48 protein-coding genes and 1 pseudogene (2 of these 49 cut by a window edge) are annotated in these 56,596 nt (G+C 70.0%); 27 read left to right on the top strand and 22 right to left on the bottom strand.

Features of this window, described 5'->3' with window-relative positions:
* The 4 genes from VLK61_RS18160 to VLK61_RS18145 all read right to left on the bottom strand — a co-directional run.
* Positions 1-1,609, bottom strand: the 5' portion of a protein-coding gene (locus VLK61_RS18160) for a xanthine dehydrogenase family protein molybdopterin-binding subunit (RefSeq protein WP_325423026.1). 635 nt of this gene lie to the left of the window's left edge; 1,609 of the gene's 2,244 nt are visible here — the first part of the coding sequence; the start codon lies at positions 1,607-1,609; its stop codon lies off the left edge, out of view.
* An 11-nt stretch (positions 1,610-1,620) separates the two neighbouring features.
* On the bottom strand, positions 1,621-2,094 hold the full coding sequence (locus VLK61_RS18155; protein ID WP_325423025.1) for a (2Fe-2S)-binding protein: 474 nt from the start codon (positions 2,092-2,094) through the stop codon (positions 1,621-1,623).
* A gap of 105 nt (positions 2,095-2,199) precedes the next feature.
* A complete protein-coding gene (locus VLK61_RS18150; protein ID WP_325423024.1) occupies positions 2,200-2,772 on the bottom strand; it encodes a TetR/AcrR family transcriptional regulator in 573 nt (190 codons plus the stop codon).
* A 73-nt stretch (positions 2,773-2,845) separates the two neighbouring features.
* Complete coding sequence (locus tag VLK61_RS18145; protein ID WP_325423023.1) at positions 2,846-3,454, bottom strand: hypothetical protein; 609 nt, start codon at positions 3,452-3,454, stop codon at positions 2,846-2,848.
* 200 nt (positions 3,455-3,654) lie between these two features.
* Between VLK61_RS18145 and VLK61_RS18140 the strand changes: the two genes are divergently transcribed.
* From VLK61_RS18140 to VLK61_RS18125, 4 genes are all read left to right on the top strand, one after another.
* On the top strand, positions 3,655-5,697 hold the full coding sequence (locus tag VLK61_RS18140) for a SagB family peptide dehydrogenase (RefSeq protein ID WP_325423022.1): 2,043 nt from the start codon (positions 3,655-3,657) through the stop codon (positions 5,695-5,697).
* A 209-nt stretch (positions 5,698-5,906) separates the two neighbouring features.
* Entirely contained in the window at positions 5,907-6,452 is a 546-nt protein-coding gene (locus VLK61_RS18135) for a DUF2760 domain-containing protein (RefSeq protein WP_325423021.1), read from the top strand.
* 71 nt (positions 6,453-6,523) lie between these two features.
* Entirely contained in the window at positions 6,524-8,416 is a 1,893-nt protein-coding gene (locus VLK61_RS18130; protein WP_325423034.1) for an Hsp70 family protein, read from the top strand.
* A 12-nt stretch (positions 8,417-8,428) separates the two neighbouring features.
* The gene (locus tag VLK61_RS18125; RefSeq protein WP_325423020.1) at positions 8,429-11,245 is read left to right on the top strand and encodes an Hsp70 family protein; all 2,817 of its coding nucleotides are present in this window, start codon (positions 8,429-8,431) and stop codon (positions 11,243-11,245) included.
* Between the two features lie 10 nt (positions 11,246-11,255).
* Here the strand turns inward: VLK61_RS18125 and VLK61_RS18120 are convergent, their stop codons facing one another.
* The gene (locus tag VLK61_RS18120; RefSeq protein ID WP_325423019.1) at positions 11,256-11,975 is read right to left on the bottom strand and encodes a hypothetical protein; all 720 of its coding nucleotides are present in this window, start codon (positions 11,973-11,975) and stop codon (positions 11,256-11,258) included.
* A gap of 136 nt (positions 11,976-12,111) precedes the next feature.
* Positions 12,112-12,714 carry a DUF4337 domain-containing protein gene (locus tag VLK61_RS18115; protein ID WP_325423018.1) on the bottom strand — a complete coding sequence of 201 codons (603 nt, stop codon included), beginning with the start codon at positions 12,712-12,714 and terminating at the stop codon, positions 12,112-12,114.
* Positions 12,715-12,848: 134 nt separating this feature from the next.
* Here VLK61_RS18115 and VLK61_RS18110 point away from each other — a divergent pair, with 134 nt between their 5' ends.
* Entirely contained in the window at positions 12,849-13,742 is an 894-nt protein-coding gene (locus tag VLK61_RS18110) for a hypothetical protein (protein ID WP_325423017.1), read from the top strand.
* Positions 13,743-13,770: 28 nt separating this feature from the next.
* On the opposite strand, the gene VLK61_RS18105 is transcribed toward VLK61_RS18110, so the two are convergent.
* On the bottom strand, positions 13,771-16,326 hold the full coding sequence (locus VLK61_RS18105; protein WP_325423016.1) for an Ig-like domain-containing protein: 2,556 nt from the start codon (positions 16,324-16,326) through the stop codon (positions 13,771-13,773).
* Positions 16,327-16,529: 203 nt separating this feature from the next.
* On the opposite strand from VLK61_RS18105, the gene VLK61_RS18100 reads away from it, so the two are divergent.
* From VLK61_RS18100 to VLK61_RS18075, 6 genes and pseudogenes are all read left to right on the top strand, one after another.
* Positions 16,530-16,943, top strand: coding sequence for a hypothetical protein (locus tag VLK61_RS18100; RefSeq protein ID WP_325423015.1), 414 nt, complete (start codon positions 16,530-16,532; stop codon positions 16,941-16,943).
* Complete coding sequence (locus VLK61_RS18095; protein ID WP_325423014.1) at positions 16,943-17,302, top strand: hypothetical protein; 360 nt, start codon at positions 16,943-16,945, stop codon at positions 17,300-17,302. The genes VLK61_RS18100 and VLK61_RS18095 overlap by 1 nt, the downstream gene beginning before the upstream one ends.
* Positions 17,303-17,520: 218 nt before the next feature.
* Complete coding sequence (locus VLK61_RS18090; RefSeq protein WP_325423013.1) at positions 17,521-18,039, top strand: FxDxF family PEP-CTERM protein; 519 nt, start codon at positions 17,521-17,523, stop codon at positions 18,037-18,039.
* Positions 18,040-18,326: 287 nt separating this feature from the next.
* A complete protein-coding gene (locus VLK61_RS18085) occupies positions 18,327-20,501 on the top strand; it encodes an Ig-like domain-containing protein (protein WP_325423012.1) in 2,175 nt (724 codons plus the stop codon).
* A 56-nt stretch (positions 20,502-20,557) separates the two neighbouring features.
* On the top strand, positions 20,558-21,742 hold the full coding sequence (locus tag VLK61_RS18080) for an OmpA family protein (protein WP_325423011.1): 1,185 nt from the start codon (positions 20,558-20,560) through the stop codon (positions 21,740-21,742).
* Positions 21,743-22,032: 290 nt separating this feature from the next.
* A pseudogene (locus VLK61_RS18075) lies at positions 22,033-22,200 on the top strand (TetR/AcrR family transcriptional regulator); the annotation flags it as partial.
* Between the two features lie 28 nt (positions 22,201-22,228).
* Here VLK61_RS18075 and VLK61_RS18070 read toward each other — a convergent pair.
* Positions 22,229-23,014, bottom strand: coding sequence for a CAP domain-containing protein (locus VLK61_RS18070; RefSeq protein ID WP_325423010.1), 786 nt, complete (start codon positions 23,012-23,014; stop codon positions 22,229-22,231).
* A gap of 115 nt (positions 23,015-23,129) precedes the next feature.
* Here VLK61_RS18070 and VLK61_RS18065 point away from each other — a divergent pair, with 115 nt between their 5' ends.
* The 7 genes from VLK61_RS18065 (at position 23,130) to VLK61_RS18035 (ending at position 30,310) form a co-directional block, all read left to right on the top strand.
* Complete coding sequence (locus VLK61_RS18065; RefSeq protein ID WP_325423009.1) at positions 23,130-24,164, top strand: L,D-transpeptidase family protein; 1,035 nt, start codon at positions 23,130-23,132, stop codon at positions 24,162-24,164.
* A 7-nt stretch (positions 24,165-24,171) separates the two neighbouring features.
* Positions 24,172-24,717: a M23 family metallopeptidase gene (locus tag VLK61_RS18060; protein ID WP_325423008.1), complete on the top strand. Its 546-nt coding sequence runs from the start codon at positions 24,172-24,174 to the stop codon at positions 24,715-24,717.
* Between the two features lie 77 nt (positions 24,718-24,794).
* Positions 24,795-28,001, top strand: coding sequence for an AMP-binding protein (locus VLK61_RS18055; protein ID WP_325423007.1), 3,207 nt, complete (start codon positions 24,795-24,797; stop codon positions 27,999-28,001).
* 69 nt (positions 28,002-28,070) lie between these two features.
* Positions 28,071-28,259: a hypothetical protein gene (locus VLK61_RS18050; RefSeq protein WP_325423006.1), complete on the top strand. Its 189-nt coding sequence runs from the start codon at positions 28,071-28,073 to the stop codon at positions 28,257-28,259.
* Positions 28,256-28,762, top strand: coding sequence for a DUF6630 family protein (locus VLK61_RS18045; protein WP_325423005.1), 507 nt, complete (start codon positions 28,256-28,258; stop codon positions 28,760-28,762). The genes VLK61_RS18050 and VLK61_RS18045 overlap by 4 nt, the downstream gene beginning before the upstream one ends.
* Positions 28,763-28,780: 18 nt before the next feature.
* Positions 28,781-29,638, top strand: coding sequence for a hypothetical protein (locus VLK61_RS18040; RefSeq protein WP_325423004.1), 858 nt, complete (start codon positions 28,781-28,783; stop codon positions 29,636-29,638).
* Between the two features lie 183 nt (positions 29,639-29,821).
* Positions 29,822-30,310 carry a cupin domain-containing protein gene (locus VLK61_RS18035; protein ID WP_325423003.1) on the top strand — a complete coding sequence of 163 codons (489 nt, stop codon included), beginning with the start codon at positions 29,822-29,824 and terminating at the stop codon, positions 30,308-30,310.
* A gap of 152 nt (positions 30,311-30,462) precedes the next feature.
* Here the strand turns inward: VLK61_RS18035 and vapC are convergent, their stop codons facing one another.
* Positions 30,463-30,864 (bottom strand): type II toxin-antitoxin system VapC family toxin, encoded by a 402-nt coding sequence (gene vapC / locus VLK61_RS18030; protein ID WP_325423002.1) that lies wholly within the window; start codon positions 30,862-30,864, stop codon positions 30,463-30,465.
* Complete coding sequence (locus VLK61_RS18025) at positions 30,861-31,055, bottom strand: type II toxin-antitoxin system VapB family antitoxin (protein WP_325423001.1); 195 nt, start codon at positions 31,053-31,055, stop codon at positions 30,861-30,863. The genes vapC and VLK61_RS18025 overlap by 4 nt, the downstream gene beginning before the upstream one ends.
* Before the next feature lie 217 nt (positions 31,056-31,272).
* On the opposite strand from VLK61_RS18025, the gene VLK61_RS18020 reads away from it, so the two are divergent.
* The 3 genes from VLK61_RS18020 (at position 31,273) to VLK61_RS18010 (ending at position 34,196) form a co-directional block, all read left to right on the top strand.
* Complete coding sequence (locus VLK61_RS18020) at positions 31,273-31,764, top strand: YybH family protein (protein WP_325423000.1); 492 nt, start codon at positions 31,273-31,275, stop codon at positions 31,762-31,764.
* A gap of 124 nt (positions 31,765-31,888) precedes the next feature.
* Positions 31,889-32,866: an NAD(P)H-dependent flavin oxidoreductase gene (locus tag VLK61_RS18015; RefSeq protein WP_325422999.1), complete on the top strand. Its 978-nt coding sequence runs from the start codon at positions 31,889-31,891 to the stop codon at positions 32,864-32,866.
* Positions 32,867-32,939: 73 nt separating this feature from the next.
* On the top strand, positions 32,940-34,196 hold the full coding sequence (locus tag VLK61_RS18010; RefSeq protein ID WP_325422998.1) for a D-amino acid dehydrogenase: 1,257 nt from the start codon (positions 32,940-32,942) through the stop codon (positions 34,194-34,196).
* A 108-nt stretch (positions 34,197-34,304) separates the two neighbouring features.
* Here the strand turns inward: VLK61_RS18010 and VLK61_RS18005 are convergent, their stop codons facing one another.
* Positions 34,305-34,913, bottom strand: a complete 609-nt coding sequence (locus VLK61_RS18005; protein WP_325422997.1) for a hypothetical protein — start codon at positions 34,911-34,913, stop codon at positions 34,305-34,307.
* Positions 34,914-35,515: 602 nt separating this feature from the next.
* Between VLK61_RS18005 and VLK61_RS18000 the strand changes: the two genes are divergently transcribed.
* Entirely contained in the window at positions 35,516-36,355 is an 840-nt protein-coding gene (locus tag VLK61_RS18000) for a RibD family protein (RefSeq protein ID WP_325422996.1), read from the top strand.
* A gap of 12 nt (positions 36,356-36,367) precedes the next feature.
* Here the strand turns inward: VLK61_RS18000 and VLK61_RS17995 are convergent, their stop codons facing one another.
* From VLK61_RS17995 to VLK61_RS17960, 8 genes are all read right to left on the bottom strand, one after another.
* Positions 36,368-37,291 carry a class I SAM-dependent methyltransferase gene (locus tag VLK61_RS17995; RefSeq protein WP_325422995.1) on the bottom strand — a complete coding sequence of 308 codons (924 nt, stop codon included), beginning with the start codon at positions 37,289-37,291 and terminating at the stop codon, positions 36,368-36,370.
* A 22-nt stretch (positions 37,292-37,313) separates the two neighbouring features.
* Positions 37,314-38,396 (bottom strand): glycosyltransferase family 4 protein, encoded by a 1,083-nt coding sequence (locus VLK61_RS17990; RefSeq protein WP_325422994.1) that lies wholly within the window; start codon positions 38,394-38,396, stop codon positions 37,314-37,316.
* Positions 38,397-38,413: 17 nt separating this feature from the next.
* Positions 38,414-38,830 (bottom strand): 6-pyruvoyl trahydropterin synthase family protein, encoded by a 417-nt coding sequence (locus tag VLK61_RS17985; RefSeq protein ID WP_325422993.1) that lies wholly within the window; start codon positions 38,828-38,830, stop codon positions 38,414-38,416.
* 17 nt (positions 38,831-38,847) lie between these two features.
* Entirely contained in the window at positions 38,848-39,828 is a 981-nt protein-coding gene (locus tag VLK61_RS17980; RefSeq protein ID WP_325422992.1) for a zinc-dependent alcohol dehydrogenase, read from the bottom strand.
* The gene (locus VLK61_RS17975) at positions 39,825-40,793 is read right to left on the bottom strand and encodes a 1-acyl-sn-glycerol-3-phosphate acyltransferase (RefSeq protein WP_325422991.1); all 969 of its coding nucleotides are present in this window, start codon (positions 40,791-40,793) and stop codon (positions 39,825-39,827) included. Before VLK61_RS17975 ends, VLK61_RS17980 begins: the two co-directional genes overlap by 4 nt.
* Positions 40,794-40,813: 20 nt before the next feature.
* Complete coding sequence (locus VLK61_RS17970) at positions 40,814-42,325, bottom strand: protein adenylyltransferase SelO (protein WP_325422990.1); 1,512 nt, start codon at positions 42,323-42,325, stop codon at positions 40,814-40,816.
* A gap of 88 nt (positions 42,326-42,413) precedes the next feature.
* A complete protein-coding gene (locus VLK61_RS17965) occupies positions 42,414-43,166 on the bottom strand; it encodes an SDR family oxidoreductase (RefSeq protein ID WP_325422989.1) in 753 nt (250 codons plus the stop codon).
* Complete coding sequence (locus tag VLK61_RS17960) at positions 43,163-44,101, bottom strand: LysR family transcriptional regulator (protein ID WP_325422988.1); 939 nt, start codon at positions 44,099-44,101, stop codon at positions 43,163-43,165. Before VLK61_RS17960 ends, VLK61_RS17965 begins: the two co-directional genes overlap by 4 nt.
* Positions 44,102-44,250: 149 nt before the next feature.
* Here VLK61_RS17960 and VLK61_RS17955 point away from each other — a divergent pair, with 149 nt between their 5' ends.
* The 3 genes from VLK61_RS17955 to VLK61_RS17945 all read left to right on the top strand — a co-directional run bounded on the left by VLK61_RS17955 (position 44,251) and on the right by VLK61_RS17945 (position 48,520).
* Positions 44,251-45,699 (top strand): M20 family metallopeptidase, encoded by a 1,449-nt coding sequence (locus VLK61_RS17955; protein ID WP_325422987.1) that lies wholly within the window; start codon positions 44,251-44,253, stop codon positions 45,697-45,699.
* Positions 45,700-45,750: 51 nt separating this feature from the next.
* Complete coding sequence (locus VLK61_RS17950) at positions 45,751-46,722, top strand: Bug family tripartite tricarboxylate transporter substrate binding protein (protein ID WP_325422986.1); 972 nt, start codon at positions 45,751-45,753, stop codon at positions 46,720-46,722.
* A 148-nt stretch (positions 46,723-46,870) separates the two neighbouring features.
* Positions 46,871-48,520 (top strand): hypothetical protein, encoded by a 1,650-nt coding sequence (locus VLK61_RS17945; RefSeq protein ID WP_325422985.1) that lies wholly within the window; start codon positions 46,871-46,873, stop codon positions 48,518-48,520.
* A 65-nt stretch (positions 48,521-48,585) separates the two neighbouring features.
* On the opposite strand, the gene VLK61_RS17940 is transcribed toward VLK61_RS17945, so the two are convergent.
* On the bottom strand, positions 48,586-49,587 hold the full coding sequence (locus tag VLK61_RS17940) for a cytochrome P450 (protein WP_325422984.1): 1,002 nt from the start codon (positions 49,585-49,587) through the stop codon (positions 48,586-48,588).
* A gap of 301 nt (positions 49,588-49,888) precedes the next feature.
* On the opposite strand from VLK61_RS17940, the gene VLK61_RS17935 reads away from it, so the two are divergent.
* Positions 49,889-50,812, top strand: a complete 924-nt coding sequence (locus tag VLK61_RS17935; RefSeq protein ID WP_325422983.1) for a sigma-70 family RNA polymerase sigma factor — start codon at positions 49,889-49,891, stop codon at positions 50,810-50,812.
* Between the two features lie 228 nt (positions 50,813-51,040).
* Positions 51,041-52,936 carry an EAL domain-containing protein gene (locus VLK61_RS17930; RefSeq protein WP_325422982.1) on the top strand — a complete coding sequence of 632 codons (1,896 nt, stop codon included), beginning with the start codon at positions 51,041-51,043 and terminating at the stop codon, positions 52,934-52,936.
* 12 nt (positions 52,937-52,948) lie between these two features.
* On the opposite strand, the gene VLK61_RS17925 is transcribed toward VLK61_RS17930, so the two are convergent.
* Together VLK61_RS17925 and VLK61_RS17920 are read right to left on the bottom strand one after the other, a co-directional pair.
* On the bottom strand, positions 52,949-56,062 hold the full coding sequence (locus tag VLK61_RS17925) for a transglycosylase domain-containing protein (RefSeq protein ID WP_325422981.1): 3,114 nt from the start codon (positions 56,060-56,062) through the stop codon (positions 52,949-52,951).
* Between the two features lie 130 nt (positions 56,063-56,192).
* Positions 56,193-56,596 carry the end of a molybdopterin cofactor-binding domain-containing protein gene (locus VLK61_RS17920; RefSeq protein WP_325422980.1) on the bottom strand. It continues 3,331 nt past the right edge of the window, so 404 of the gene's 3,735 nt are visible here — the last part of the coding sequence; its start codon lies off the right edge, out of view; the stop codon is at positions 56,193-56,195.

The following is a 56,596-nucleotide window of genomic DNA, read 5'->3' as shown; positions in this document are numbered from 1 at the left end:
TGAGCTTGGGGTGGTGCACCGTCAGGCGCATCGGGATCTCGTAGGGCTCCTTCATGCCTTCGACGGCGGTGGCGTCGACGCCGTCCTTGACCATGAACTGCTCGAAGGGCGAACCCGTCACGATGGACTGGCCGACGATGGCATGGTCCCAGGCGCTGATCTTGCCCTGCGCGTCGAAGCCGATCTTCGCGGTGTGCAGGTGCATCGGGCGGTAGTAGCCGCCCTTGATGTCGTCCTCACGGCTCCACAGCGTGCGGATCGGGGCGCTGATGCCGGCCGCCTGCGCCGCCTTGACGATCGCGCAGGCCTCGACCACGTAGTCGCTGGTCGGGATCGCGCGGCGGCCAAAGCCGCCGCCGGCCATCTGCACATGGACCTGCACGTTCTGCGGCGGCACGCCCAGTGCCTTGGACGCCGCCAGGCCATCGAGCCCCGGCATCTGCGAGCCCATCCACAACTCGGCCTTGTCGCCCTTGACGCTGATGGTGCAGTTGAGCGGCTCCATCGGCGCATGCGCCAGGTAGGGGAAGACGAATTCCGCGTTGATGGTGTGCGCGGCGTTGGCCAGGCCGGACACATCGGCGTCGTACTTGCGCGCGCCGGGCTTGGCTGCCAGTTCACGGTATTGCACCAGCAGCTTGGCGCTGTCGACTTTCTCGACGCTGCTGCTGTCCCATTCGAGCTTCAGCGCATCACGCCCTTGCTTGGCTGACCAGTAGCCATCGGCGATCACCGCCACGCCTTCGCCGCCGCGGTCCACCGGCACACGCAGCACGGCCTTCACGCCCTTGACGGCCTTCGCGGCGCTGTCGTCCACCGACTTCAGCTTCGCGGCAAACACCGGCGGGTGGGCCAGCACGGCGGTCAGCATGCCGGGCAGGCGCACGTCGATGCCGTAGCCCTGGCGGCCGCTGGACTTGGCCTTGGCGTCGAGCCGGCCGGTGGCCTTGCCGATCAGGCGGAAGTCTTTCGGGTCTTTCAGCGTCACGGTCTCGGGCACCGGCAGCTTCATCGCCGCTTCGGCCAATGCACCGTAGACCAGGCGCTTGCCGCCGGGGCCGATGACCACGCCGTTTTGGGTGCGCAGGCTGGCCGCATCGACCTTCCATTGCGCCGCCGCGGCGCTGATCAGCATCGCGCGGGTGCGGGCGCCCAGTTCTCGGTACTGCGTGTACGAATGCGCGATGGAGCCCGAGCCGCCGGTGAGGTGCATGCCGAACACCGGGTCGATGTAGGCCGGGTGGTTGCTGCCGTGCACGCTGGTGAGCTTGGACCAGTCGGCATCGAGTTCCTCGGCCAGGATCATCGGCAGCGCGGTCTGCACGCCCTGGCCGAAGTCGAGCCGGTTGATCGTGACGGTGACCGTGCCGTCCTTGGCGATGTGCACGAAGGCCGAGGGCTGCTGCTCCGGCTTCAGGCCGGCGGGTTTGGCGGCGTCCTGCGCCAGCGTGCCCAAGGGGAAGGCGCCGAGCGCGAAACCGCCGGCGACGCTGAGCTTCAGGAAGCTGCGGCGCGGCAGGCCTTCGCCTTCGGTGGTCGGGAGGCGCTCCTGCGCCATCAGCGCTTGCAGGTGGCGGGGCAGCTCGAAGGTGCTTGGGTCGAAATGCATGTGCGTCTCCTTCAGGCCAGCGTCTTGGCGGCGTCGGTGATCGCGGCACGAATGCGCGCGTAGGTGCCGCAGCGGCAGATGTTGCCGGCCATCGCGGAATCGATCTCGGCCTCGGTCGGCAGCTTGCCGCGCGGCACGCTCTTCAGGAAGGCGGTGGCCGACATGATCTGGCCGCTCTGGCAGTAGCCGCACTGCGCCACGTCATGCTTGACCCAGGCCTCGTGCACGGCCTTGCCGACCTTGTCGGCGCCGCCGGTCACGGCTTCGATGGTGGTGATCTTCTTGCCCGCGGCCGACGAGATCGGCGTCACGCAGGAGCGGATGGCCTGGCCATCCAGGTGCACGGTGCAGGCGCCGCACAGCGCCGCGCCGCAGCCGAACTTGGTGCCGGTCATGCCCAGTGTGTCGCGCAGCGCCCAGAGAATGGGGGTGGCGGGGTCGGCATCGACCTGGCGGTTCTGGCCGTTGATGTGGAGCGTGCTCATCGATGGATCCCTTGGTTGAACATTTATTCGCTTAAACGATAGTCCCGTGAGGACGATTGGTCAAGCGGGGGGGGGGTGCACGCCCCACAGCGTGCAGGGGTGTTCTCAGGCCTTGATGCCGTCCCAGCACAGCCCGAAGGCCATGGCCACATGGGCGTCGGTGCGGGCCAGCGTGCCGGAGCGCAGCAGGTTGGCGGTTTCGCGCACCGAGCCGGCGAAGCTGCTGATCAGCATCGGCGTCGGCACGTTCTTCAGGATCTGCTGCGCCTTGGCCGCCTCGATCAGGTCGACCCAGTCCTTGAACAGCCGGGCCGACAGCTGACGGCTCTCTTCGCTGAACCAGGGCGAGTTGTAGTACTGCTCCTGAAACACCATCTGCGCCGAGTGGGTGATCCGGTGCTCCAGCCAGTTCGTCCAGGTGCGCTGGAAGCGGCTGCGAAACGGCGCCTGCGGATCGTCGCCCTGCAACAGCATGGCCGCGGTTTCGGTCTTGGCCTGCTCGTACAGCGCGACCAACAGTTCTTCCTTGGACTTGAAGTAGACGTACAGCGTGCCGGTGGCCAGGCCGGCTTCACGGGCAATGGCGGCCATGGTCAGGCCGCTCAGGCCTGTCTGTTCGACCAGCGCGTAGGTGGCCCGGGCGATGGCGCGCAGCTTCTCGTCGTCTTTGGGCTTCACGGCAGCATCATAGCTGAACGTTTATTCGTGTAATGTCCCCTTTGGAGGGGACGGCGGGCCACCGGCCGGCTGCTTATCGCGGCATCGATGCCCAGTCTTCCCGCAGCAGGTCGCAGATTTTCATGCCGTAGTTGACGTAATACTGCAGGTTCGCCGGAGAACCGATGTTGGTGATGTCGCCCTGGGCCGTCTTGAGCGCGAATATCGAGAAACACCAGGCCAGTATCGCGGTTCTACCGCCATTCACCTGTTTCTTGATTTCCGTTTTCAACAGCAAGGGCGAGTTGTATTCCTTCTCGGTGACATCCAGCACCTCCATCGAGAGTTGTTTGTATTCCTTGTTCACCGCGGCAATGCGGGACTGGTCCTCGCCAATGTGGGATTTGTCCGCGACACCGACGAACTGGAAGTTGGCCCCCTGGTTCTGCACCGGCGCGCCGTGGCGGCCGGACATGATGGTGAACTTCGCGGTCGAATTCTTGTCGGCGCCGGCCAGGGCCCGCACGATCGGCGGCCAGGATTCTTCGCCGGTTTCAAACAGGGACAGGTAAATGTTCCCAACCTTGACCCAGGGCACCGGCGGGCTGACGAGGCCGCCTTTTTCACAGTCCTTCATATATTGTTCACGCACTTCCTTGACCGTGCGGGTGCTGTCTTCGGGCAGTATCACGATGGCGGGCATATTGGGCTCCGGTGGGCTTCCACGACGCGTTGGACGAGTTTGAGTGTCTGGTGCAGCAATCGGCGGCGTCAATGTCCGGCGGGCGCCGGACCTGAGCAGCTTTACCGTTTTCGGCGCTGTCTGCTGCGCCTTGAGTCACCCGGGCAGCCGCCGTTCACTTTTCGCCCCGCGCAGGCAAGATCAGCGCCCGAGGTGATGCCATGCCGAAAATCCTCTGGGTTGCATTGCCGCTGCTGATCGCCGCGGTCCTGCTCGCGGTGCAGGTGCTGCGCCGGCGGGTGCCGTCGCGCCACGCCATCAACATCGGCGCCAGCGTGCTGCTGCTCGGCTACGTGGCGGCCACTGCGAGCCTGGGCATTTTCTGGGTCGCGAACCAGCAGCTGCCGGTGTTCGATTGGCACTACCTGTTCGGCTACGGCACGGTGCTGCTGGTGTCGCTGCACCTGGTGTTCAACTTTCCGGTGGTCTGGCGCTTCTTTGCGCGGCGCGGCCGCGTGGCAGCCGGTGCTTCGGCGCCCGGTTCGGCGGCGCAGCCGGTGGCGGCTGCCGTGCCAGGGGCCATCGCGCGGCGGGGGGTGCTCGGTGCGCTGGGCGTGGCGGCCGCGGCCGGCGTGGCCTTCGTGCTGGGTCTGCGCCATGGCCGCACGGATATTCGGATCGAGGCCTCGTCGGCGGGCGCTGCATCGGGCGTCCTGGCGCCGCCGTCCGAGGCGGCGGCAAGGGCGCTGGCCCTCGTCGAGCGTTTCCACGCGTTCTCGTCGCACTCGCGCGCCGGCGTGCTGCTGCGTGCGCCAGGCGTCGACTGGGGCGATCCGCCGCCGCCGTTCAAGCACCACGCCGGCGCCGAGCGGCTGAGCCTGCCGGCGCCCGGTTCGGCGCGCAGCGTGCGTTTCGATCTGGCGCTGCTGGCCGATCTGCTGTGGCACACCGCCGGCGTGACCGAGACACGGGGCGGGCTGCAGCTGCGGGCCTCGCCGTCGTCGGGCGCGCTGTTCTCCACCGAGCTGTACGTGGCCGCACGCGCGCTGCCCGGTCTCGAGCGGGGCCTGTGGCATTACGACCCGCAAGGGCATGCGCTGGAGCGCCTGCCCGAGGCGGCGCCCGATGCGCTGCCGCTCGGCGCGCTCGACGATGCAGCGCTGCACGACGCGCCGGCGCTGGTGGCGGCCACCGCGATCTTCCGGCGCACCGGCCACAAGTACCGCGACCGCAGCTACCGCTACCTGCTGGCCGACCTGGGGCACGCGCTGGAGAACCTGCGTGTCGCGGCCGACTGGAGCGGCGTGCAGGTGCGCTTCATCGCCGCCTTCGACGAAGCCCGCGCAGCGCGTGCGCTGGGCGTGGACGAGGCGGAAGAGGGCGTGCTGGCGCTGGTCGCGATCGGCATCACGCGGGCTGCCGAAGCCACCGACCGGGCGACGCCGACGGCTGCCGCGGCCCCGCTGGCATCCGGGGCTGCCGCGGCGAGACTGGCCCTCGGCGCATCAGCGACCGCGCGCTGGCAACCCGCGCCGGTGCCGGCCGCACAAGGCGTGCCGCTGGGCGTGACGGCCGCCATGCACGCTGCGACCTCGATGCGCGCGGCTGCCGCATCGCCGACGGCGGCCTCGACGGCCGCATCCTGGCCGGGCTTGCCGGGTTTGCCGGGTGCGGTGCTGCCACCGCTCGTCCAGTTGCCGGCCCCGCAACCACTGGCGCCGCCCTGGCTGCGCGTGATCGCCGGCCGCCGCTCGGTGCGGCGTTTCGCCGGCACGCCGCTGCCGCTGCAGGCGCTGTCCGAGGTGCTGGCGCAGATGCAGCAGCAGGCGCCGCAGCTGTCGGCGGCGGTGCGCGTGTCGGTGGTGGTGCACGCGGTGGCCGGCCTCGCGCCGGGCGCCTACGCCTACCTGCCGGCGCGCCATGCGCTGCTGCCACGGCGCGTGACGATGGCGCTGCGCGACGCCGCACGCGCTGCGGCGCTCGATCAGGACCTCATCGGCGACGCCGCGGCGGTGTTCGTGCTGGCCATCGACCGCGCGGTGCTGGCCGCCGACCCGCTGGGCCCGGCGCGGGGCTATCGGCATGCCTTCCTGGAAGCCGGGCTGGTGGGCGAGCGGGTCTACCTGGCGGCCGGCGCGCGGGGCCTGGGCGCCTGCGCGGTGGGGGGCTTCTACGACGATGAAACGAGCGCGCTGGTGGGGCTGGACCCGGCGCGCGAATGGGTGGTTCATCTGGCAGCGCTGGGGGTCAAGGGCGCGCCCTAGAATGTTGCGCTGCAGCACGTGCGCCGTCGCGGCGGCCGAACCCGCGAAACTACCGGGCCGGGGTGATCCGGGGTCGTTGCGGCCCTCGCGCACGGTGCTGCCCCTTGCTTTTGCAACCCTTGCGGCCCCACGGCATCCCGCCGATCGTGGGCCAGGAGCATTCCATGGCCAACCCAGCCTCTTTCCCACCCGGCGCCCCGCCTTCCTTGATGACACGCATCGGGCTGGCTTTCGGTGCTTTCTTCGCGGTGCTTGGCGATGCCGCGTTCGCGGCACGCTTTGCCGCACTGCGCAGCGGCGCCGCGCCGACCCCCGCCACGCCAACGCCTGCACCCGCACCCGCCCCGGCGCCCGTCGCACCGGTGCTGAAGACCCGCGATCCGGACGCCGCGCTGCAACTGCTGGCACTGCTGCAGCGCGAAGCACGGCTGATCGATTTCAGCGGCGAGAACCTGAGCGGCTACGAAGACGCGCAGATCGGCGCCGCGGCGCGCCTGGTGCACGCCGGCTGCGCCAAGGTGCTGCGCGAGCACTTCAGCATCGTGCCGGTGCGCGACGAAGCCGAAGGCAGCCGCATCACGCTGCCGGCCGGCTTCGACGCCGCGGCCGTGCGGCTGACCGGCAACGTCGTCGGCCAGGCGCCGTTCCACGGCAGCCTCAGCCACCGCGGCTGGCGGGTCGCCGAAGTGCGGCTGCCCAAGCTCGCCGAGGGCCATGACGCGCGCGTGCTGGCGCCGGCGGAGGTGGAGCTGTGAGCGCCGCCAAGACCACGGCGCCGTCTGCCGCTGCGACCGGTGCCGCCCGCGGCCAGGCCGCGCGCTACGCCATCGGCATCGACCTCGGCACCACGCACAGCGCGCTGAGCTACATCGACCTGGCCGCCGAGCATGACAGCGAGACGCCGCCGCTGGGCGTGCTGGACATCCCGCAGCTGACGGCGCCGGGCACCCTCGAGGACCTGCCCTTGCTGCCCTCGTTCCTGTACCTGCCGCATGCCGACGAGCTGGCGCCGGGCGAGCTGACGCTGCCGTGGGCCGAGGAACGCCGCCACATCGCCGGCGAAGGGGCGCGCCGGCGCGGCGCGACCACGCCGATCCGCCTGGTGTCCAGCGCCAAGAGCTGGCTGTGCCACGCCGGCGTGGACCGCCGCGCGGCGCTGCTGCCGCAGGATGCGCCGCCGGAGCTGGCGCGCATCTCGCCGCTGGAGGCCTCGACGCGCTACCTCGAACACCTGCGCCAGGCCTGGGATGCGGCGTTTCCGGACGCTGCTTTTGTCGACCAGGACCTGACGGTCACGATCCCCGCTTCCTTCGACCCCGCCGCGCGCGAGCTGACACTGGAAGCCGCGCAGGCCGCTGGCTACCCCGCGCCCACGTTGCTGGAAGAACCGCAGTCGGCGCTGTACAGCTGGATCCAGGCGGCGGGCAGCGGCTGGCGCAAGCAGCTGCGGCCGGGCGACATCCTGCTGGTGGTGGATGTCGGCGGTGGCACCAGCGATTTCTCGCTGATCGCCGTGCTCGAAGCCGAAGGCAGCCTGGCACTGCACCGTGTCGCGGTGGGCGAGCACATCCTGCTCGGCGGCGACAACATGGACCTGGCGCTGGCCCACGTCGTCGCGCGCAAGCTGGCCGCCGCCGGCACCCCGCTCGACGCCTGGCAACTGCGCGCGCTGACCCACGCCTGCCGCGGCGCCAAGGAAATGCTGCTGGCCAGCGCCGACACACCAGGCGCACCGCACGCTGGCAAGCCGGACGCTGCCGCGCCCGGGGCGTCAGCGCAGCCCATCGTCGTGCCCAGCCGCGGCTCCAAGCTGATCGGCGGCGCGATCCGTACCGAGCTGACGCACGACGAGATCGCCGCGACCATCGTCGACGGCTTCTTCCCGGCGGTCGAGGCCACGGCCCGGCCGCAGGCCCGCGTGCGCGCCGGCCTGGCGCAGCTGGGCCTGCCCTACGCGCAGGATGCCGCGGTGACACGGCACCTGGCCGCGTTCCTGGGCCGTCAGCATGCGGCGGTGGCCGAGCTGCCGGGCTTCACCGAGCGGCTGCAGCCCGGCGCCAGCTTTCTGCATCCCACGGCGCTGCTGCTCAACGGCGGTGTTTTCAAGTCGCCGCTGCTGGCCGAGCGCACGCTGGCCACGCTGAACGCCTGGCTGGCCGCCGAGGGCAGCCCGCCGGCCCGGCTGCTGGGTGGTGCCGACCTCGACCTGGCGGTGGCCCGGGGCGCCGCGTACCACGGCCATGTGCGGCGCGGGCGCGGCGTGCGCATCCGCGGCGGCACCGCGTTCGCGTACTACATCGCGGTGGAATCGGCGATGCCGGCGGTGCCGGGCCTGGAGCCACCGGTGCAGGCCTTGTGCATCGCGCCCTTCGGCATGGAAGAAGGTACCGACGCCGCGCTGCCGGCGCTGGAGTTGGGGCTGGTGGTCGGCGAGCCGGTGCGCTTCCGCTTCTTCGGATCGTCGGTGCGGCGGCAGGACGTCGTCGGCACGCTGCTGGACAGCTGGGCAGCGGACGAGCTGCAGGAACTCGACGCGATCTCGGCGACGCTGCCGCCCGAAGGCCGCACGGCCGGCGACGTGGTGCCGGTGCGGCTGCACGCCCGCGTCACCGAAGCCGGCACGCTGGAACTCGAAGCGCTGCCGCGCAGCGGCGATGAGCGCTGGAAACTGCAGTTCGACCTGCGCGGCGAACGGCCGGAGGACGCTGTTGCGTCGTAAGGGTGCCGCCTGATGGCCGCTTACTTCGTCGGTATCGACCTCGGCACGACGCACACCGTCGTGGCCTATGCGCCGGCGACAGGGGCCGCCAGCGATGAGGCCGGTGCAGGCCTGCGGCTGTTCGAGATCGAGCAACTCGTCGCGCCCGGCGAGGTCGCGGCGCGGCCGTTGTTGCCGTCGCTGCGCTATCACCCGGCGGCGGGTGAAATCCCGCCGGGCGATCGGCTGCTGCCTTGGGATGGGAGCGGCGACGATGCGGTGATCGGCGCCTGGGCACGCCGCCTCGGTGCGCAGGTGCCGGGCCGGCTGGTGGCCAGCGCCAAGAGCTGGCTGTCGCATGCCGCGGTCGATCGCCTGGCGCCCATCCTGCCGTGGGGCGCGCCGGCGGGCGTGCCCCAGGTGTCGCCGGTGGCCGCCAGCGCCAGCCTGCTGGCCCATGTGCGGGCGGCGTGGAACCAGCGTTTTCCGCGGGCGCGGCTGGAAGCGCAGGACATCGTGCTGACCGTGCCGGCCTCGTTCGACGACGCCGCGCGCGAGCTGACGCTGCAGGCCGCGCGCGACGCCGGCCTGCCGACGCTGCGCCTGCTCGAGGAGCCGCAGGCCGCGCTGCACGACTGGCTGTTCCGCCACCGTCGCACGCTGGCCCAGGCGCTGGCCGGCACGCGCCTGGTGCTGGTCTGCGACGTGGGCGGCGGCACCACCGACCTGAGCCTGGTACGGGTCGAGACCATCGACGGCGAGCCCCGGCTCGAACGCTTCGCGGTCGGCCGCCACCTGATGCTGGGCGGCGACAACATGGACTTGGCGCTGGCGCACCTGGCGGAAGGCCGGCTGGCGCATCCTGCTGAAAGCCGCTTGCCCGGCGCGCCGCGCCGGCTGGCGGCCGGCGAGCTGGCGCAACTGGTCGAGCGCTGCCGCGCCGCGAAGGAGAGCCTGCTTGCGGCCGGTGCACCCGACAGCGCCACGGTGACGCTGCTCGGCGCCGGCGCGACGCTGATCGGCGGTGCCCGGTCCGTCACGCTCCGCCGCGACGAGGTCGAGCGCATCGTCGTCGACGGCTTCTTTCCGGCCGGCGCGCCCGACGAGCTGCCGCGCCGCGAACGCAGCGGGGCCGGCCTGGTCAGCTTCGGCCTGCCCTATGCCAGCGACCCGGCGGTGACCCGCCATGTCGCAGCCTTTCTGCACGAACATGCCGATGCCGGCTGGCCCGATGCGCTGCTGCTCAACGGCGGCGTGTTCCGCGCCGAGGCCATCGCCACCCGCCTGCAGGCCACGCTGGCCGCCTGGCGCGGTGCGCCCTTGACCTTGCTGCACAACGCCGACCCGGACGTGGCGGTGGCCCGCGGCGCGGTGGCCCATGCACTGGCGCGCCGCGGCCTGGCGCCGAAGATCGGCGGCGGCTCGGCGCGCAACTACTTCCTGCTGCTGGACAGCAGCGGCAGCGGCGCGCAGCGCGGCGTCTGCGTGCTGCCGCGCGGCAGCGAGGCCGGCCGCGAAGTGCCGCTGGAAGGCCGGACCTTTGCGCTGAAGAGCGGCGAGCCCGTGCGCTTCAACCTCGTCGCCGGCACCGCCGGCACGGTGCGAGCCGGCGAGCTGGTCGATCTGGCCGACCAGGCGGTGCTGCCGCTGCCGCCGCTGGCGACGGTGCTGCGCACGGCCGACGGCGCGGGCCGGCGCGAGGTCGCGGTGCGGCTGACCAGCCGGCTCAGCGAGCTGGGCACGCTGGCGCTGCAATGCATCGATGTCGGCGACCCGGCGCGGCACTGGCAACTGCAGTTCCAGCTGCGCAACGACGCCGCGGCGCCGGCGGCCGCCGGCCTGCCGCCGCGCCTGGATGAGGCGATCGCCGCGATCGAGCGGGTCTTCGGTGCACGCGACCGCCAGGTCGATGCCAAGGCGGTGAAGCAGTTGCGCGCGCAACTGGAAGCGCTGTTCGGCCAGCGTGAACGCTGGAACCTGGCGCTGCTGCGTCCGCTGTACGACGCGCTGTGGCAACGTGCCCGCGCCCGCCGCCGATCGGCCGACCATGAGCGGCTGTGGCTCAGCCTGGCCGGCTGGTGCCTGCGCCCGGGTTTCGGCGATGCGCTGGACGGCTGGCGCATCGAACAGCTGTGGCCGATCTTCGTGCAAGGCGTGCAGCACGGCCGCGACGCGCAGGTCTGCGCCGAGTGGTGGACGCTGTGGCGGCGCGTGGCCGGCGGCCTGGACGAAGCGGCGCAGCAGCGCGTGCTCGAGGACCTGGCGTTCAACCTGCGCGGCCACGAGCTGGGCGCCGATGCGCAGCAGTACAAGTCGGCCAGCCTGGTGAAGGGCGGCCGGGACGACATGGTGCGCCTGGGTGCATCGCTCGAACGCATCGCGCCCGAGCACAAGGTCGAGATCGGCGACTGGCTGCTGGCGCAGCGGCAGCCGCAGCCCGGGAAGCCCTCCGGCAAGTCGCCCGAGAAGTCAGCCGTGAAGGCGTCCGGAAGCCACGTGCTTTGGGCGATAGGCCGGCTCGGTGCCCGTGCGCCGTTCCATGGCAGCGCACACCGCGTGGTGCCGGTCGAGACCGCGGCGGCCTGGCTGGCCACGCTGCTGGCGCTGGACTGGAAGCGCGAGGAGGGCGCGGCTGCCGCGGCAGCGAACCTGGCGCGGCTGTGCGGCGACCGCGCGCGCGACCTGCCGCCCGAGCTGCGCGAGCAGGTGGCTGCGCGCCTCGAGGCGATGCATGCGCCGCCGAGCTGGGTGCTGGGTGTGCGCGAACACGTGCCGCTGGACGAAGCCGGCGAACGCGGCGTGTTCGGCGAAGCGCTGCCCGCTGGCTTGCGGCTGATCGGAGCGGACTGAACGGGCCGCGTCAGCTCAGTGACTTGGCGAGATCACGCAAGGCCTGGCGTGGGTTGTCCTCGATCGGCGAACCGTGGGACACCAGGATGCGGGTCAGCGATTCGATCTCGGCCCATTGCAGCAACTGCTGGCGCAAGGCCTGCGTGTCGGCGATCACCGCCACCTTCACGACCGTGGGGATGTGCGCTTCCTTGCCGGCAAAGCCGGCCATGCGCAGCAGCCAACCGCCGAAGCCGGAGGCATCGCGGATGTTGCCGACCACATCGTTGAGGACCAGCGTCGTGCCCTGGGGGCTGCGCACGACCAGCGCCGCCTCCCGCCCGCGTGTGCCGGGCACGACGACGAACAGCAGGTTCGGGTCATCGAAGCCGGGCATCGTGGTATCGACGTGCACCACCTCCTGAACCTTCTCGCGGGCGCCTTCGGGCGCGACGACCTGCATGCCGGGGTAGCGGTCTTTCCAGATCTTGGCGTCGAGCCGATGCTTGTCGCTCGGCACGATCAGGAAGGCGGGGCGGCCGAAGGCCTCGAGCGAGGCCATCTCATCGTCGTCGAGGGCAATCGCGCTGTACACCACCAGCCGCCCATCGTTCAGGCGCACCACGGTCATGCGCCGCGGCAGGTCCATCAGCGGCATGTGGATCTCGCCGACGACGGTCAGCAGGTTGTCGTCGATCCGTGACAGCTTGCCGTGCGGCAGCACGGTCCATTGTTGAAACGGCTGGGTCATGCGGAACTCCGATGTCAGCGCACCCTCGTGCGGTCGGGTCAAGCTACGCCCATGCCAAGGGGATTTCTGTAGGACAACACCGCCTCTGCGCGCCGTCGCCGCGATGGCGCCGGGCTTCATGCGGGCGGGGCAGGCCTCAGGACAACCAGCGGCTCAAGGTATTCGGGTGCACCGCCCAGCCCAGCAGGCCGGACAGCCCCATCAGCACGCCGAAACTGATCGGCAGCCACGACACCCAGTACAGCCATGACAACTCGGTCAGCGCCGTGACGGCGAGCAGGGAAATGGCGATGGCCAGCGCCGCATCGGACAGGTCGAACTGATCGTCGCGGTAGTTCAACCGGTCGTAGGTCTTCTGGTCTTCTTCGGCTTGGGTCTTGAGCTCCTGCTTCTTCTGGGCCTCGTTGGCAGCCTTGGCTACAGAGCTGGCAATCGCCTCGTCGTAGGCGGCGGCCTTGTCGGCGGGGGCTGCCAGCTTGGCCAGGCGCAACTGCACCGCGGCGGCATCGGCCACGTCCTGCCGGACGTTGCGTGCCTGGTAGAAGTTCCAGTGATCCAGTTTGTCGGCCTGGGCCTGCTGCATGGCCTGGACGATGTTGTCGTCCTTCACCTTGCAGATGCCCATGAAGGTGGCCAGCAGTGCCACGGTGATGGCCACCATGGTGTTCAGCCGCGCGGTGCGAGGGCCGCCGGGCGCTTCGGCGTCGGTCTTGATCAGTTCCTGGGGATCGATGTCCATGCGATATTGTGAGCGTGTAGCCGAAGCTGTCGCCGCTCATGCTGGCGCATCGGGCAAAGCCCACGGGCGCACCGATTGCCCCGCCCTGCACAGGGGCCTGCACCGCGGGCTGTGGTCTTTCCGGGCGATTCACGATGAACAGGCTTGTCACCGCGCTCTGCGCATTCGCCGCCGCGGCGTTCTGCAGTGCGGCCCTGGCACTGCCGGCCGCCGACGCCTTGCGCGCCGGCTTCGCCGCGGCGCGCGAGCGCAGCGGCGGCGGCATTTCCGATCGGCCGGTCTACCTGCAATCCACCGAGACGCCGAACAGCCTGAGCGCCGACGTGCATGCGCTGGTCGACCAGCCCTTCGACAGCGTGCGCCAGGAACTCGGCTCGGCCGCGAGCTGGTGCGAGGTGCTGATCCTGCACCTGAACGTCAAGTACTGCCGCGCGTCGACCACCGGCGGGCAGGAGGTGCTGGACGTGGGCATCGGCCGCAAGTTCGACCAGCCGCTGGCCGATGTGCACTGGGCCCGCTTTGCCTTCCGCAGCACGCGCAGCGAGGCCGATCACATCGGCTTCGAGCTGCAGGCGCCCACCGGCCCGATGAGCACGAAGGACTTCCGCATCACGATGGAGGCCACGCCGCTCACGGCGCGGCAGACCGTGGTGCGCATGACCTACGCCTATGGCTTCGGCACGGTGGCGCGCTGGGCGATGCAGGCCTACCTGTCCACACTCGGCAAGGACAAAGTCGGCTTCAGCATCACGGGCCGCGGCGCCGATGGCCAGCCGCTGCGCATCGGCGGCGTGCGCGGCATGGTCGAGCGCAACACCATGCGCTACTACCTGGCCATCGAATCCCGCCTCGGGGCGCACGGCCTGCCTCCGCCGCAGCAGTTGCGCAAGAGCTTGCAGGACTGCTTCGACGCGACCGAGCGCTATGCGCGGCAGCTGCACGAGATGGATCGCGCGGACTACCTGGACATGAAGCTGCGTGAAGTGCAGCGGCAGGCGACCACGGCGCCGCCGGTGCCGCGCGGCTGAAGCCGACCCGTCGCCGTGCCGGCGCGCCTCAACCCGTCAGCGGCTCGAAGGCCAGGCCGTGCTCGCTCAAGCCCACCAGGTCGATGTTGGCGGCGGTTTCACTGCGTTCGGCGGCCAGCCAGGCCAGCGCATCGGTGCTGAGTTCACTGCGGTCCAGCATGCCGGCGTAGAGGTCCAGCGTGGCCGCGTCGGCCTCGGCCCCGAAGACATTGCGGTAGACCAGTGCCACGAAATCGCGGTGGCCGTCCGAGCCGGCGAGATCGACGAACAGGTCGGTGCCTATGGCCAGTTGCGCCAGCTCGGTTGGGCTCATGCCGCCATCCAGCAGCGACAGGCCGATGCCGATGATCGCGGCGTTGCCGACCCACGAGGCGCCGAACAGCGCACCGACCAGCTTGGCCACGGCGCCGGCGTTGCCGTCGAGGTCCAGCGCCAGGTGCGCACCACTGAAGGCCAGGCGCTCCACGTCGATCAGCGCATCGCTGCCTTCGCTGCCGGTGGTGGCGTTGACCTGCCAGCTGTGGGCAGCGCTGCCGCGTGCCAGTTGGTAGCTGCCGCGGTCCAGGTCGAACAACGCGGTGTCGATGCCGGCGCCGCCATGCAATGCATCGGCGCCGGCCCCGCCGTGCAAGCTGTCGTTGCCGGCCAGGCCGTCCAGCGTGTCGGCCCCGGCGCTGCCTTCGACGGCATCGTTGCCCTCGGTGCCGCTGATCGGCGGCGGCGGTGGTGCCGGCGTGGGTGCTGGAATGGTCGTGAACTGCACGCGCAGCTGCGCGCTCAGGCTGTTGCCCGCCGCGTCCTCGATGGCGCCGCTGCTCACTTCCACGCGGTAGCTGGTGCCCAGGTTCAGCGCGGCGCTCGGGTCGATGCTCAGCGTGTCGCCGCTGATCGTCACGCGGCTCGAGCTGCCCAGCGCGAACTGTTCGACCAGCACGCCGGCCTCGGTCTTCAGCCGCACCGTGCCGTGGTCGGCGACGATGGCTTCGTTGAAGCGCAGCACGATGTGGCTGTCCACGCCGACCTGCGTAGCGCCTTGCGCCGGTGTGCTGTCCAGCAGCTGCGGCGCCGTGCGGTCCGGCGCGGCTTCGGTGCTGAACTGCAGCGTGCTGGCCTGCGCCAAGGCGTTGCCGGCCAGGTCGCGCACCGCGCCGCTGACGATCTCCAGCCGGTAACCGGTGCCGTACACCAGGCTGGCGCTGGGATCGATGCTGAGGGTGCTGCCGCTGAAGCTCAGGCGCTGGCTGCTGGCGATGTTGAAGCTTTCCACCAGCACGCCGGCCTCGGTGCGAAGTTCGAGCCGGCCACTGCCGCGCTGGATACTTTCGCTGAACTGCACGCTGAGGTTGTCGGTGAGCTTCACGCCCACCGCGCCGGCGGCCGGCAGCGTGCTCAGCACGCTGGGCGGCGTGGTGTCCGGCGCGGCGGTGGTCTTGAAGTTGAAGCTGCTCAGGCCGGTGTAGGCATTGCCGGCCGCATCCACCACGGCGCCGCTCGGCAGCACCAGCTTGAACTCGCTGCCGTAGGCCAGCGCGGCGGTCGGGTTCACCGTCAGCGTGTTGCCGGAGAAGCTCAGCGCGCTGCTGCTGCCGACGGTGAACTGCTCGATCACCGTGCCGGACAGCGTGGTCAGCGAGAGCTTGCCGGTGCCGGCCAGCACCGTCTCGCTGAACTTGAGCACCAGGTTGGCGTTGATGGCGACGCCGGTTGTTTCATCGGCGGGTGTGATGCTGTCGAGCACCGGTGCCGTGGTGTCCGGCGCGGGTGCCGGCGTGGGGGCAGGTGCCGGGGCCGGCGAGGGAGACGGTGACGGAGAGGGTGATGGGGAGGGAGCCGGAGAAGGCGAGGGTGAGGGCGAAGGCGCCGGCGCCGAAGCCGGATCGAGCGAAAAGCCGTTGCTGCTGTTGTAGCCCCAGGCGCCGCCGAGCCCGTCGTTGCCGTAGATCCAGGCCAGCGCCAGCAGGTCGTAGGCCTGGAAGACGCTCTTGTTGCCACCCTGATTCGTGTACGACATCACGGTGTTGTTGGTGTTGTCCTCGTTCGCCGGCAGGCTGTTGCTGCCGCTGAACGGATGGTCCAGCCCCAGCGCGTGGCCAATCTCGTGCAGCAGCGTCTCGTAGCCGGCCGTGCCGGCCTGCGGGTTGACGTTGTTCGCCGACCACTCCACGTCGTCCAGGAAGACGTAGGCCTCGGCCGCGTACGACACGATGTTGCCGCCACTGCTGCTGTAGTTCCAGGTCGACGAGCAGAGCCCGCTGGTGCTGGCGCCGTTGAGGTTGGCGTTGGCAAAGTGCAGGTCGGCCTGCGCGGCACTGGCGGTTTCGACGAACTGGATGCCGGTGACGTCGGCGCAATAGTCCAGGATCGCGCGGGCCGCTGCCTGCTGGTTGGCGTTGAAGGCCAGCGGTGAACCGTCCGGCGCCTTGGCCGTGATCTGCGACGTGATGTCGAAAGTGAAGTACAGCGTGTTCGCCGCCGGCGTGATGTCTGGCGTCAGGTAGTTCCAGTTGGCGAAACTCCCCATCAGGGAATCCGCACGGGCGTCGCCCGAATACTCGACGGTGGTGGCCTGGGCAACGGTGGGCATGCGGGGTGAACTCGCAGGAGGGGGATGTTCGTCCTATCGGCGCGGACGGCGCCGGCTTGAGCCCGGTTCGTCACCGGCTGTTGCAAATGCAGGCAAGATTGGCGGCACAGTGGGTTCACCAATTGCCGGGCGATGGCGTTGTACCGAGAGCACCCCCAGGCGGCGCCAATCGCGCGGCTTCCGACACCCCACCGGAGAACACCATGAACAAGCTCATCACCACCCTGGCCGCGACCGCTGCCGCAGCGCTGATGGCCGCCCCCGTGCCGGCCCTGGCGCAGATCGGCGTCGCCACGCCGGTGACCTACAGCAACCTGGTGTGGTCCTCGTCGTTCAACGCGGCCGGCCTCACCAACTGCACGGAGCTCGTCATCGATGCCACCGGCGACCTGATCACCAGCGATGCGCTGCTGATCTATGGCGCACTGAACTGCGGCTCCGGCGCCTATGGCGTCACCGGCAGCCTGTTCACCACCGCCGATGGTTCGTTCGCGATCACGATGCTGGTCGCCGGCTACACGATTTCCTGCCCGCGCGTGGCAGGTTTTGTCGGCAATTGCACGGTGTACGACGCCTCGTGGATCTCGCGCGGCACGGGCCAGATCCAACTGCTGTGATGCTGCGCACGGGCCTGATCGTCAGCGCCTTCGCGGCCCTTGCCGCGGGCTGCGGCGATACCCGGCATGAGCCGGTGAAGGTGATCGCCGCGCCGCGGCCAGCGCCCGTCGAGCCCGTGGCCGCGCCGCCGCCGGTCAGCGTCGCTGCCGTGGCCGCAGCGCCGGCAGCATCCGCGCCGCCGAGCCGGCCCGTTGTGCTGCCGCCGCGGCAGCCGGGCTTGGTCGTCGAGCAGGGCGTGGTGCAGCGCAGCTGGCAGCCCGGCCAGCCGAACGGCAACGCCGACTTCCGCAGCGCGATCGAGGCCAAGCGCGCACGCGCTTCCTTGCCCGCCGCACCGGCCGAAGCGCCGCGACAGTGAGCCTGCCGGCGCCCGCCGGTCGTCGACGAAGGCGGTCGTTCGTGCCGCAGCCTTGCGTCAGTGCACTGGCGTACAGACGGGCCCGATGAACTCCCGCACCCTGCCGCCTGCAGCCTTGGCTTGACGCCGAGCCTGTTCGTTGCCGTCGCGCCCCGCCGGACATCGGCGCTGCTGCGCCGCGGTTCATGCCGGGCCTTGTTTCACTCCTTGGAGATCCCATGACACTCACTCGTTTGGTGGGCGCTGCAGCAGCGCTGTCACTGGCTGCTGGCGCGGCCCTGGCGGAGGACATCGCGTTGTCGGTGCCGCTCATCAGCACCGTGCCGGACACCTACTCGGCCGGTTTCAGCCTCACGCACCTGATGGCCGGGCTGTTCACCGACACCATCACCTTCTCGCCCACGGTGACCGGCACGGTGTCGACGGGTGTGTTCACCTTCGGCTTCACGCCGGCCACGGACATCAACTTCACGTCGGCCATGCTGAACGGTCAGCCCCTGACCTTGACGGGCGCCGGAACCCTGGAATCCGGTCTGCTGAGCCCCGTCAATGTCAGCGGACCCTTTGTGCTCACGGTGAGCGGGTTCGCCGGCGTTGGCCTGGCCGATGACGCGGCCATCTCGGCCTCGTACAGCGGCGTCGTCAACGTCACCGCCGTGCCGGAGCCTGGCACGCTGGCGCTGCTGCTGGCGGGCGTGGCCGCGGTCGGCTTTGTCGCGCGTCGCCGCGGCGGCTGAATTCACGCGCTCGCGGACCCTGCGGCGAGTCGGGAAACTCGCCGTCGCCGTTTCTGCAGCGCAGCACGATCAGCCACCGCCGCGGGCCAGTGCTGCCGGGTCTCTCGGAAGGCCGCGTCTTATGTGAGTTGGCACGGACGCACTGATTGTGCGTTTGCATTCCCGCGCGTGCCAATGTTGCCTACCGCACCGACGGCTTGCCCGGAGGTCCGTAGAACGACCTCCTGCGCCAGATCCAATGGCCCACCATTTCTGCAGGGGGCGTCCCGATGACTGTACTCAATCGCTTGTCTAGATCCATCAGGTGCTGGCTGCCGGTCCTGGTGCTGGGGTTCGTCGCCGGCTGCGGTGGTGGCGGGCTCGACCCGATCCTCGGGACACCGGGCGCCACGGCGGTGCCCAGCGTCACGGCGACATCACCCGTCGCAAGTGCACCCGTGGTCACCGGTGTGGCCAGCAACGCCCGCGTCACGGCCGCGTTCAGCAAGGTGATGGCAGGCAACACGCTCACACCCAGCAGCTTCACGCTGGCCTGTCCGGCCGGCTCACCGGTGGCGGCCAGCATCAGCTACGACACAGTGACCAACGTGGCCATGCTGACACCGGCCACGCCGCTGCCGGCGAGCACGCTGTGCGTCGCCACGCTCACCACCGCCGTGCAGGACACCATCGGCCTGGGCCTGCCCGCCAACTTCGTCTGGGGCTTCCTGACTGCACCCGCCGACGACGTGACGGCACCCACCGTCGCGATGACCAGCCCGCTCGCCGGCGTCGCGAACGTGGCCAACAACACACTGGTCACGGCCGTCTTCAGTGAAGACATGAATCCGGCCAGCCTGTCGGCGACCAGCTTCACGCTGATCAACACCACGCTCGGCACCGCCGTGCCCGGCAGCGTCAGCTACTCGGTTGGCGGCCGCACGGCGGTCTTCACGCCGAGCACGCCGGCCACACTGGCAGACAACAGCCAGTTCACAGCCACCCTCACCACCGGCACCAAGGACCTTGCCGGCAACGCCCTGGCCGCGAACTTCGTGTGGACCTTCGCTACCACCGCGGCACTGGACACGACGCGGCCTACCGTCACGCTGACGGTGCCGGCGGCCGGCGCCACCGCCGTTTCCAGCAACACCCTGATCACCGCGACCTTCAGCGAGGACATGAATCCGGCGACGATCTCGGCCACCAGTTTCACGCTGCGCAACACCACGCTGGGCAGCGCCGTGCCCGGCACGGTGAGTTACTCGGCCACCAGCCGCGCGGTGATCTTCACGCCGTCCACGCCGGCGACGCTGGCCACCGACAGCCAGTTCACCGCCACCGTCACCACCGCCGCCACCGACCTGGCCGGCAATGCGCTTGCCGCGAACTTCCAGTGGGGCTTCACCGTCGGTAGTGCGCTCGACGCCATGGCGCCGACGGTCACCGCCGTCAGCCCGCCGGACGGCAACACCGCCGTCTGCCTGAGCACGCCGGTGACTGCCACTTTCAGCGAGCCAATGGATCCGACGACGATCACCACCTCCAGCTTCATCGTCAGCGACAACGGTGTCGCCGTCGCAGGCATCGTGAGCTACGACGCGCCGACCCAGCGTGCCCGCTTCGTGCCAACGGCAGCAGCGGGGCTGGCCGCAAACCGACCCTATGTCGTGACCCTGACGTCTGGCAGTGCCGGGATGAAGGACCTGGCCGGCAACCCCTTGGCCGTTGACCGCAGTTGGGGATTCACCACCAGCGCGCAGGCCTGCCTGCGGGCGATCGACCTCGGCTTGGCGTCGTCCTTCGGTGCGTTCGGCGGTGCTGCCGGCGTCACCAACCAGGGCACCAACAGTGTGGTGGGCGGCAACCTCGGCAGCACGGCGGTGTGCTCCGCGATCACCGGTTTCCACGACAGCGCGACGTCCTATACCGAGACGCCGCTGAACCAGGGCGAGGTGAACGGCAAGGTCTACTGCGCGCCGTCGGCGCCGGGCAACGCGGTGACGCTGGCCGTCGCCACGCAGGCCCACGCCGCCGCGCAGGCGGCGTACAACACGCTGGCCGCTCTGCCACCCGGCAGCGACCCCGGCGCCGGCCAACTCGGTGGCCTGACCCTGCCCGGTGGGGTCTACACCGCCGCGGGTGGCAGCTTCAACATCACCACCGGCGACCTGACACTGGATGCGCAGGGCGACGACAACGCGATGTGGGTGTTCCAGAGCGCATCGGCCCTCACGGTGGGCCAGCCCGCGCTGCCGCGGCGTGTGCTGCTGATCAACGGCGCACAGGCCCGCAATGTGTACTGGCAGATCGGCAGCGCGGGCCGCATCGAGGACCGCAGCGTGATGGTCGGCACCCTCATCGCGCCGGCCGGCGTGACCATTTCCACCGCCGGCCAGTCGGCCCAGACGCTGCTGACCGGGCGCGCCATCAGCCTCACGGCCTCGGTGACGATGGTCAACACCACCATCGTGGCGCCCTGAGCCCGGGCCGCTCGACTTTCGCGCCCACTCCCTTCACGACTGCCTGAGAGACCACGATGACATCACCCCATGCACTGCGTTGGCTGCCGTTGGCAGCACTCGGTGGCCTGTTGGCCTCCGCCACCCACGCGCAGGACACCTCTTTTGCCTATGGCGGGTTGTCGCTCGGCCAGGCGCGCGCCAAGATCGACGAAGAGCGCATCAGCGCCAGCCTGCTGGGCGCGGGCCTGATCAGCAGCACGATGGTCCGCGACGAGAGCAGCCCGGCTTACAAGCTGTTTGCGGGTTATCAGTTCAACCGCTACCTGGCGCTCGAAGGCGGCTACTTCAATCTGGGCAAGTTCGGTTTCACCTCGACCACGGTGCCGGCGGGCTCGCTGACGGGCGAGATCAAGCTGCAGGGCGTGAATGCCGACGTGCTAGGCATGCTGCCGCTGGGCGAGCGGTTCGCGCTGTTCGGCAGGGTGGGCGCTCAGTACGCCCGTGCCCGCGACAACTTCAGCGCCACCGGTGTGGTGCGGGTGCTGAATCCCAGCCCCAGCAAGAGCGAGACGAATCTGAAGCTGGGTGGCGGTCTGCAATACGAGCTCAGCCGGTCTGTCCTGATGCGCGCCGAGGCCGAGCGCTACCGCATCAACGACGCAGTGGGCAACCACGGTCATGTCAACGTGGTCTCGCTGAGCCTGGTGTTTCCGTTCGGTCGTGCGGATGAACGGGCAGCGGCACCGCGCGTGTCCGCCGCACCGGCCTACGTCGCCCCGGCCCCGACGCCGGCGCCGGCACCGGTGATGGCGCCATCGCCGCCGCCGGTGGCCGTGGTCGTGGTCCCGCCGCCGGCACCCATCCCCGCGCCCTTGCCGCGGCGCGTGAACTTCTCGGCCGATTCGCTCTTCGCCTTCGACAAGGCGGTGGTCACGCCGGAAGGCAAGTCCGCGCTCGACCGGTTCGCGAGCGAACTGCGTGGCACCCGCTTCGACGTGATCACCGTGGAAGGCCACACCGACCGGCTGGGCACGGGCCCGTACAACCAGGCGCTGTCCGAACGCCGGGCCCAGTCGGTCAAGGCCTACCTGCTGGCCTCGGGGTCCGTCGACGCGGGCAAGCTCAGCGCCGTCGGCAAGGGCGAAACGATGCCGGTGACCACTGCCGAGCAGTGCAAGGGCAACACCGCCAACGCCCGGCTCATCGCCTGCCTGCAGCCCGATCGCCGCGTGGTGGTCGAAGTGGCCGGCACCCGCTGATCAGGATCGGCCAGGCGCCAGCGTGGTTGGGTCCTGGCGCGCAGCGTCGGCCCACAGCTGCTCGAATCACGCGGGCCCGAGGCGGTCCGGGTTGTTGAGGTCCAGCAGCAAGGCCAGGCTCTCCCCGGCCCGGCCCGGCCCGGCCCGGCCGGTGTCCCGGATCATGCCGCTTATTTTCAGAGGTAGAAACGGCCTGACAGCCGCCCCGCCAACCGCCGGCGGAGTGGTGGCAGCCAAGGCAGCGCCGACAACATCAGCTTGCGCAGCGCGCGCAGGCCGGGGAGTGCGGCGAGCCGCGCGCAGCCGCCGCCACGCGGGCCGGCCTGATCGCCACCCAGCTGCTCGGCCTGGGGCTGGGCCGCTATGTGCTGAAGCTGCCCCCGGTGGTCGCGCTCAAGCGGGCGGAAGCCGTGCGCCGCGTCGGCGCGGTGGTGCAGGGCTATTTGTTCGACGCCTGAGCGGCTTCAGCGGCGCGCTGCGAGGCCTTCAGTCGGCGACCACGCGCAGCGACTGGCCCACGGCCTCGATGCGGTAGCGGGCACCGTCGGCGGGTTGCAGCGTCGTCGGCCGGTCCTGCCCGGGCAGCGCCAGGCTCAGGGTCGGCGCGCTGCAGTGCTCGTGCCAGCGGGTGGCACCGCGGCCCAGCGAATAGGCCGTGTCGCCCAGCTGGTAGTGCAGGGCCTGGCTGCTGCGGTTGCTGATCTCGAAGCGCAGGCGCAACGCGGCCGGCCGGCCGAACATCTGCACTGCGTAGTAGCGGTCGGTGCGCGGGCTGCGGGCGATGGCCGCGCCGATGTGGGTGGCCTCTGCGGCGAGCAGGTTGCGGCGGTGGCCCGGTGAATCGATCCAGCCCTGCACGAAGCCCTGCGCCAGTTCCGCGGTGTCGAAGCCGGCCGAGTTGAAGCGGTAGGCGATGTTCTCGGCCACCATGCAGTGGGCATAGGCGTGGGCCTGGGCCCGCTGCTGCGGCTGGCGGCCGTCGGCGTCATGGCCGTAGCGGTCGGTGCGTGCCATGTAGGCCGCAAATTCCGCCGCCGCGGCGGACAGGCGCGCATCGGGCCGGGTCGGCAACAGGCCTTGCGACTGGCGGAAGACATTGCTGCGCTCCACCAGCGCCTGTTCGGCCTGGGCCAGATCCGGCTGTCGTGCCGCGGGTTGCTTGGCCGTCGCCGCAGACGAGCCGGCCAGCCACACCAGGGCCACGGCCGCGATGCAAGGCCGCGAACGGCGCGCGTTCGATGGTCGTCGGTTCAGAGGTGCGAAGGTGGCCATGGTCCGGCGCTCAGTGTGCCTGTCCGCCATTCTTGCCACCGTCGCTGGTGCCGGGAACGCGGCTTGCCGGAGCCTTGGCAACCGGCAGGCAATGGCTCGCCCGTGAGGAACCACCATGGACGTTTCGCGTGTTTCCGGCTGGCGCCTGTGCCTGCTCGGCGCTTTGCTGGGTGGCACGGGGGCTGGCGTGCTGGCACCGGCGCATGCAGCCGGCAAGCCGCAGGCGTCGCAGCCCGCCGCGGCACGGCTGATCGCCGCGGTCGAGAACACCCGGCAGTCGCCCGTGCTCGGGCCCGGCGCCAGCGGCCCGGCGGTCATCCGCGCGCAGGTGCTGCTGGACCGCGCCTGGTTTTCTCCCGGCGAGATCGATGGTCGCTTCGCCCTCAACATGCGGCGCGCGGTGGCGTCGTTCCAGGCCGCACGTGGCCTCAAGCCGAGCGGGCGCATCGATGCCGCCACTTGGCAAGCCCTGCAGGCCTTGCAGGGCGACGGCGCGACGCCCTTGCAGCGCTACGTGATTTCCGAAGGCGACATGCGGGGTCCCTTCGCGCCGGTGCCCAAGGACATCATGGACCGCGCGAAGCAGAAGTGGCTGGGCTATGAATCGCCGCTCGAAGGGCTGGCCGAGAAATTCCATGCCTCGCCGCGGCTGCTGCAGGACCTCAACCGCGGGCGCGAGTTCACCGCCGGCCGCGAGATCGTCGTGCCCGATGTGCTGGACAGCAAGCCGGCCGGCAAGGCCGCGTCGATCCAGGTGCTCAGGCATGAGCGGCAGTTGAAGGTGCTGGACGCGCAGGGCCGGACGCTGGCCGCGTTCCCGATCAGCATCGGCGGCAGGAACGACCCGCTGCCGCTGGGCCGCATGCACATCAAGAACGAAGTCAGCGATCCGGTGTTCAGCTACGACCCCCAACTGATCTGGGATGCCAAGCCGCAGCACGAGAAGGTCGACATCGCCGCCGGGCCGAACAATCCGGTGGGCAACACCTGGCTCGGGCTCAGCAAGCCGCATTGGGGCATTCACGGCACGCCGGCCCCCGCACTCGTCGGTCGCACGGAAACGCACGGTTGCCTTCACCTGACCAACTGGGACGCGCGCCGGCTGTCCGCGCTGGGCTCGACCGGCTTCGTCGTCGACGTGCGCAAGTGAGCCGGCTGTGGCAGGCCTGCCTGGTGCCTGTCTGCTGAGCCTGGGCCTGCTGATGGCGTTCTCGCCTGCGAGTGCGCAACGCAGCGCAGCGGCTGGCCTCAGCGCCGTCGCCCCGGGCTCGCTGCGCATACCCGTGCTGGGTGTGGAGGCGTCGATGATCCAGGATCACTTCGACGAGGTGCGTGGTGCGCAGCGCCACGAAGCGCTGGACATCATGGCGCCGCGCGGCACGCCGGTCGTCGCGGTGGCCGACGGGCGCGTGGCGAAGCTGTTCACCAGCAAGCCGGGCGGGCTGACGGTCTACCAGTTCGACAGCAGCGGGCGCTTCGCCTTCTACTACGCCCACCTCGACCGTTATGCCCACGGCTTGAAGGAAGGGGCTCTGCTGAAGCGCGGCGACGCGATCGGCGCCGTCGGCAGCACCGGCAATGCCTTACCCGATGCGCCGCACCTGCACTTCGCGGTGTTCCGGCTCGGGCCCGGCCGCGAGTGGTGGAAGGGCACGCCGCTGAACCCCTACCCGATGCTGGTGGGGCGGCACGGGCCCCGCTAGCGGGGCGCAGCCCCAGCCGGCGCCGTGCGGCGCAATGGGTCCGCTACAGTCGGCCCGCCCCGACCACCTGCTGCCCCATGAACATCACCCACGACCTGATCGAACAGGCCCGGCGCAACCCGGGGGCGCCCGCGCTGTTGCTGTCGAACCGGACCGTCAGCTACCGCGAGCTGGACCAGCTCACCTGGCGCAGCGCGGCCTTCCTGCACGAGGCCGGCATCCGCCGCGGCGATGTGATCGCGCTGACTTTCGTCGATGAAGCCCTGCTGGCGCTGGCGATGCTGGGCCTCAATCGGCTGGGCGCGACGATGGTGTCGATGGCGCAGAGCGCGACGGCCGCGCAGCGCGCGCAGTGGGCGGCGGCGGCCCGGGCCAGGCTGCTGCTGAGCGACCGGCCGCAGCGCTTTGCCGGCACGCTGCCAGCGGTGGCGCTGGGTGCGGACCAGATCCTGGCGCGCACCGGGCCGGTTGACCTGGCGCTGATCGACGAAGACCCGCGGGCGCCGCTGGCGATGCGCATCGGCTCGGGTTCCACCGGCCGGCAGAAATTGATGGCGATCAGCCACCGCCAGCAGGCCGAGCGCAACCGCATCCTCAACCTGGCCGAAGGCAACAGCAGCGCGGACCGGGCCGTGGCGATGCCGCACCTGGAATACGGCACCGCGCACCAGCGCCTGATGGCCACGCTGGCCGCCGGCGCTGCCTTCGCGCTCCTGGACCGCGCGCGCGAGGATGTCATCGCGCTGCTGCAGGAACTTTCGCCGACCATCCTGCACCTCACCGTGCACCATGCCGAGGCCCTGCTGCAGCGGCTGCCCGCGGCCTCGGCCGGCCCGGTCCTGCAAGCGCGCATCCTGACCATCGGCAGCTCCACGGTGCCCGAGCGCCTGCGCCGGCGCGTCGCCAGCCGGCTGGCCCGCAATGTGCACGTCAACTACGGCACCAACGAGGCCGGCACCATCGCGCTGGCCGGGCCGGCGCAGGCGCTGGAGACGCCGGGCAGCGTCGGCAAGCCGGTGTCCGGCGTCGAGCTCGAAATCGTCGACGCGCATCGCCAGCCGCTGCCGCGCGGCGCGACCGGCCAGATCCGCATCCGCAGCGCTGCGCTGATCGACGGCTACCCGGACGACGAAGAGGCCAGCCGCGCGGCCTTTGCCGAGGGCTGGTTCTATCCGGGCGACACCGGCCGCTTCACCGAGGGCGGCGAACTGGTGTTCTGCGGCCGCAGCGACGACATGATGATCATGAGCGGCGTCAACATCTATCCGGTCGAGATCGAGCAGGTCATGGCCGCTCATCCTGCAGTCCAGGAAGTGGCGGCGATGCCGTTCAGGCACCCGGTGTACCAGGACGTGCCGGTGTGCGCCGTGGCGCTGCGCGAGGGCGCCACGGCGTCCGAGGCCAGCTTGCGCGCCTATGCGCGGGAGCACCTGGGCTTCCGCAGCCCGCATCGCGTGTTCGTGCTCGACCGCATACCGCGCAACGCGATGGGCAAGCCGCAGCGTGCCGAGTTGCGCCGGCTGATGCAGCCCGCCGCGCCGGTGGTGGCCGCGGCGTCGCCGGCCCTCCAGCCCGCGCGGACCATCGGCGTGGCGGACGTGGGCGGCGCGGCCGCGGCCGACGGCCGTGCGCTCGTCGGCCAGCCCAGCGGGCAGTTCAGCTTCGGCTTCGATTGCCCGGAGACGGTCGACATCGCGCAGCTGGACCTGTGGCTGAGCCAGGCCCTGGAGATCGACGTGGCGGCGGTGCCGGGCGAACACGCCGCTGCGTTTTCGATCGGCGCGCCCGGCACGGCGCAGTCGTCGGCGGCGCTGTTCCTCGACCGCAGCCTGCGGCTGGCTGGCGCGCTGCTGCAGGCTGGCCGCATGCCGGTGTTCGACGCCGCGCAGGTCGTCTCGCTGAAGCAGCAGCCCCGCGACGGCGGCACCGCCTGGTCGGCGCTGGTGCGCATGCCGCTGGTCGAGCAGATGCCGGCGCGCGCCTACCAGCTGGCGGTGACGGCCTCGTTCCAGCTCTGCGCCTGGGCCGCCAGTCAGCCGTGGAGCGAAGCCGGGCGCGACCAGCTCCATGCACGCGTGGCCGAGCAGGTGCTGGTGCCGCTGAAGCGCATGGTGCCGGCGGGCAAGTCGACGATACCGGTGCTGCGGGGGGCGCACCGCCTGGGCATGCCCTTCATCCACCTGGGCGGCGGCAGCTACCAGCTGGGCTGGGGCAGCAAGGGCCGCCGCATGGACCGCAGCAGCACCGAGCACGACTCGATGCTCGGCGCCAAGTTGTGCGGCAGCAAACCGCTGAGCGGCGCGCTGCTGCGCAGGGCCGGACTGCCGGCGCCGGTGCATGAGGCAGTGGCCACGCCGGACAAGGCGCTGGCCGCCGCGCGCAAGCTCGGCTGGCCGCTGGTGGTCAAGCCGGCCGACCAGGAGCGCGGCGAAGGCGTCACGGTCGATGTCGGCAGCGAGGCGCAGTTGCTGGCGGCGTTTGCGCTGGCGCTCGGCCTGTCGCGCCAGAAGCTGGTACTGGTCGAGCGGCAGGTGCCGGGGGTCTGCCACCGCCTGTTCATCGCCGACGGCAAACTGCTCTATGCCGTCAAGCGCTTGCCGATGTCGGTCTTCGGTGATGGCCGCGCATCGGTGGCCGTGCTGGTCGAGCATGAACTGCAGGCCCAGCGGCGGCGCCCGCCCTGGCTGCGCTCGGAGATCGCGCCGCTGGACGACGAAGCCATTGCCGCGCTGCAGGCCGCGGGCTTCACGCCGGCCAGCGTGCCGCCGGCCGGTGCGCGGGTGTCGCTGAGGCGCATCGAATCCACGCGATGGGGCGGTGTCGACGAAGAGGTCAGCGACCGCATCCATCCCGAGAACCTGGCCATCGCGCTGCGTGCGGCCGCGCTGTTCGGCCTGCACATGGCGGGCATCGACATCATCACGCCGGACATCGCCCGCCCCTGGCACGAGAACGGCGCCATCCTCAACGAGGTCAACTTCGCGCCGCTGTTCGGCGGCGGCGAGATCTCCCGCCGGCTGATCCCGGTGTTCCTGCAGGACTTCATCGACGGCGACGGCCGCATTCCGATCGAGCATTTCAAAGGCGGCGACGCCACGATGCCCGCCGCATTGGCCCGCCAGCAGGCGTTGGTGGCCACCGGTCTGCGGTGTTTCCTGACCACGGCTGAGCGCACGCTGGAGCCTGCTGGAACTGAGTGGCAGATGCCGGTGCGCGGGCTGCTGCGGCGGGCGCGGGCGCTGCTGCTGGACCGCGAGGTGGACGCCATCGTGCTGGTTGGCTGAGGGTCAGGGGGGCGCATCGGCCCCAGCGAGCTGCTGGACGCTCCGCCGGATTGGCCAAGGCTTCTACGCATGGACGCGATCCAGGCAGCGGCGATGCATCTCTCACGTCTCGATCAGATGACGCCCAATATGCCGTTCAACCGGACGCGCGCGGTATGCCAGCACGTTGACCAACAGCGTGGCATTCTTGCTGCCGCACCCGATGCCTCTGCTATCAAATGTGAGGCGGCATCAAACGAGATTCAGGAGCGTTCATGATCAGGGACAACTATTCCACAGACCAGATTCTCTCGGCCGAAAAGCTGCTGGAGATCATCAATCCATCGGCTGACTTGGCGCATCAGCAGATCGTTCAATTCCGTGAGGCGCTGCTCTCCGAAGTCGACGACGATGGTGATGACTCGAACCTCCTTTGGGTTGTCAAAGATGTCGTTGATTGGGAGTCCGGATACTTTGTGGACTGGAAGGACACCGAGTCATTCGTTCATTGCGTCATGAAGCTCGCTGATCGATGGGGAGTGACGCTGACCTTCGGCAGCGAAAACCCGCTCGCTGATGACTTTCTGTCGCGAACCACCGTCCCGGACTTGATGAACCAGGCACACAGCGAACTCCTTCCCAAAGGCCTTGTGCTATGGAACTGGGACACTGAAGGAGATTGTTATTGCGGGTGGATCACGAAGTCGATCTCGGCGAGCGCTGTTGCGGCCATTTCCGCAACGCTTGGCATTGAGGTGCGGTCCGGTGATCGACCATTCTGAAACGCAAGGTGACGCACCATGCTCAAGTACATCACCGCCATCGCTCTGTGCGTCCCACCGACCTGGTCGCTTGCCCAAGAGATTCCCTTGGACGAGGAGGGCTTCGCGAAGCTTGCCGCGCAGCGCGTGCAGCGCGAGCTTCCTTCGTACGACATCAAGCCGACGACTCGGTTGACGCTTGAAGGCAAGCGCACGGATGGTGAATCTACCGGTCAACTCAGCCTGGACCGCATTTACGCGTTCTGTTCGAGGAATGCTCCGAACTGCGGCACCGCGCTGGACCAATACGCAAAGGGAATCGGCGAAGTGATCAAGGAGCGCGATCGCCCCATCGAGAAGTCCATGGTGAGAGTTGCCGTTCGACCGGCAGAGTATGTCGACCGCATCAAGAAGCAGATGGGCTCCGGCGCTGCGCCCATCTACGGTCGACCCATCGGCGCCGGACTCTCTCTTGTTCCCGTCTTGGACTACACGCGCTCGGTTCGCTTCGTTGGAGAGAAAGATCTGCCGAAGCTTCAAGTCACCGAAGACGAGGTGTTCAAGCTGGGTGAGCAGAACCTTCGCGCAAGTGTCAAGCCGCTCTCGGAAGTGACCCCGGTTCCCGGGCCAAATGCCTTCGGCAGCATCACGGGTGAAGACTATGCGTCCAGCCGCATTGCCTTTCATGGCGACTGGAAGGTCCTCGCTGACAAGTTGAACGGGCATCTGATCGTCATGCTGCCAGCGCCCGATATTCTCCTGTACGGCGACGGATCAACGCCCGTAGGCGTCGAGGCCTTGCGCACGTTCGGTCGCGAGATGGCAAAGAAGTCCTCCCGTCCCCTCTCCGCGGCGATTCTGCGCTGGACACGCAGTGGCTGGGAAGAGCTGAAGTGAGGCCTGGGCCTTCCGGGCGACCTGCAGCATGGTGACGACGTTCAACGAAACCACGGCGCATGCGGTCAACTCGACGCGCCGCATGCTCGGCTTGAGCGGCGCGGGCATGCCTGCGTCATCCGCCCTGTAAACCCCCAAAGAACGCTCTTGGCGAGATCGATGCCGACGTAGCCACCCCTACTCATGGACAGAACCGAACCCATCGTCGCTGAAGACATCGCCGCCGACTCGACTGTCGGATACCCCGAACCTTTCCGAACGCGCATGGGCAAGGCAAACTGGCGCGCCCTCGGAGATCACTTTGGCCTCACCCAGTTTGGCGTGAGCTTCGAGACGCTTGAACCCAACGCCCAGTCGTCGGTTCGCCATTGGCACACATTGGCGGACGAGTTTCTCTACGTCATTGAAGGCGAACTGTCGCTCCGAACGAACGACGGGGAGTTTCTGCTCCAGCCTGGCGCGTGCATGGGCTTCAAGGCCGGGGACAAGAACGCGCATCACTTGATCAATCGAAGCGCTGCGCTTGCCAAGTTCATCGTCGTTGGCTCTCGGGTGCCAGGAGACATGGCCTTCTACCCCGACGATGACCTGGCTGTCTTTGTCACCGAGCACGGCCGTCGCGCCGTCCACAAGGATGGAACCCCATATCCCTCTCCGCCGAGCGAAACCTAGGCTCAACGGCGAAGTTGCGGTATCCCGCTATGGCGCCGAACTGGAAGATGGGCTCAGCGCGTTTCGTGAGTGGCAGGCACTGCGGCAGCCGTAGTGCGGCGATGTGCGCCGTTCGGCCTGGGCGCCTTACCGTCGCGCCGGTCAACTCGTCGTCAGGCGCCGGACCCGACGCACTGCAAGCCGAGGTGCTTTTCGAACGGATCGAAGTCCCGATCACTGTGCAGAAGCCGGTGGCCACCGACGATGCACCGAGTGGCCAGAACGACATCAACCGTACCGCGAACAGTCACCCCAAGTTGCCGAAGCTTCCTGTAGTTCTTCGCGGCCGCGATGACGACGTCTTCACCACCCAGCACTATGAGTTCGAGCCTCCCAAGCAGGCGCCGAACTTCATTGAACTCCTTGTCGAACTTGCAGCCCTGCAGAACCTCGATGAAGTTCAGATCGCCAATGCCCAACTCCTGTGAGTCAAGCAGCCCCTCCAGGAGCTCAGTCTGAGCTGTCGGCCTGCCGCGGAAGTAGTCAATCCAGACGCTTGAGTCAACCAGGATCACTTATCCCGCCTCATCGCATCCAGGTCGCCCTCCCACGTGATTTTGCCGCGCAGCTTCTTGATCTCGGACTGCTGCTTCAGCCGCAAGAGCGTCTTCAAGCCAAGCTCAACCACTTCGCGCTTGGTCTTCAGGCCTGTTGCTCGGAGCGTTTCAGCCATCAGCTTGTCGTCAATCACGATGTTGGTTCTCACGATGCATACTTTTCTGCCTCAATATACACATCATACGCTCGGCGCATCGCAGGTCCGGCCGCAGCTGGCGTCCAATCCCTGGCTCGAGGCGTGGCCACGGCGGGCCACCAGCCTCGCAAGGCGGTGAGGCATATCATCCTCCGTGCGGGTTGGCGTCTCACTGTCGGACTCGCCCCCTGTCAAACCTCAGCCCGCACACCAAGCTGGCGTCACCGACATGCACCTCACCAAAGCCCTCGCCGCCGCACTTCTGTTCTCGTGCCTGACGCACGCGCAAGCCAACCCAGGCAAGACGCCACCGTCCGTTCAGATTCCCGCGGAGTTCGAAACGCTGCTGCGCAGCTATGAACGCGCCTGGACCGCCAAGGATGCCGCTGCATTGGCACGGCTGTTCTTCCCCGGCGGCATGGCACTTCCCAACGGCAGTCCTCCGGCTGTCGGCAATGAAGCCATCGCGGCGGAGTACGCCAAGAATGCCGGTGGTCCTTTGGCGTTGCGCGCCATCGCATTCACGCAGTCCCGTGACCTGGCCTACATGGTGGGCGGGTTCAGCCAGTCCAGTAGCGAGCCGGACATGGGCAAGTTCGTGCTGGTCCTGCGTCTCGGTGCCGACGGAAAGTGGCTGATCGCGGCGGACATCGACAACCTCAACTTCCGCCCCTCCCGTCCTCCGGCGCAGCCGGCATCGTCAGCGTCACGTCCGCAGTAGGCCTGCGGCTGGATCCGGGCCCCCGAGTCTCGTTCGCGACACCCAGGCGACAGCGCGCCGGCGCCGGTGCGACGAGACTCCGCCTTGGCTTGACTCACCCCACCCCGCGCAGGAGACGCCCCGCATGAAGACCCGCATCACCGAACTTTTCGGCATCCAGCACCCCATCATCCAGGGCGGCATGCACTACGTCGGCTTTGCCGAGCTGGCGGCGGCGGTGTCCAATGCCGGCGGCCTGGGCATCATCACCGGGCTGACGCAGCGCACGCCGGAGTTGCTGGCCAACGAGATCCGCCGCTGCAAGGAACTGACCAGCCAGCCCTTCGGCGTGAACCTGACCTTCCTGCCCACGGTGACTTCGCCGGACTACCCGGGCTACATCCGCGCCATCCTCGATGCCGGCATCAAGGCGGTGGAGACGGCGGGCAACAACCCACAGAAGTGGCTGCCGGCGCTGCACGAGGCCGGCGTGAAGGTGATCCACAAGTGCACCTCGGTGCGGCATGCGCTGAAGGCGCAGGCCATCGGCTGCGACGCGGTCAGCGTCGACGGCTTCGAATGCGGCGGCCACCCGGGCGAGGACGACGTGCCCAATTTCATCCTGCTGCCGCGCGCGGCCGATGAGCTGAAGATCCCGTTCGTTGCCTCCGGCGGCATGGCCGATGGCCGCTCACTGGTGGCGGCATTGGCGCTGGGCGCCGAGGGCATGAACATGGGCACGCGCTTCATCGCGACGCAGGAAGCACCGGTGCACGAGAACGTCAAGGCCGCCATCGTCGCGGCCAGCGAGTTGGACACGCGGCTGGTGATGCGCCCGTTGCGTAACACCGAACGTGTGCTGACCAACGCCGCGGTGGAGCGCCTGCTGGAGAAAGAAAAGTCGCTGGGCGCGGCGTTGAAGTTCGAGCACATCCTCGACGAGGTGGCCGGCGTCTATCCGCGCATCATGAAAGAGGGCGCGATGGACGCCGGTGCCTGGTCCTGCGGCATGGTGGCCGGCCTGATCAAGGACGTGCCCACCGTGAAGGCGCTGATCGACCGCATCATGGCCGAGGCCGAGAGCCTCATCCACCAGCGACTCGCCCGCTTCGCCGCGGCGTGACTGCCGGCCGGGTCGCAAGGGCCCGGCCGACAGATCTGCCGGGCGGTCGGGCAACATGGGCCACACTCACGCCATGAAGATCACCATCCTCGGCAGCGGCGTGATCGGCACCACCGCTGCGTACTACCTCGCCAAGAGCGGCCATGAAGTCACGGTGCTGGAACGCCAGCGCGGCCCGGCGCTGGAAACCAGTTTCGCGAATGCCGGCGAGGTGTCGCCCGGTTATTCGTCACCCTGGGCCGGGCCGGGGGTGCCGATCAAGGCCATCACCTGGCTGCTGATGCACCACAGCCCGCTGGTCATCAAGCCGATGCTCGACACGGCGATGTGGCGCTGGGGGCTGCAGATGCTGTGCAACTGCACCGAGACGCGCTACCGCATCAACAAGGCACGCATGGTGCGCCTGGCCGAGTACAGCCGCGACTGCCTCAAGCAACTGCGCGCGGACACCGGCATCGGTTATGACGAGCGCATGCAGGGCACGCTGCAGCTGTTCCGCACCCAGAAGCAGCTCGACGGCACCGCCAAGGACGTGGAGATCCTGAAGCAGTACGGCGTGCCCTATCAGCTGCTGGATCCGCGCGGCTACCTGCAGTACGAACCCGCGCTGGCCGAGGTCCAGCACAAGTTCGTTGGTGCATTGCGCCTGCCCGGCGACGAAACCGGCGACTGCTATCTGTTCACCAACCGCCTCGCCGACCGGGCCCGCGCGCTGGGTGTGCAGTTCCGCTTCGGCGTCAACATCCAGCGCTTGCAAAGCGATGGCGAGCGCATCACCGGCGTGAGCACCGACGCCGGCCCGGTGCAGGCCGACGCCTACCTGCTGGCGCTGGGCAGTTACTCCACCGCCACGCTGGCCCAGGTCGGGCTGAAGATTCCCGTCTACCCGGTGAAGGGCTTCTCGATCACCGTGCCGATCACCGATGCGGCGAAATCGCCCGAGTCCACCATCATGGACGAGACGCACAAGGTCGCCGTCACTCGCTTGGGTGAGCGCATCCGGGTCGGCGGTACCGCACAGCTGTCCGGCTTCGACCTGCAGCTCACGGAAAGCCGCCGCCGCACGCTGGAATTCGTCGTCACCGACCTGTTCCCCAAAGGTGGCGACGTGGCCCGGGCCGAGTTCTGGACCGGCCTGCGCCCGATGACACCCGATGGCACGCCATTGGTCGGCCCGACGAAGCTGAACAACCTGTGGCTGGCCACCGGCCACGGCACGCTGGGCTGGACCATGGCCACCGGCACCGGCCGGCTGCTGGCCGACTGGATGAGCGGCCGCAAACCCGAGATCGACACCGAGGGCCTGACCATCGCACGCTACGCAGCATGAAAGCCGCCACGCCGACCTGGAGCGCACCGAGGGCGTGGGCCGTGGGTGGGCGCGCGGGCGGCGCGCACTGGCCCGCAACACGCCGGCCGACGCTGCTCCCTTCGTTGCCTAGGTGCGGGTGTTGCGCACCAGGCCTCCCGCCTGCGTGGGTGTGCTGTGCGCGCGGCCGTCGATGAAGTGGTTCATTGATGCGGCAACCGCAACCGCCTGCCCCCCGTTGTAGTGAGGGTTCGGTCTGTACGCCGAACAGACGAAGGTTCCTCCTTGGGCAAATGTGCCCAGGAAAGCCCGGGCCACTCGAAGCGCCCCGACGATGTCGGTGTGGGCGATCGAATTGACGCAGCGCTCCTGGCCGAACATGGGCCACAAGGCCTCGGCGCCCCCGGCCAAGGTATTGGCGCCCGAGTTCTGCACCAGGTTGAATTGCGTCGCCTGGGTGTTCATCACTGTCGCGACGTCCAGGTCCAGCACGTAAACCCACGAGGGAATATTCAGGTTCGCCACCGGGAAGATCGGCGCTCCGAAGAAGTCGCTGGTGAAACACACCGCCGACGATGGTTCGACATCAGGGGCCCGGTCGGTGCCCACGGACGTCGTGCCCATGTTTCGAAGGGTCGGGTTCACCTGTGTCACGTCGCGCTTCGTGAACCCGTTGGTGAACAGGTTCTCGTTGGCGTCGGGACTACGGGTGTCGCTGCGATAAAAGATGCCGCGCATATGCTTTCTCCAAGTTGTGGATGCCTGCCGGTGGGGCCCTGCAGCGTCTTCAGGTAGGCGATCAGGTCATGCTTGCTGCAGCTGCTGGCCAGGGCGGCCTCGGCTAGCGCCAGAAGTACGCGTGTGAATGTCATGGCGGGATCCTGGCGATTCAGGCGAACATCGCGCTGGTGACCTGCGCATTGGTCCCGCGGCATCGGGCGCCGGCGGATCCCCTTCCACCTGCGGCAAGGGCAGGATGCTGGTATTGAACGCGGCGCTGCTCATGGTGGGTCTCCCGGTGGCCTGCCACGCTGCAGCACCGGCTGCAGCGCATGCGGCGGGACTGTAGGCCTGGCCTAGCGCAGCGGGTGAGCGGGTTGCACTATTCCCACCGGCCTCATGAGCAAATGTGGCTCTGCCACTTTGCTCATCCCCCTCGGGGGGCGGGCGACGTATGTCGTCGGCCTGGGGGCGCTCATGAGCAAATGTGGCTCTGCCACTTTGCTCATCCCCCTCGGGGGGCGGGCGACGTATGTCGTCGGCCTGGGGGCGCTCACACGGCGCGCTTATGATGGTCCGCACCCGTGAAGCGCCTTCAGATGTCCGGATGTTCCGACGACTTGTGGCCCCTGCTCCTGGCAATGGCCCAGGCGCGCGGCACCGAGCCTGCGCCGGCCGCAGCGCATGGCGTGAGCCGGGATGCCGGGCTCGGCTGGCAACTGCGGGGACCCTGGGACAGCGCGGCGCAGGAGTTGTTCGCGCTGTTCAAGCCCTTGCTCGATGCGCCGCGCGGTGGCCCGGCGTGGGTGATCGCGCAGCTGGGCCAAAGCCTGGACGCTTGCGTGGCCACACGCAGCGGCGACTCCTGCTTCGTCAACGGGCCCGAGACGCTGGCGCACCTGCATCGCTTGCGGGCCTTGAGCGACGCGGTGATCGTCGGCGCCGGTACGGTGGCCTGCGACAACCCGCGTCTGACGACGCGCCATGTCAGCGGCCCGCATCCGACACGCGTGCTGCTGGACCCGACGCTGCGGCTGGCCGGGCTGGTGGGCACCGCCCATGTGTTCACCGACGAACAGGTGCCCACGCTGTGGTTGTGCGACGCCACCCGGCGCGATCAGGCCGTGGCGCTGCTCGGCGCGCCGCGTGTGCTGGCGGTGGGCGGCTTGCTGGCTGAAGGCGGCGTGCTGCAGCTGGCGCTGGCTGTCGCGGCGCTGCACGCACGAGGCTTGTCGCGGCTGTTCGTCGAAGGCGGCGGCGTCACCGTGTCACGCTTTCTGGCGCAGGGCTGCCTGGACCGGCTGCACCTGGCCATCGCACCCTTGTTGATCGGCGACGGCCGGCCGGGGCTGCGCTTCGCCGGCGCCACGCGCCTGGCCGATTGCGCGCGGCCGCGCTGCAGCGTCTATCGCATGGGGCGGGACCAGCTGTGGGATCTGGACCTGCGCGCGCCGGCTTGACGGGCCTGCCGCTCAAGGCAGGCTGGCGACGATGTCCACATGGCCCACACGCAAGCTGCTGGTGCCGACACAGGCCTCGCGCCGTGATTGCCATGCAGTCACCAGGTCATGCGCGGTCGGGTCCTGTTCCCGCGCCGCCGCCGCGATGCCTTCGATCATCGCCCGTTGCAGCGCCGCAGCCTGCGCGCCGGCGATGAGCCAGTCGGTCCGTGCCATCGTCGTCTGGTAGCCGGCGTTCGCCATCTGCTGCAACGCGACGGCCGGCGCCTGCGGCCCCAGCGCCGGGCCGAAACCCTTGTCGCGGCGCTGGTGCCGGCTGAACAGCGCGTGAACGGCCTCATCGTCGGGGTCGGCCGGCTGCCAGGCCGAGCGCCCATCGACGGTCAACGCCAGCAGCATCGCCGCGCCGGCGTCTCGCGCTCGTTGAATCAAGCGCTGCAGCCACGCGGCCGACACCAGGTCCAGCAAGGCCGACGCGGTGATCAGGGCGGGTTGCGCCAGGTCCAGCGACGACAGGTCCCGTGCCAGGTCGATGCGTTGGCGCAGGACCTCGGCGCAGAAGCTGGGGCCGGTGATGCAGCATGGGCCCGCGTCGCTGGCGTCGCCGGGCTGTGTGAAGTGGTAGCCCTGCTGCCGCGACCAGCGCGCCAGGGCCTCGGGCACGGCCGCCAGCAGGCCCGGATCATGGTCGACCAGGCGCCAGCGCTGCAGGCCTCCCAGGCGCGGTGCCAGCGCCCGCAGGTTGGCGCCGTGGCCGCAGCCGAGGTCGAGCACGCCGAGGACGCCACCCGCACGCGAGCCCGCGCCCGCACGGCGCCACCGCGCGATGTGTTCCGGCAGGCCCAGCTGCGGCGCCCCGGCTTCGCGCGCCGCGTGGTCGAAGGGCTCGCGCAGCGCTAACCACTGGGCGCTGAAGCCGGCTGGATCGGAGGTCACGTGCGGCTGCGTCATCACGCCGTCACGCCAGTGTTGGCGGCAGCGCGGCTGCACGCAGCGCCGCCGCAAAGTGCTCTATCGCCTGCGCCCAGCCGGGCAGCTGCGTGCGCGCCGCGCGTGCGCCCGCGGCCAGGCGCTGGCGCAGCGCGGGCTCGTCGAGCATGCGCGCCAGCGCGGCCCGCAGTGCGGTGCCATCACCCGGCGGCAGCAACAGACCGGCGTTGGCCGGCACGGTGTCGGTGATGGCGCCGGCCGCGCTGCTGACGATGGGCAGGCCATGCGCCAAGGCCTCGGCCAGCGCCATGCCGTAGCCTTCATGCAAGGACGGCAGCACGAAGACATCGGCACGCGCGTAGAAGGCCTGCAGCGTGGGCGCGTCGACCTCGCCGTGCAGCCGCACACGCCTGCCCAGTCCGTGGTGGGTGATGCCGGCGCGCACGGCGGCCGCCGTGGCTGCGTCACGCGTCGTGCTACCGACGCAATGGAGCGTCCACGCGCGGTCCTGCAGACCCGCCAGCGCGTCGATCAGCGCGGCGTGGCCTTTGCGCGGAATCAGCGTCGCGACGCACAGCAGCGACAGCCCGCCGTCGGCCGCAGCGGCCGCCGAGCCGGTGGACAGCGGCGCGGCCGCCGTGCCCGGCATCACCACCCGGATGCGGTGCCCGGCCACGCCGTAGTCCGCCAAGGCACGCGCGGTGGCCGCGCTGGTGACGATCACCGCCTGCGCGCTGGCCAGCGCGCGCCGCTCGCTGTCGAACAGCTGCTGGCGTTGCGGCGCGGCGAGGCCGCATTCGAGCGCAAGCGGGTGGTGCACCAGCGCCACCCAGCGCAGCCGCGCCGCATGCTGCACGGCCAACTCCGGCAGCGCGCCGAAGGCCAGGCCATCGGCGACGACGGTGCAGCCTTCCGGGATCGCGGCGATCAGCCGGGCGGCATGCTGCCGCGTGGCCGCATCCGGCCACGGAAAGCCGCCACCCAAGCTCACCAGGTCGACGGTCCAGCCGGCCGCGCGCAGCCCGCCGATGATGCGGCGGTCGTAACCATAACCACCGGTCAGGCTGTCCAGATCGCCAGGCACGACGAAGGCGATGCGAGGTGGCGACATGGCAGGTTGCTGGCGCGTCAGCCGCCGCTGGTGGTGGGCAGCGCGCCTTCGTAGGCGGCCCACGCGACATGCGATTCGTTCAGCGTCACCTTCATCGTGCACAAGGCCTCGCTGCCCAGGCCCAGCGCGCCGGCCGCGATGCGTTCGGCGACGCGGTCGAAGACAACACGGGCGAGGAACTCGGTGGTGGTGTTGCGTCCCGCGAAGGCGCTCTCGTCGTCCAGGTTGCGGTAGTTCAGCGCGCCCAGCACGCTGCGCAGCAGTTCGCCGGCCAGGCCGATGTCGACGACGATGCCATGGTCATCGAGCGTGGGCCGGCGCAGTTCCAGGTCGACCACGTAGGTGGCGCCGTGCAGGCGTTGCGCGGGGCCGAAGACGGGGCCCTGGAAACTGTGCGCGATCATGAAGTGGTCACGAACGCCGACGCTGTACATGGGCTCTCTCCTGGTGGTCAGTCGTAGTCGATGCGCTGGCACAGCGTGCTGTCGCCGGTGGCACCGGCCAGCCGTGCCAGCACCGCGGGCAGCGTGGCAAATGGCGCGGCATCGGTGATCAGGGCGTCCAGCGCCGGCTCGCGCAGCAGCGACAAGGCCAGCGCCAGGCGGCGGCGGTGCGTCCAGCGGCTGCGCTGCGCGGTGGCCACCTGGCCGACCTGCGAACTCTTCAAGGTCAGCCGCCGGGCATGGAAGGCCTCACCCAGCGGCACGCTCACCGCGCGTGTGCCGTACCAGCTGAGCTCCAGCACCGTGGCCTCGAAGGCGGCCAGGCGCAGCGCCGTTGCCAGCCCCGCGGCCTGGCCGCTGGCGTGGATCACCAGGTCGGCGTTGTCCTGTGCGGCACCGGGCAGTGAAAAATAAGCGCCAAGCTGCTCGGCCACGGTGCGGCGGCCGGGTTGCGTGTCGACCAGCTCGACGCTGCAGCCGGGCAGGCGCGCCGCCAGCCAGGCCACCAGCAGACCGACCGTGCCGCCACCGACCACCGCGATGCGATCGCCAACCCGCGGTGCGGCGTCCCACAGCGCGTTGACAGCGGTTTCCAGTTGCGCGGCGAGCACGGCGCGGCCCGGCGGCACATCGTCCGGCAGCCGGTGCACGGCTGCTTCCGGCACGACATAACGCGTCTGGTGCGGGTACAGGCAGAACACCTGGCGCCCCCGCAGTTCGGCCGGTCCTTGTTCGACCACGCCGACACTGCTGTAGCCGTACTTCAGCGGCCCGGGAAAGTCGCCCGACTGGAACGGCGCACGCATGCGTTCGTATTCACTGAGCGGCACTTCGCCGCGGAAGACCAGGGTTTCGGTGCCGCGGCTGATGGCGCTGTGCAGCGTGCGCACCTGCACCTGGCCGGCTTGCGGGGCGGGCAGGATCTCACTGCGCAACTCGGCTCGGCCGGGCTCCATCAGCCAACAGGCCAAGGCCGACAGATCGCTCATCGGTCCACCAGCCGCCGCAGCGCCGCGCGCTCGGCAGGGTGCCGCTGCCAGCCGCCGCGGGAAGCTGGGCCGCGTGATGTCGCAGCGGCTTCGCGGCAGGGCAGGGCCTCGATCAGCTGCCGGGCCTGCGCCACCATCGCCGCGTGCAGCGAGCCGGCATCCTCCGCTCCCAGGGTCTGCAGCGGGCCGAAGGCCACGCGGGCGCTCATGTCGTGGTAGCGCGGCAGCGCGACCTGCAGCGCCGCGGCGAGCTTTTCCTTGTCGTGTGCGCTGCGGCGCAGCCAGGTCAGCGGGTGCCGCTGGACTTGCGCGGACACGACATCGCTGACCAGCGCCGCCAGCCAGCGCGTCTGCGGCACACGCCGCACGAACAGCGCCGCACTGTCCGACCAGTCCTGCAGCGAAGCCAGGGCCTGGTGCGGCCCGAAGGTCGCCGGGTCGGGCTCGATGCGGCCGGCCGGAAAGTTCAGCAGCGCGCCGCCCTGCTTCAGGTGCGCGACGCCGGCGCGCAGCACCGGCAGGCGCTCGCCGTCACCCTCGGGCACCAGGATCAGCGAGCGGGCCACCTGCGGCAGCGCGCGCAGGAACGGCCGGTCGCCGGCGATCACGCGCAGGTCGGGCCGGCAGGCCAGGGCCGAGAGCAGCGCAATCGTGTCGCTCATGCCGGGGTGGTTGGCCACGATCAGCAGCGGGCCGCTGGCCGGCACGTGGCAGTCGCCGCTAACGTGCAATGCCGCTGTCACCTGCTGCAGCAGCCAGGCGCTGCCGGCGGCCAGGCCTTGCGCGCCGACACGCTGGTCGAACTCGTGGGCCAGCCGTGCGAAGCGCCGGGCGGGCGCCCGGAACAAGCGCCGCAGCGGCGTGTGCCGCCAGCGCATCAGGCCGGCCGCATCCAGCAGGTCGTCGACGTTGATCTCCGTCAGCGCGTCCAGCAGGTCGGGCGATGCGGGGGGCGGCAAGGGCATGGCTGTGCGCGGCCCGCGCGCTAGGTGCCGCAGAAGGTCCGGTAGCAGGCGGTGACTTCCGCCAGCGCGGGCTCGGCATAGGGCGCCCCTTCGGGCGTCTCGTCGAACGGCTGGCGCAGCGCCGCCAGCAGGCGCTCGAAGGGGACCAGGTCGTCGTTGCCGGAGGCCGCCGCCAGCGCCTCTTCGACGCGGTGGTTGCGCGGGATGATCCACGGGTTCACGCGCCGCATGCGGGCCGCGCGTTCCACCGCACCGGGGCCGCCGGCGGCGTCGTCGCGCCGGCAGCGCTCGCGCCAGCGCGTGAGCCAGGCGGCCAGGGCGGTGGGTTCGGCGAACAGCGCGCGCAGCGCACTGTCGTTGCCGTCGGCGGCGCCGGCCAGGCGACGCCAGGCCAGCGTGAAGTCGACCGCTTGCGCATGCAGCAGCGCCAGCCAGTCGTTGGCCAATGCCGTGTCGGCCTCGTCGTCGGCCACGCCGGCGGCGTGCAGACCGAGCTTGGCGCGTTGGCCTTGCAGCAAGGCCGTGGCGTAGCGGGCCGGGAAGGCGTCGATGACGGTCATCACCTGCGCGACCGAGTGCTGCACCGCTGCCTCGTCGTCGGCTGAAGCCATCAGCGGCAGCAGCGTCTCGGCAAACCTGGCAAGGTTCCAGCGCGCGATGTGCGGCTGGTTGCTGTAGGCATAGCGGCCGCCGTGGTCGATGCTGCTGAACACCGCCGCCGGGTCGTAGGCTTCCATGAAGGCGCAGGGCCCGAAGTCGATGCTCTCGCCCGAGATCGCCATGTTGTCGGTGTTCATCACGCCGTGGATGAAGCCCACGTTCATCCACTGCGCGATGAGCGTGGCCTGCCGCGCGGCGACGGCCTGCAGCAGCGCCAGGTAACGCTCAGGCGTAGCGGCCAGGTCCGGGTCGTGGCGGGCGATCGCATAGTCCGCGAGCTGGCGCAGCTTGTCGATGTCGCCGCGCGCCGCGAAGAACTGGAAGGTGCCCACGCGCAGGTGGCTCGCGGCCACGCGCGTCAGCACCGCGCCGGGCAGCGCTTGCTCGCGGTAGACCGGCTCGCCGGTGGCGGCCACGGCCAGGGCCCGCGTCGTCGGGATGCCGAGCGCGTGCAGCGCCTCGCCGATCAGCACCTCGCGCAGCATCGGGCCGACGGCCGCCTTGCCGTCGCCGCTGCGAGAGAAGGGCGTGCGGCCCGAGCCCTTGAAAGCGATGTCGCGGCGCCGGCCCGCGCGGTCGATCACTTCGCCGAGCAGCAGCGCGCGGCCATCGCCCAACTGGGGCGAGAAGCCGCCGAACTGGTGGCCGGCATAGGCCTGGGCGATGGGCTCGGCGCCCTCGGGTACGGCGTTGCCGGCAAACAGCGCGGCCCCCTCGGGCCCGTTCAGCGCTGCGCCGTCCAGCTTCAACTCGGCGGCCAGCGCCTGGTTGAGGAACAGCAGGCGCGGCGTCGGCACCGCAGCGGGCTTCCAGGCCACGTAGAAGCCCGGCAGTTCGCGGGCGTAGGTGTTGTCGAAGCCGAAGGGCAGCATGCGTGAATCCGATGGTGGGCCGGCCACAGTGTGCCGGCAATCGCTTGCCCCCAGCGAATCAGGGGCACGCAGCAACGGGGGTCCAGACCTAGTTCGCGGCGTTGCGGGCCAGCCAGCTGTCCAGCGAGACCGGGCCGATCCAGGCCTGCGGGCCGGCCGTCAAGGTGCCGTCATCCAGGCGCGCGCCGAAATACAGCACATCGTCGTCCCGCACGACCTCACGCGGGTCCTGCCGGGCCTGCAGCGTGCGGCGCAGCAGTTCGTCCAGCGGCAGCGCCTGCGGGCCTGCCACTTCGCGGGTGGTGTTCAGCGGAGCTTCGGTGGCGACCTTCATCAGCGCGGCGGCCACGTCGTCGGCGGCGATCGGCTGCAGCTTGGCCGACGAGACGCGCACAGTCTGGCCCTGGGTGTAGAAGTGGGCGATGGACGCCAGGAACTCGTAGAACTGCGTGGCCCGCACGATGGTGTACGGCAGCGTCGAGCCCTGGATGATGTCCTCCTGGGCCAGCTTGGCGCGCAGGTAGCCGCTGTCGGACCCGCGCTCGGCCCCCACCACCGACAGCACCACATGATGACGCACGCCCGCGGCGCGTTCGGCGGCGAGCAGGTTCCGTGTCGAAGACTGGAAAAAGGCCATGACCGCGTCGTCCTCGAACGACGGCGAGTTGCTCACGTCCACCACCACCTCGGCGCCGGCCAGCGCCGCGGACAGCCCTTCGCCGGTGACCGCATTGACACCCGAGGACGGCGATGCTGCCAGCACCTGATGCCCGGCCTGCTGCAGCAGGGCCGCCAGTTTCTTGCCGATGAGGCCACTGCCTCCGATGATCACGAACTTCATGTCGAATCCTTCCTTGTGTTGGGGGGAGGGGCACCGTGGCACTCTATCGCCGCAATGAGGCGCTGCGCCAGGGACTGGGCCAGCGGCGGCAGCAGGCGGCCTTCGAGCGACATCAGCTGCAGGCGACGCTGCTGCAGCTGAGCATCCGCAAACGGCACCAGCACCAGGCTGCCGTCGGCCACCAGGTGAAACGCCGTCAGTTTGCCGGCCAACACGATGTCGGTGTCGTGCACCAGAGGCAACAGTGCCGACGAGAAGTTGCTGACCACGGCGGCCTCGTACTGCAGGCCTTGCAGGGCGCAGGCGCTGTCGAAGAGCTGCCGGCCGGTCATGCCCATCGCCCCCACCGCGAGCGGGTAGCGCACGGCCTCGGCCACGGTCAGCGCGCGCTTGCGGGCCAGCGGATGCCCGGGCTTCATCAGCGCGCAGATGGGCGCCAGCGCGGCATGCTGCACCGTCATGCCTTTTTCGGGCGCCACGCAGTACTTCAGCGCGAGATCCGCGTCGCCGCGCGTCAGCAGGGCACTGACTTCGTCGGGCGCCGCGATGCTGAGCTGCAGCCGCGCGTCGGGGAACTCGGCGCGGAACGCGTTGATCACGGTCGGCAGGAAGCCGGCGACAAACCCCTCGGTGCAGGCCAGCCGCACCTGGCGCTTGGCCTGGCGCGCCAGTCCCTGCACCTGTTCGATCACGCGCTCGGCCTCTTCGGCGCCTGCGCGCAGATGCGTCGCCAGCCGCTCGCCGGCCGGGGTGAGGGCCATGCCGCGCTGCTTGCGGTCGAACAACGCGGCGCCGAGCGCATCCTCGAGCTTCGTGATCTGCCGGCTGACGGCCGAGGCCGCCACATGCAACTGCGCGGCGGCCTGGCTGACCGAACCGGTCTGCGCCACCGACAGGAAGTAGCGCATCTGCGTGCTGATCAAGGACACCCTCACGGCCGCCTCCTGGATTGCCGTTTTGGCAATCGATGCTTCGATTATCTCTACTGGCGGCATGGGCGCTTTGCGCTCACAGTGGCAGGCCTTTGTGCCCGGGCGCCTGCGCCGCCCGCAAAACCCCCACCGCCGACCTGCAAGAACAGACCATGAGCCGAGCCCTTGCCGTGGCGCGCGCCCAGCGCGTGATCGATTCCGGCGCGTTCGCCGCCACGCTGGCGCGGCGCGTGCGCTGCGCCACCGAAAGCGAGAACGCCGACCAGGCGGCGCCGGCGCTGCAGGCCTACCTGGACGACGAGATCGCACCGGCGCTGGCGCCGCTGGGCTTTGCCGTGCAGCGCGTGGCCAATCCGGTCGACGCGCGGCTGCCGATGCTGATCGCGCAGCGCATCGAGTCCCCCGCGCTGCCCACCGTGCTGATGTATGCCCATGGCGATGTCGTGCGCGGCCACGCTGCGCAGTGGCGCGACGGCCTCGCGCCCTGGGCGCTGACGGTGGAGGGCGACCGCTGGTACGGCCGCGGCACCGCCGACAACAAAGGCCAGCACAGCATCAACCTGGCCGCGCTCGAACAGGTGATCGCCGCGCGGGCCGGCCGGCTCGGCTTCAACGTCAAACTGCTGGTCGAGATGGGCGAAGAAGCCGGCTCGCCCGGCCTGCGCGAGGTCTGCGAACAGCATCGCGAGGCCTTGCGGGCCGACCTGTTCCTGGCCAGCGACGGGCCGCGCGTGCAGGCCGAGCGGCCAACGCTGTTCCTGGGCTCGCGCGGGGCCCTCAATTTCGAGCTGCGGCTGCCGCTGCGTGAACGCTCCTACCACTCGGGCAACTGGGGCGGCCTGCTCGCCAACCCGGCGGTGGTGCTGGCCAACGCCGTCGCCAGCCTGGTCGATGAACGTGGGCGCATCCGGGTCGAGGCCTTGCGGCCGGCGGCCATCCCGGCGTCGGTGACGCGGGCGCTCGAGGACATCGAGGTCGGCGGTGGTGAGGACGATCCGCGCATCGATGCGCACTGGGGCGAGCCAGGTCTCACGCCGGCCCAACGCGTGATCGGCTGGAACAGCCTGGAGGTGCTGGCCATGAGCGCGGGCAACCCCGCGCAGCCGGTTGGCGCGATTCCCGGCCGGGCCCAGGTGTGGTGCCAGCTGCGCTTCGTCGTTGGTACCCGGCTGGACGACATCGCGCCCGCGCTGCGCGCCCACCTGGACGCGGCCGGCTTCGGCCAGGTGGAGCTGCACTTCGGCGCCAGCGCCGAGGCGACCCGCCTCGATCCGGACGACGCCTGGGTCGCCTGGGCGATGGACTCGATCGCACGCACCACCGGGCGCCGGCCGGCGCTGCTGCCCAACCTCGGCGGCTCGCTGCCCAACGACATCTTCGCCGGCCTGCTGGGCCTGCCCACGCTGTGGGTGCCGCACTCCTATCCCGCCTGCGCCCAGCATGCGCCGAACGAGCACCTGCTGGCCTCGGTGGCGCGTGAAGGCCTGGCCGTCATGGCTGGCCTGTTCTGGGACCTCGGCGAGTCCGGCGCAGCGCTGCGGACTGCACGGGCCGCGGCGCTGATGGACGCACGCGCCGTGGCGTGCGAGGCCAGGTCCTGACGGCTTGATTCCGCACCACGCCCTCTCTCTTCCTTTGTCCGAGAACTGCCCATGAAACCCGTTTCCTTGCTGGCCATGGCTGCCGCGGCCCTTGTCGCGGTGCTGCCCCCGGCGGCCGCGCAAAGCTACCCGAGCAAGGCCGTCACGCTGGTGGTCCCGTTCCCGCCCGGCGGCGGCACCGACATCGTCGCGCGCCTGGTGGCGGTCAAGCTGGCGGCCCGCCTCGGGCAGGCGGTGGTCGTCGAGAACAAGCCGGGTGCGGCCACGGCCATCGGTGCGGGTGCGGTTGCCAAGGCTGCACCGGACGGCTACACGCTGCTGCTGTCAGGCTCGTCGACCTATTCGATCGTGCCGGCGCTGCGCGCGGGCCTGCCCTACGACCCGCTGGCGAGCTTCTCGCACATCGCGGTGGTGGCCAAGGCCCCGCTGGTGCTGCTGGCCAGCCCCGCGGCGCAGGCTGCGAGCACGGACGAGCTGCTCAAGCGCGCCAAGGCCACGCCGGACGGCCTGATGTTCGCGACCTTCGGCAATGGCTCCGGCCCGCACTTTGCGGGCGCGATGCTGGCCGACGCCGCTCATGTGAAGTTCACCGCCATCCCCTACAAGGGCAGTGCGCCGGCGCTCACCGGGCTGATCGGCGGCGAAGTGGCCTTCACCTTCGACACGGTGGCCGCGGGCGCGCCGCATGTGCGCGCCGGCAAGCTGAAGGCGCTGGCTGTCACCGGCGACAAGCGTTCGGAGCTGCTGCCCGAAGTGCCCACCTATGCCGAGGCCGGCTTGGCCAAGGCTTCGCTGGTCAGCTGGTACGGCCTGGTGGCGCCGGCGAAGACGCCCGAGGCGGTGCTGTCCCGCCTGACGCAGGAACTCACCGCCGTGATGGCCGACACGGAGGTCCGCAAGACCCTGGCCGCGAACGGCCTGGATGCGGCGATGCTGGGTCGCGAAGCGTTCCAGCAGCTCATCCGCAAGGAGATGGCCGAGTTCAAGGACATCGCGCAGCGCGCCAGCATCACGCTCGATTGACGCAGCGCGTAGCGGCGCGCTATACGGCGCCGGCTGGCCCACATCGTGAACCATTCCCGCGATCGATGGCCCGGGACAAGCTTTACTGCTGGACACCCCGCGCGCCGCGGCTTGCTGGCACAAAGCAGGCCTGTGCGGAGGTGGTGCGATGACGATGATGACGAAGATGCGGCACCTTGTGCTGTCGGGCCTGCTGGTCGCGGCGCTCGATGCCTCGGCCGGCAGCGTGGTCTGCCCGACGGCGGCGCTGCCGCTGCAGGGCGCGGCAGTGCGCGGCAGCACGCCGGTGTTCCCGGTGGACAACTGGTGGAACCTGGATGTGCGCAGCGCGCCGGTCGATGCCAACTCGGCCGCCTTCATCAGCTTCATCAACAACGGCGGCACGCGCACGCTGCATCCCGATTTCGGCGGTGAAGAATCGCCCGGCAGCGTCGCCATCTATGGCATCCCGTATGCCGTGGTCGATGGCAGCCAGATCAAGTCGGCAGTGAGCTTCCAGTACGCGGATGAAAGCGATGGTGTCGATCCCGCCACCGGCGTGGGGCTGCCGTTCTACCCGATCCCCACGCAGTCCATCACCCAGCCGCACTGGGTCGAAGGCGGCGCGCCGGCCAACGTCGACCAGCGCAGCAGCAGCGACCGCCACCTGCTGATGGTCGACTGCACGAACAACCAGCTGTACGAGCTCTACAACGTCTGGTACGACGCCAGCAAGGGCCGCTGGTTTGGCGGCTCGGGCGCCTTCTTCGACATGAACGGCAATGCGCGCCGACCGGCCGGCTGGACTTCGGCCGACGCCGCCGGCCTGGCGATCTTTCCCGGTCTGGTGCGCCACGACGAGGTCTACAACCCGGCGCTGACCGAGATCGGCCACGCGCTGCGGGTGACGGTGCGGGCCACCAACGGCTATGTCTGGCCGGCCTCGCACCGCGCCGGCAGCACGGCCGGGGCCTTGCCGATGGGCGCGCGGCTGCGGCTGAAGGCCAGCGTCAACGGCCAGGACCCGGCGCTGCGCAGCAACGACCCGCAGATGCAGAAGATCTTCCGCGCGATGCAGCGGCACGGTCTGATCGTGGCCGACAACGGCTCGGACATGTACATCAGCGGGACTTTCGACACGCGCTGGAACAACGACATCCTGAACCCGGCGTTCAGGCTGTTGAGCGCCAGCGATTTCGAGGTGATCCAGCTCGGCTGGAACCCGGTGGGCACGGCGCCGGCGCTGGCCGGCGTGGGCGTGCAGCCTGCCAGCGTGGTCGGCGGCAGCGGCGCCACCGGCACCGTGAGCCTGAGCGCGCCGGCACCGGCGGCCGGCGCCGTGGTGAGCCTGGCCTCCAATCAGGCGGCCGCGGTGGTGCCGGCGACGGTGGCGGTGAGCGCCGGTGCCAGCAGCGCGACCTTTGCGATCACCACCAGCGTCGTGGGGACGCTCACATCGGCCACCATCACCGCCAGCTGGGGCGGCGTGAGCAAGACGGCCACGCTCAGCATCCAGCCCGCGGCGGCGCCCAGCCTCAGCACCGTCACACTGGCGCCAACACGCGTGGTGGGCGGCCAGGCGTCCACCGGCACCGTCACGCTCAGCGCCGCGGCGCCGGCTGGCGGTGCCGCGGTGGCGCTGCGCTCGTCGGTCACCGGCGTGGCCAGCGTGCCGGCCAACGTGCTGGTGCCCGCCGGGGCCAAGACGGCGAGCTTCGCCGTCAGCACCGTCAAGGTGAACCGCAACCAGCAGGTGTCGATCAGCGCCACCTGGCAGTCGCGCACCGTCTCCAGCGCCTTGACGGTGACACGGCGCTAGCCCCGGACAGCTGGCTTGTCGAACCTGCGCTGGGACGGGTGGCCCGGCTGTCGCGCCGCGGCGGGTCAAGCGCGTGTGCGCCTCACGACCGGCAGCGATGCCGGCGCGCGCAGCGCAAACCCGCCGCGCCAGACCAGCGCCGAGTCGTCGCTATCCAACAAAGTGAGCGTGCCACCGTGCGCCAGCAGCGCCTCGGTGGCGATGATCACCGCCATGCGCACCAGCGACGCTCCGGCGCAGCGATGCAGCCCGGCGCCGAAGCCGAGCTGCGCCGACGCATCGCGCGCCCAATCGAGCCGTTCGGGGTCGGCAAAACGCGCCGGGTCGCGATTGGCGGCCGCCAGCAGCAGGGCGACCTGATCGCCGCGCCGCAGCGGCGTGCCGCCGATGTCGACATCCTCGGCCGCCTGCCGAAAGATGGCGTGCGCCGGACTGCCCAGCCGGAGCAGTTCACCGACCGATCGTGCAACGCCTTGCGGCGACGAGCGCAGCGCGGCAAGCGCCTCGGGCTGACGCAGCAGCGCGAGCCATGCGCCGGCCAGCAAGGCCGGCAGCGTCTGCGACAGCGCCACGAAGGTCTGCACATCGGCCATGCCGTCCTGCCGCGCCGCCGGGCCCGAGAGCAGCTGCGCCAGCGGCGCCGCGGCGGCCAGCGCGTCGGCGGCCGGTGCGCCGTCGGTGGCCGCTGCCGCCGCCACGAACAGCCGGCGTGCCAGCCCGAGACAGGCCGCCGCCTCGTTCCTTGGCGCACCGGTGACGACCAGCGCCACTTCCAGCGACCAGGGTTCGGCCACCGCGCTCACCAGATCGACCGGCACGCCTTCGGGCAGCGCGCCGATCAGCGCCTGCGCGTGCGCGGTGAAGCCGTCGCGCCACGACGCCAGGCGTGTCGGCGTCAGCAGCTGCTCGATCGCGGCGCGCACCGCGAGATGGGCCGCGGCATCCGTTCCCCCGGGACCCGACAGCACCAGCCGCGGATCGTGCAGCGCCTGCGCGACATCGGCATGGCGGCTGAACTGGCACGCACCAGCGCCGGGCACTGCAGGGGAATCGGTCGCGGGCGTCATGGTCACGGACCGATGAAAGTGTTCTGCAACGGATTGTCGCCGACCGCGTTGTCGGCTTGCTGTCGGTCTTTTCCCACTGGCGCTTGCGGGGAGTTCTGGATGTTTCGACGCGTTGCGAATCATGGCCTGCCGCATTGCACATGCGGGCTTGCCATGGCGGCGGCGGCCTGCTTCAATGGGCTCGGGCTCGCAGGCATCGCCAGCGGGCACAAGAGGAGTGCATGCACAAGACCACTCATGACGATGCAGTCACCGGCCAGCCTGTTGGCGCTGGCCCGCGGCCGCTTGGCGCGGAGTCCCCATGATCTCGATGCACGGCGTGCCTTCGTCGCTGATTCTGCGCAACCAGTCCTGGGTCCGCCAACAGGCGCAGAGCCTGATGCGGCACCTGCCCTCGAATGTCGAAAAGGCCGACCTCATCCAGGCCGGGCTGATTGCCGTGGCACAAGCCTCCTTGTCCTTCAAGTGGGAAGGCGACAAGGAAACCGAAGAGGCGCGAGACGCCTTCGTGCGCTATGCACGCATGCGCGTCAAAGGGGCCATGCTCGATGAGTTGCGGCAGCGCGACCACCTGGGACGTTCGCAACGCCGCAAGGTGAAGGCGATGGAGCTGGCCCGCGAGCGCTGGCGCGCCAGCCACGGCAACGAGCCCACCACCGAAGAACTCGGCCACGCCTGCGGCATGAGCGGCGAAGAAATCTTCGACCTGGAACTCGCTGCGCGTTCGGGCTACACGGTCAGCCTCGACGACGGTGGCGAGTCGGACGAGATGCATCCGACGGCCGAGCCGGCCACGGCCAAGGACGAAGTCGAGGCCCGCGTCGACACCGGCATGCTGCTGCGGCGGCTGGAGAAATTCTTCGCGACGCTGCCCGAACGCGAGCGCCAGGTGATCGACGCCTATCTGGGCGTCGGCCTGACGCCGATCGAGCTGGCGCGATCGCTGAAGGTGTCGCCCACGCGTGTGTCTCAGCTGTTCAAGTCGCTCTGCGAGCAGATCGGCGTGCACCTGGGCCACACGCACCAGCGCTCGACGGACCGCCTGCCCCGCCGTGCCGCGGTGGATCTGGACGGCCTGATCACGCAGCGCGAGACCGAACTGGCCCGGTCCGGGGCTGGCCGCGGCTGGGCCGAGGTCGTCGAAGAGGCCTTGAGCCCCTGGCCCGATGCGGCCGATGAGGGCTTGCAGCGCATCGAGGTGGACGACAACACGCGCTGGGGTTGAGACCTCCTTCACCCCGCGTCGAGATGTCGTGGACACGGCGTCGAGGCACATGGCAGGGTCGGTGTGGGGAGTTCACGATGGCCGCGCCAATTGGCCGTTGTTTGCCCCGCAGTTGTGGCTTCGCTGCCGTGCGCTAGTGCCTAAACTGACGGGGCTGATGTTCATTGAACCAGCAGCAGGCCGCAGCCTGAGCGGTCCCCCTTGTCAGCATCCGAAGGACGCCCTCCCATGACCCAGGAGTTTCACAGCACGCCCCACTGGGCGTCGCTTGTCGACAGCCTCAACCCGTCGATGCTCGTCGTGCTGCTCTCGGTCGACGGCACGCTGATGCATGCCAACAGCGCGGCACTCGAGGCGGTCGGCGCGCGGGCCGGCGAAGCGGTCGGCCGCCCGGTGGCGCAGACGCCTTGGTGGCAGCCGGCGCGACAGGGGTCGCAGCCGCTGCAGCGCGCGCTCGATGCCGGCCGGCGCGGCGAATCCAGCCGCTTTCTCGCCCCGGTCAAGACCCTTCGCAGCGGTCTGGTCGATGTCGAATTCGTGCTCTGCCCGATGTTCGACGACAGCGGCCAGGTCGCCGTGCTGGTGCTGTCCGGCTGCGAAGCCGGCGAGCGCGGCCGCGGCGACGACACGGGGCTGGCGCCCCATGCCGTCGATCCCGACGACGACCATGCCGTGCTCAAGGCAGCGCTGCAGGATGCCATCCGCCTCGAGCAGCTGCATCTGGTGTACCAGCCGCAGGTGGCGGTCGACAGCGGCGACATCGTCGGTGTCGAGGCGCTGCTGCGCTGGGACCATCCGCAGCTCGGTGCGGTCAGCCCGGACCGCTTCATCCCGGTGGCCGAGCGGACCGGTCTGATCGGCATGATCGGCGACTGGGTCTTGCGCCGCGCCTGCCTGGTGGCCCGCAAGTGGCAGCGCCAGGGGCTGCCCGCGGTGCGCATGATGGTCAATGTGTCGAGCTGCCAGTTGCTGCAAGACGGGCCCGGCGGCAACCTGGCGACGCGGATCGAGCGGCTGCTGGCCGAAACCGGCCTGGAGCCGCGCCGCTTGGGGCTGGAGCTGACCGAAACGATGCAGATGCAGGACATGGCGCCGGCCGTGGCCCAGCTCCGCCGCTTGCGCAGCCTGGGCGTGGAGATTGCGCTCGACGATTTCGGGACCGGCAGCTCCAGCCTGAGCTACCTGCGGCGACTGCCGGTGGACGTGGTGAAGATCGATCGATCGCTGGTGCCCGGCGTCACCGGCAGCAGCGAGGCGCTGCCGATCGTGCGCGCCATCATTGCGATGACGCACCAGCTCGGCATGAAGGTGGTGGCCGAGGGCGTCGCCAACGAAGCGCAGCTTGAACTGCTGGCGGCCAACGGCTGCGACCAGTTCCAGGGCTTTCACTTCAGCGCCCCGGTGCCGGCCGAGCAGGCCGAGGCCATGCTGCGGGCCGGCCGCAGGGTGCCGGTGCCCGAGCGTCGCCGGGCCGCACGCGCGCACAAGGTCCTGGTCGTGGGGGCGGATGCCGGCGTGCTCGAGCTCGTCGGCCGCAAGCTCGTGCTGCACTTCGGCGACACCGTGATCGTCAGCACCTGCACCGATCCGCAGGAAGCGCTGCAGCGCCTGCGGGTCGCGCCCTTCGATCTGCTGGTCAGCGATCTGCACATGCCCGGCATGGACGGTGTCGACCTGCTCGGCGCGGCCCGGCAGATCCAGCCCAACGCGGTGCGGATGATGCTGCTGGGCCCCTCGGACCTGGCCCGCGTGGTGGAAGATCAGCGCCAGGTCGATGTCTTCCGCTACGTGTCGAAGCCATGGACGCCGAAGCAGTTCTTCGCCCATTTCCAGGCGGCACGGGAGCAGGTCGAGCGCCAGCGCGCCGAGGGCCTGCTGCGGGGCGAGCTGGCCTTTCCCGGGGTCGAGGCCAGCCGGGCCGTGCGCGAGTTGCTCGACCTCGAACAGGCCGATCCGGGCATCACGACGGCCGTGCGCGGCCCGCACGACGAGATGATGCTGCCGACGCAGCTGTTGACGATGCCCGGCGATCTGTGGTCGCCGAGCAGCGCGACGCTGATGGGCGTTGGGAGCCCCGCCAGAAGCCAGTCGGTCCCGGCCCCGCGCCGCAGCGCGCACCGCTGAGTCGCCCCGCCGTCAGCGTGTCGCGTTGTGTTTCGGCCCGCCCGAGCCGGGCTCCTGCGGCGCGGCAGCGCAGCTGTCGCCGTCCACCAGCGGCAGCAGGGCCGGCGTCAGCACTTTCAGCAACTGCGCGGGCAGGGCGCTGGTGAACTTGTAGTTCGCCGCGTAGGGTTCGGTCGCGAAGGCCATCACCGTGCCGAAGTGGCGCTCGCCGATCAGGAAGACCAGGGTGGCCGAGCGGTTCACGATGCGTGACGAGAGAACCTGGCCGCCGCGCCCGTAGGTGTCGAAGCGGTGGTCGCCGGTACCGGTCTTGCCGCCGATCTCCACCACGCTGCCGTCGCGGCGCACCAGCGATCCCTGCAGCCGCTTGGCCGTGCCCTTTTCCACCACGCCGATCAGCGCGCGGCGCAGCACGTCGGCGATCTCGGGCTGCAGCACACGTTCGGCCTGGTTCGGCTGGTAAGCCAGCTGGGTTTCATAGGGCGTGCCCTGAGCGAAGCGCAGCGCGCCCACGCGCGTCACCGGCAGGCGCATGCCGCGGTTGACGATGATGCCCATCAGCTCGGCCAGCGCCGCGGGCCGGTCGCCTGAAGCGCCGAGCGCGCTGGCGTACGAGGGCGTCAGCGATTCGAAGGGATAACCCAGCCGCCGCCAGGCCTTGTGGATCTCGACGAAGGCATCCACTTCAAGCAGGTTGCGGATGCGCGCGTCCTGCGCGCCCTTGTGGCGGGTCTTGAACAGCCACTGGTAGGTTTCCTGCCGCTGCGCCACGCTGGCCGCCACCGCTTCGCTGCGCGTGGCTTGGGGGTGCTGGTGCAGGTAGGCCACCAGCCACAGCTCCAGCGGGTGCTGGCCGGCCAGGTAGCCGCGATCGGCCAATGACCACAGGCCGGGGCCGAACTTGCTGCGCAGGCTCTGCAGCGCCGCGTCGGACAGGTCGGCGTTGGGCAGGTGCCGCTCGATGAAGGCCTGCAGCTGCTCCAGGCTGCCCTCGGGCCGCAGGCCGTAGAACGTGGCGGCCAGGCGTGTCGGCGTGGGCCGGGCGTTGTGCACCAGCAGGTTCTCGGCCTCCTGCGCCGACTTGCCGGCGTATTTGCGGTGGAAGCGGGCGATGAACACACGCCCTTCCTTGTCGGCGAAACGCGCGATGTACTGCTGGCGCTGCGGGTTCGTCGGGTCGTCGAGCAACGCCGCGCTGGTGCTGTCGCCGCGCGCCAGCACATGCTGCACGACGTCGCGCATCATGCGGATGAAGACCAGGTTCACCGAGCGGGTGAGCGCTTCGCGCACGCTCATCGTGCGGCCGTTGTCCTCGGGCTCGAAGTTGTCGAAATGGTGCAGCCCGCCGCCGGTGAAGAAGCCCTCGTGCGGACTTGCCGAGTAGCTGCGTTCCATCGCCGCATCGAGCATGGCCGGCAGGCTCTTGTCGATGCTGCGCGCCAGGTGGTCGCGCGCCCAGCGGCTCAAGGCGTCGCGGCTGCCGATGGTCAGCGCGGCGAGCTGCTCGGCCGACAGGCCGTTCCAGCGCTGGTGCAGCACGGCCACCAGTTCCAGGTAGCTGATCAGCGTGCGCAGCTTGGCGGTGGAGCCGAGGTCCAGGCGCACACCTTCGTTGAGGTCGAAGGGCTGGTCGAAGTTGTCGGTCTGCACGCGCAGCAGGTTGCTGTGCTCGCCACGCTCGAACAGCGTGAAGCTGAACATGATCTTGCTGGTGTCGTCGCCTTCGCTCAGCAGCCGGAAGCCGTAGAGCCCGGCCGCGCGAGCCGCCGCCGGGTCGCCCAGGCCGCGCAGCAGCAGCGTGGCGGCGCGCTGCACCTCGCCGTCCAGCGGGCTGTCCACCGTCAGGTCGAGGCGGTCGAGGTCGTAGGAGCGCGGCACCGCCAGCAGCGTTTGCAGCCGGCCGCGCACCGAATTCGCCGCCTTGCGTGCGACGAAGGAGGCCGGCCGCGCGACGTTGAACTCGGTTTGCAGCGTCAGCGTCAGCGGCAGCGCGGCGTCGCGCAAGCCGGGCGTGATGACGCCGGCATCGGCCATCACGCGCAGGTAGCTGTCGGTCAGCTGGCGCAGCGCGGGCTCGCCTTCGGCCAGGTAGTAGGACGGCCGGCGCTGCGCCACCATCAGCGCCAGCGCCTGTTTGAAGGCCAGGGCCTGCAGCGGGACCAGCGCCTGCTTGAAGGCGAGGGCGCGGCGCTGCGGCAGCGGCGGGCCGCCGTCGGCCACCGGTGCCAGCAGCAGGCGGTTGACTTCCGCGAAGTCGCGGCCGTACCAGGCCCACAGGCCGTCACCGATGCCGTTGACTTCGCCGAATCCGCCCTGGGCCGACAGCGGCACGGTATTGAGGTAGTCGACGACGATTTCGCGGCGCCGCGCCAGCGTGTTCTCGCCGTCGAGGTAGGCGCGCAGCGAGGCCGAGGCCATCTGGCGCAGCTTCTCGCTGGCCCGGCCGGTGCGGCCTTCGGGCGAATGGCGGTACTTCTCGATCTGCGTCGCCAGCGTGCTGGCGCCGGCCGCGGCGTGCGACTCGTCAAGCTGGCGCAGGGCCTGGTCAGCGATGGCCTTGCCGAAGCGGTCCCACTCGACGGCCGGGTTGCGCAGCGGACGGCGCGCATCCAGCAGATCGCGGTTCTCGATGAACAGCAGCGCATCCACCAGCAGCGGCGGTACCGCTTCGAAACGCTCGTAGCGGCGTTCGGGGTAGCGGGCCGCGGCCAGAGTCTGGCCACGGCAGTCGCGCAGGCTCAGCCCGGCCTGCGTCTTCTCGCGGTAGGGCGCGAACAAGCCCCGGTCGACGAGTTCGATCATCTTGGGTGACATGCGCGCCTGGGCGGCGATGGTGAAGCCCTGGCCGGTCAGGCGTTGCACCGTTTCGGGCAGCCGGCGATAGCCGAGCCGTTCGTCGAAGGGACCGGCGCCAGGGAAGCGGATGGCCGGGCTCGGGCCCGGTTTCAGCTCAAAGTGCAGCTCGGGCACCAGGCCGCTCAGCCAGGCCGCCTGGCGGCGCGAGGTTTTCACTTCGTCGACCACGAACCAGACCAGGCCGAGCACGATCGTGAGCAGCACGGCGGCCAGGGCCCAAGGGCCGAAGCGCTTCCACGGCGACCGACGCGTGGCGAGTGACGAGGCCATCTCAGGACTGGGCGCCCCCTCGGGGGGCAGCGTGCGAAGCGAGCGTGGGGGGTTTCACTTCAACAGTGAACCGGGAGACTCAACGCTGCCCATTGTGCAGCGCCGCATCCGGCCGTTGGTGGCGCCAGCGCTACGGTAGGGCCACTCCCGTGACACTTTGTCGAAGTTCCGCGCTGCGCTGTTGCAACGCTGCCCAGGGCGCCTTGTCCGGCGCGAAGCGCTGGCGCATGTAGCTTGCCATCGCGGCGATCTGGCGGTCATCCAGCGCGTCGCGGAAGCCGGCCATGAAGCCGATCTCGGGATGCGCCGGCTCGCGGATGCCGTCGAGCATCACGCGGATCAGGTTGTCGGGCTGGTCGCTGTGCAGTTTGCTGCTCAAGGCCAGCGGGATGTTGCGGCCCAGCACCGCCGGGCCGTCGCCGTCGTGATGGCAGGCCCCGCAGGCGCCCTGGAACAGGCGCTGGGCCGGTGAGGGCATCGGCGCCCGGGCGGCGGCATCGGCGGTCAGCTGCGCGGCCGTGGGCGTGCCGGCCA

This window comes from Aquabacterium sp., from assembly GCF_035476535.1.
Taxonomy (GTDB): Bacteria; Pseudomonadota; Gammaproteobacteria; order Burkholderiales; family Burkholderiaceae_C; genus Pseudaquabacterium.
This window is presented reverse-complemented; position numbering and strand designations above follow the sequence as displayed.

Bases quoted from the DNA above. Each gene is read 5' to 3' on its own strand.
- VLK61_RS17935 (WP_325422983.1), top strand. From the start codon at position 49,889: ATGATCTCGATGCACGGCGTGCCTTCGTCGCTGATTCTGCGCAACCAG.
- VLK61_RS18115 (WP_325423018.1), bottom strand. From the start codon at position 12,714: ATGGACATCGATCCCCAGGAACTGATCAAGACCGACGCCGAAGCGCCC.
- VLK61_RS18065 (WP_325423009.1), top strand. From the start codon at position 23,130: ATGGACGTTTCGCGTGTTTCCGGCTGGCGCCTGTGCCTGCTCGGCGCT.
- VLK61_RS18040 (WP_325423004.1), top strand. From the start codon at position 28,781: ATGCTCAAGTACATCACCGCCATCGCTCTGTGCGTCCCACCGACCTGG.
- VLK61_RS18010 (WP_325422998.1), top strand. From the start codon at position 32,940: ATGAAGATCACCATCCTCGGCAGCGGCGTGATCGGCACCACCGCTGCG.
- VLK61_RS18035 (WP_325423003.1), top strand. From the start codon at position 29,822: ATGGACAGAACCGAACCCATCGTCGCTGAAGACATCGCCGCCGACTCG.
- VLK61_RS17925 (WP_325422981.1), bottom strand. From the start codon at position 56,062: ATGGCCTCGTCACTCGCCACGCGTCGGTCGCCGTGGAAGCGCTTCGGC.
- VLK61_RS18125 (WP_325423020.1), top strand. From the start codon at position 8,429: ATGGCCGCTTACTTCGTCGGTATCGACCTCGGCACGACGCACACCGTC.
- VLK61_RS18135 (WP_325423021.1), top strand. From the start codon at position 5,907: ATGACACGCATCGGGCTGGCTTTCGGTGCTTTCTTCGCGGTGCTTGGC.
- VLK61_RS17950 (WP_325422986.1), top strand. From the start codon at position 45,751: ATGAAACCCGTTTCCTTGCTGGCCATGGCTGCCGCGGCCCTTGTCGCG.
- VLK61_RS18120 (WP_325423019.1), bottom strand. From the start codon at position 11,975: ATGACCCAGCCGTTTCAACAATGGACCGTGCTGCCGCACGGCAAGCTG.
- VLK61_RS18140 (WP_325423022.1), top strand. From the start codon at position 3,655: ATGCCGAAAATCCTCTGGGTTGCATTGCCGCTGCTGATCGCCGCGGTC.
- VLK61_RS17955 (WP_325422987.1), top strand. From the start codon at position 44,251: ATGAGCCGAGCCCTTGCCGTGGCGCGCGCCCAGCGCGTGATCGATTCC.
- VLK61_RS18145 (WP_325423023.1), bottom strand. From the start codon at position 3,454: ATGCCCGCCATCGTGATACTGCCCGAAGACAGCACCCGCACGGTCAAG.
- VLK61_RS17990 (WP_325422994.1), bottom strand. From the start codon at position 38,396: ATGTCGCCACCTCGCATCGCCTTCGTCGTGCCTGGCGATCTGGACAGC.
- VLK61_RS17940 (WP_325422984.1), bottom strand. From the start codon at position 49,587: ATGACGCCCGCGACCGATTCCCCTGCAGTGCCCGGCGCTGGTGCGTGC.
- VLK61_RS17930 (WP_325422982.1), top strand. From the start codon at position 51,041: ATGACCCAGGAGTTTCACAGCACGCCCCACTGGGCGTCGCTTGTCGAC.
- VLK61_RS18080 (WP_325423011.1), top strand. From the start codon at position 20,558: ATGACATCACCCCATGCACTGCGTTGGCTGCCGTTGGCAGCACTCGGT.
- VLK61_RS17970 (WP_325422990.1), bottom strand. From the start codon at position 42,325: ATGCTGCCCTTCGGCTTCGACAACACCTACGCCCGCGAACTGCCGGGC.
- VLK61_RS17985 (WP_325422993.1), bottom strand. From the start codon at position 38,830: ATGTACAGCGTCGGCGTTCGTGACCACTTCATGATCGCGCACAGTTTC.
- VLK61_RS17965 (WP_325422989.1), bottom strand. From the start codon at position 43,166: ATGAAGTTCGTGATCATCGGAGGCAGTGGCCTCATCGGCAAGAAACTG.
- VLK61_RS18045 (WP_325423005.1), top strand. From the start codon at position 28,256: ATGATCAGGGACAACTATTCCACAGACCAGATTCTCTCGGCCGAAAAG.
- VLK61_RS18090 (WP_325423013.1), top strand. From the start codon at position 17,521: ATGACACTCACTCGTTTGGTGGGCGCTGCAGCAGCGCTGTCACTGGCT.
- VLK61_RS17975 (WP_325422991.1), bottom strand. From the start codon at position 40,793: ATGCCCTTGCCGCCCCCCGCATCGCCCGACCTGCTGGACGCGCTGACG.
- VLK61_RS18020 (WP_325423000.1), top strand. From the start codon at position 31,273: ATGCACCTCACCAAAGCCCTCGCCGCCGCACTTCTGTTCTCGTGCCTG.
- VLK61_RS18110 (WP_325423017.1), top strand. From the start codon at position 12,849: ATGAACAGGCTTGTCACCGCGCTCTGCGCATTCGCCGCCGCGGCGTTC.
- VLK61_RS18095 (WP_325423014.1), top strand. From the start codon at position 16,943: ATGCTGCGCACGGGCCTGATCGTCAGCGCCTTCGCGGCCCTTGCCGCG.
- VLK61_RS18050 (WP_325423006.1), top strand. From the start codon at position 28,071: ATGGACGCGATCCAGGCAGCGGCGATGCATCTCTCACGTCTCGATCAG.
- VLK61_RS18005 (WP_325422997.1), bottom strand. From the start codon at position 34,913: ATGCGCGGCATCTTTTATCGCAGCGACACCCGTAGTCCCGACGCCAAC.
- VLK61_RS18155 (WP_325423025.1), bottom strand. From the start codon at position 2,094: ATGAGCACGCTCCACATCAACGGCCAGAACCGCCAGGTCGATGCCGAC.
- VLK61_RS18100 (WP_325423015.1), top strand. From the start codon at position 16,530: ATGAACAAGCTCATCACCACCCTGGCCGCGACCGCTGCCGCAGCGCTG.
- VLK61_RS17980 (WP_325422992.1), bottom strand. From the start codon at position 39,828: ATGAGCGATCTGTCGGCCTTGGCCTGTTGGCTGATGGAGCCCGGCCGA.
- VLK61_RS17945 (WP_325422985.1), top strand. From the start codon at position 46,871: ATGACGATGATGACGAAGATGCGGCACCTTGTGCTGTCGGGCCTGCTG.
- VLK61_RS18070 (WP_325423010.1), bottom strand. From the start codon at position 23,014: ATGGCCACCTTCGCACCTCTGAACCGACGACCATCGAACGCGCGCCGT.
- VLK61_RS18105 (WP_325423016.1), bottom strand. From the start codon at position 16,326: ATGCCCACCGTTGCCCAGGCCACCACCGTCGAGTATTCGGGCGACGCC.
- VLK61_RS18015 (WP_325422999.1), top strand. From the start codon at position 31,889: ATGAAGACCCGCATCACCGAACTTTTCGGCATCCAGCACCCCATCATC.
- VLK61_RS18055 (WP_325423007.1), top strand. From the start codon at position 24,795: ATGAACATCACCCACGACCTGATCGAACAGGCCCGGCGCAACCCGGGG.